Origin of the sequence: Nocardia rhamnosiphila NBRC 108938 (genome assembly GCF_000720425.1) — a bacterium.
GTDB classification, from domain to species: domain Bacteria; phylum Actinomycetota; class Actinomycetes; order Mycobacteriales; family Mycobacteriaceae; genus Nocardia; species Nocardia rhamnosiphila.
In genome coordinates, this window is record NZ_JOAJ01000005.1 from 283,903 (window position 1) to 341,573 (window position 57,671).

42 protein-coding genes and 1 tRNA gene (1 of these 43 running past the window's edge) are annotated in these 57,671 nt (G+C 69.5%); 29 read left to right on the forward strand and 14 right to left on the reverse strand.

Annotated elements, in window-relative coordinates; all coding sequences use genetic code 11:
- Window positions 1-28 (reverse strand) — tRNA-Arg (locus IG75_RS0119085); it reaches 45 nt to the left of the window's first position.
- An 80-nt stretch (window positions 29-108) separates the two neighbouring features.
- Window positions 109-1,569: a flavin-containing monooxygenase gene (locus IG75_RS0119090; protein WP_030522718.1), complete on the reverse strand. Its 1,461-nt coding sequence runs from the start codon at window positions 1,567-1,569 to the stop codon at window positions 109-111.
- A 573-nt stretch (window positions 1,570-2,142) separates the two neighbouring features.
- Here IG75_RS0119090 and IG75_RS0119095 point away from each other — a divergent pair.
- Window positions 2,143-3,780, forward strand: a complete 1,638-nt coding sequence (locus IG75_RS0119095) for a long-chain fatty acid--CoA ligase (RefSeq protein WP_030522717.1) — start codon at window positions 2,143-2,145, stop codon at window positions 3,778-3,780.
- A 71-nt stretch (window positions 3,781-3,851) separates the two neighbouring features.
- Here IG75_RS0119095 and IG75_RS0119100 read toward each other — a convergent pair whose 3' ends face one another.
- Window positions 3,852-4,244: an SCO5389 family protein gene (locus IG75_RS0119100; protein WP_030522716.1), complete on the reverse strand. Its 393-nt coding sequence runs from the start codon at window positions 4,242-4,244 to the stop codon at window positions 3,852-3,854.
- A 516-nt stretch (window positions 4,245-4,760) separates the two neighbouring features.
- Here IG75_RS0119100 and IG75_RS0119105 point away from each other — a divergent pair.
- From IG75_RS0119105 to IG75_RS0119125, 5 genes are all read left to right on the forward strand, one after another.
- The gene (locus IG75_RS0119105; RefSeq protein ID WP_036514512.1) at window positions 4,761-5,591 is read left to right on the forward strand and encodes a M23 family metallopeptidase; all 831 of its coding nucleotides are present in this window, start codon (window positions 4,761-4,763) and stop codon (window positions 5,589-5,591) included.
- The gene (locus IG75_RS0119110; RefSeq protein ID WP_245713318.1) at window positions 5,573-6,649 is read left to right on the forward strand and encodes a LuxR C-terminal-related transcriptional regulator; all 1,077 of its coding nucleotides are present in this window, start codon (window positions 5,573-5,575) and stop codon (window positions 6,647-6,649) included. The genes IG75_RS0119105 and IG75_RS0119110 overlap by 19 nt, the downstream gene beginning before the upstream one ends.
- A 254-nt stretch (window positions 6,650-6,903) precedes the next feature.
- Complete coding sequence (locus IG75_RS36400) at window positions 6,904-17,178, forward strand: non-ribosomal peptide synthetase (protein WP_036514511.1); 10,275 nt, start codon at window positions 6,904-6,906, stop codon at window positions 17,176-17,178.
- 288 nt (window positions 17,179-17,466) lie between these two features.
- A complete protein-coding gene (locus tag IG75_RS37420; protein WP_081876986.1) occupies window positions 17,467-26,883 on the forward strand; it encodes an AMP-binding protein in 9,417 nt (3,138 codons plus the stop codon).
- A gap of 329 nt (window positions 26,884-27,212) precedes the next feature.
- Window positions 27,213-28,202, forward strand: coding sequence for an alpha/beta hydrolase (locus tag IG75_RS0119125; RefSeq protein ID WP_030522711.1), 990 nt, complete (start codon window positions 27,213-27,215; stop codon window positions 28,200-28,202).
- Window positions 28,203-28,347: 145 nt separating this feature from the next.
- Here IG75_RS0119125 and IG75_RS0119130 read toward each other — a convergent pair whose 3' ends face one another.
- Entirely contained in the window at window positions 28,348-29,157 is an 810-nt protein-coding gene (locus IG75_RS0119130; RefSeq protein WP_030522710.1) for an enoyl-CoA hydratase-related protein, read from the reverse strand.
- A gap of 134 nt (window positions 29,158-29,291) precedes the next feature.
- Here IG75_RS0119130 and IG75_RS0119135 point away from each other — a divergent pair, with 134 nt between their 5' ends.
- The 3 genes from IG75_RS0119135 (at window position 29,292) to IG75_RS0119145 (ending at window position 32,815) form a co-directional block, all read left to right on the forward strand.
- Complete coding sequence (locus tag IG75_RS0119135) at window positions 29,292-30,527, forward strand: TetR/AcrR family transcriptional regulator (protein WP_030525837.1); 1,236 nt, start codon at window positions 29,292-29,294, stop codon at window positions 30,525-30,527.
- A 149-nt stretch (window positions 30,528-30,676) separates the two neighbouring features.
- Window positions 30,677-32,056 (forward strand): serine hydrolase domain-containing protein, encoded by a 1,380-nt coding sequence (locus IG75_RS0119140; protein WP_030522708.1) that lies wholly within the window; start codon window positions 30,677-30,679, stop codon window positions 32,054-32,056.
- A 30-nt stretch (window positions 32,057-32,086) separates the two neighbouring features.
- The gene (locus IG75_RS0119145) at window positions 32,087-32,815 is read left to right on the forward strand and encodes a MerR family transcriptional regulator (protein ID WP_030522707.1); all 729 of its coding nucleotides are present in this window, start codon (window positions 32,087-32,089) and stop codon (window positions 32,813-32,815) included.
- Window positions 32,816-32,858: 43 nt separating this feature from the next.
- On the opposite strand, the gene IG75_RS0119150 is transcribed toward IG75_RS0119145, so the two are convergent.
- Window positions 32,859-34,376: an aldehyde dehydrogenase family protein gene (locus tag IG75_RS0119150; protein ID WP_030522706.1), complete on the reverse strand. Its 1,518-nt coding sequence runs from the start codon at window positions 34,374-34,376 to the stop codon at window positions 32,859-32,861.
- 266 nt (window positions 34,377-34,642) lie between these two features.
- Between IG75_RS0119150 and IG75_RS0119155 the strand changes: the two genes are divergently transcribed.
- From IG75_RS0119155 to IG75_RS0119165, 3 genes are all read left to right on the forward strand, one after another.
- On the forward strand, window positions 34,643-35,767 hold the full coding sequence (locus IG75_RS0119155; RefSeq protein ID WP_081876985.1) for an ATP-binding cassette domain-containing protein: 1,125 nt from the start codon (window positions 34,643-34,645) through the stop codon (window positions 35,765-35,767).
- A 106-nt stretch (window positions 35,768-35,873) separates the two neighbouring features.
- Window positions 35,874-36,683 carry an ABC transporter permease gene (locus tag IG75_RS0119160; protein WP_030522704.1) on the forward strand — a complete coding sequence of 270 codons (810 nt, stop codon included), beginning with the start codon at window positions 35,874-35,876 and terminating at the stop codon, window positions 36,681-36,683.
- 71 nt (window positions 36,684-36,754) lie between these two features.
- The gene (locus tag IG75_RS0119165; RefSeq protein ID WP_030522703.1) at window positions 36,755-37,627 is read left to right on the forward strand and encodes an ABC transporter permease; all 873 of its coding nucleotides are present in this window, start codon (window positions 36,755-36,757) and stop codon (window positions 37,625-37,627) included.
- A 10-nt stretch (window positions 37,628-37,637) separates the two neighbouring features.
- On the opposite strand, the gene IG75_RS0119170 is transcribed toward IG75_RS0119165, so the two are convergent.
- The 3 genes from IG75_RS0119170 to IG75_RS0119180 form a co-directional block, all read right to left on the reverse strand.
- Window positions 37,638-38,840 carry a lycopene cyclase family protein gene (locus IG75_RS0119170; protein ID WP_030525838.1) on the reverse strand — a complete coding sequence of 401 codons (1,203 nt, stop codon included), beginning with the start codon at window positions 38,838-38,840 and terminating at the stop codon, window positions 37,638-37,640.
- Window positions 38,841-38,849: 9 nt separating this feature from the next.
- Window positions 38,850-39,713, reverse strand: a complete 864-nt coding sequence (locus IG75_RS0119175) for a hypothetical protein (RefSeq protein WP_030525839.1) — start codon at window positions 39,711-39,713, stop codon at window positions 38,850-38,852.
- A 192-nt stretch (window positions 39,714-39,905) separates the two neighbouring features.
- Entirely contained in the window at window positions 39,906-40,385 is a 480-nt protein-coding gene (locus tag IG75_RS0119180; protein ID WP_030522700.1) for a hotdog fold domain-containing protein, read from the reverse strand.
- 461 nt (window positions 40,386-40,846) lie between these two features.
- On the opposite strand from IG75_RS0119180, the gene rpsJ reads away from it, so the two are divergent.
- From rpsJ to rpsQ, 11 genes are read left to right on the forward strand one after another with little or no spacing between them, the layout of a single operon-like run.
- On the forward strand, window positions 40,847-41,152 hold the full coding sequence (rpsJ, locus tag IG75_RS0119185; protein ID WP_003938093.1) for a 30S ribosomal protein S10: 306 nt from the start codon (window positions 40,847-40,849) through the stop codon (window positions 41,150-41,152).
- A 14-nt stretch (window positions 41,153-41,166) separates the two neighbouring features.
- On the forward strand, window positions 41,167-41,832 hold the full coding sequence (rplC, locus tag IG75_RS0119190; RefSeq protein WP_030522699.1) for a 50S ribosomal protein L3: 666 nt from the start codon (window positions 41,167-41,169) through the stop codon (window positions 41,830-41,832).
- Complete coding sequence (gene rplD / locus IG75_RS0119195; protein WP_030522698.1) at window positions 41,829-42,503, forward strand: 50S ribosomal protein L4; 675 nt, start codon at window positions 41,829-41,831, stop codon at window positions 42,501-42,503. The genes rplC and rplD overlap by 4 nt, the downstream gene beginning before the upstream one ends.
- Window positions 42,500-42,805, forward strand: coding sequence for a 50S ribosomal protein L23 (gene rplW / locus IG75_RS0119200; protein WP_030522697.1), 306 nt, complete (start codon window positions 42,500-42,502; stop codon window positions 42,803-42,805). Before rplD ends, rplW begins: the two co-directional genes overlap by 4 nt.
- 33 nt (window positions 42,806-42,838) lie before the next feature.
- Window positions 42,839-43,675, forward strand: coding sequence for a 50S ribosomal protein L2 (rplB, locus tag IG75_RS0119205; protein WP_030522696.1), 837 nt, complete (start codon window positions 42,839-42,841; stop codon window positions 43,673-43,675).
- 14 nt (window positions 43,676-43,689) lie between these two features.
- Window positions 43,690-43,971, forward strand: a complete 282-nt coding sequence (rpsS, locus tag IG75_RS0119210) for a 30S ribosomal protein S19 (RefSeq protein WP_030522695.1) — start codon at window positions 43,690-43,692, stop codon at window positions 43,969-43,971.
- Entirely contained in the window at window positions 43,968-44,366 is a 399-nt protein-coding gene (rplV, locus tag IG75_RS0119215; RefSeq protein WP_030522694.1) for a 50S ribosomal protein L22, read from the forward strand. Before rpsS ends, rplV begins: the two co-directional genes overlap by 4 nt.
- Window positions 44,367-45,164, forward strand: coding sequence for a 30S ribosomal protein S3 (rpsC, locus tag IG75_RS0119220; RefSeq protein ID WP_030522693.1), 798 nt, complete (start codon window positions 44,367-44,369; stop codon window positions 45,162-45,164). It begins immediately after the preceding gene.
- 3 nt (window positions 45,165-45,167) lie between these two features.
- On the forward strand, window positions 45,168-45,584 hold the full coding sequence (rplP, locus tag IG75_RS0119225) for a 50S ribosomal protein L16 (RefSeq protein WP_030522692.1): 417 nt from the start codon (window positions 45,168-45,170) through the stop codon (window positions 45,582-45,584).
- Window positions 45,584-45,823 (forward strand): 50S ribosomal protein L29, encoded by a 240-nt coding sequence (gene rpmC, locus IG75_RS0119230; RefSeq protein ID WP_030522691.1) that lies wholly within the window; start codon window positions 45,584-45,586, stop codon window positions 45,821-45,823. The genes rplP and rpmC overlap by 1 nt, the downstream gene beginning before the upstream one ends.
- Window positions 45,820-46,092 carry a 30S ribosomal protein S17 gene (rpsQ, locus tag IG75_RS0119235; RefSeq protein WP_030522690.1) on the forward strand — a complete coding sequence of 91 codons (273 nt, stop codon included), beginning with the start codon at window positions 45,820-45,822 and terminating at the stop codon, window positions 46,090-46,092. Before rpmC ends, rpsQ begins: the two co-directional genes overlap by 4 nt.
- Window positions 46,093-46,231: 139 nt before the next feature.
- On the opposite strand, the gene IG75_RS0119240 is transcribed toward rpsQ, so the two are convergent.
- The 3 genes from IG75_RS0119240 to IG75_RS0119250 form a co-directional block, all read right to left on the reverse strand.
- Window positions 46,232-46,651 carry a type II toxin-antitoxin system VapC family toxin gene (locus IG75_RS0119240; RefSeq protein ID WP_030522689.1) on the reverse strand — a complete coding sequence of 140 codons (420 nt, stop codon included), beginning with the start codon at window positions 46,649-46,651 and terminating at the stop codon, window positions 46,232-46,234.
- Window positions 46,648-46,965 (reverse strand): type II toxin-antitoxin system Phd/YefM family antitoxin, encoded by a 318-nt coding sequence (locus tag IG75_RS0119245; protein WP_030525840.1) that lies wholly within the window; start codon window positions 46,963-46,965, stop codon window positions 46,648-46,650. The genes IG75_RS0119240 and IG75_RS0119245 overlap by 4 nt, the downstream gene beginning before the upstream one ends.
- Before the next feature lie 82 nt (window positions 46,966-47,047).
- Entirely contained in the window at window positions 47,048-47,389 is a 342-nt protein-coding gene (locus tag IG75_RS0119250) for a winged helix-turn-helix transcriptional regulator (RefSeq protein WP_030522687.1), read from the reverse strand.
- 118 nt (window positions 47,390-47,507) lie between these two features.
- On the opposite strand from IG75_RS0119250, the gene IG75_RS0119255 reads away from it, so the two are divergent.
- The 3 genes from IG75_RS0119255 (at window position 47,508) to IG75_RS0119265 (ending at window position 49,828) form a co-directional block, all read left to right on the forward strand.
- Window positions 47,508-48,638 (forward strand): oxidoreductase, encoded by a 1,131-nt coding sequence (locus IG75_RS0119255; protein ID WP_036514506.1) that lies wholly within the window; start codon window positions 47,508-47,510, stop codon window positions 48,636-48,638.
- A 4-nt stretch (window positions 48,639-48,642) separates the two neighbouring features.
- Window positions 48,643-49,137, forward strand: a complete 495-nt coding sequence (locus tag IG75_RS0119260; RefSeq protein WP_051714723.1) for an NUDIX domain-containing protein — start codon at window positions 48,643-48,645, stop codon at window positions 49,135-49,137.
- A gap of 94 nt (window positions 49,138-49,231) precedes the next feature.
- Entirely contained in the window at window positions 49,232-49,828 is a 597-nt protein-coding gene (locus IG75_RS0119265) for a hypothetical protein (protein ID WP_245713319.1), read from the forward strand.
- 17 nt (window positions 49,829-49,845) lie between these two features.
- Here IG75_RS0119265 and IG75_RS0119270 read toward each other — a convergent pair whose 3' ends face one another.
- From IG75_RS0119270 to IG75_RS0119280, 3 genes are all read right to left on the reverse strand, one after another.
- Window positions 49,846-50,589, reverse strand: a complete 744-nt coding sequence (locus tag IG75_RS0119270; RefSeq protein WP_030522683.1) for a CPBP family intramembrane glutamic endopeptidase — start codon at window positions 50,587-50,589, stop codon at window positions 49,846-49,848.
- 246 nt (window positions 50,590-50,835) lie between these two features.
- The gene (locus IG75_RS0119275) at window positions 50,836-51,789 is read right to left on the reverse strand and encodes an RluA family pseudouridine synthase (RefSeq protein WP_030522682.1); all 954 of its coding nucleotides are present in this window, start codon (window positions 51,787-51,789) and stop codon (window positions 50,836-50,838) included.
- Between the two features lie 63 nt (window positions 51,790-51,852).
- On the reverse strand, window positions 51,853-52,560 hold the full coding sequence (locus tag IG75_RS0119280) for a siderophore-interacting protein (RefSeq protein ID WP_030522681.1): 708 nt from the start codon (window positions 52,558-52,560) through the stop codon (window positions 51,853-51,855).
- 149 nt (window positions 52,561-52,709) lie between these two features.
- Here IG75_RS0119280 and IG75_RS0119285 point away from each other — a divergent pair, with 149 nt between their 5' ends.
- The 3 genes from IG75_RS0119285 (at window position 52,710) to IG75_RS0119295 (ending at window position 57,613) form a co-directional block, all read left to right on the forward strand.
- Window positions 52,710-54,563, forward strand: a complete 1,854-nt coding sequence (locus IG75_RS0119285) for an ABC transporter ATP-binding protein (protein WP_030522680.1) — start codon at window positions 52,710-52,712, stop codon at window positions 54,561-54,563.
- The gene (locus IG75_RS0119290) at window positions 54,560-56,296 is read left to right on the forward strand and encodes an ABC transporter ATP-binding protein (RefSeq protein WP_030522679.1); all 1,737 of its coding nucleotides are present in this window, start codon (window positions 54,560-54,562) and stop codon (window positions 56,294-56,296) included. Before IG75_RS0119285 ends, IG75_RS0119290 begins: the two co-directional genes overlap by 4 nt.
- 264 nt (window positions 56,297-56,560) lie before the next feature.
- Complete coding sequence (locus IG75_RS0119295) at window positions 56,561-57,613, forward strand: AMP-binding protein (protein ID WP_030522678.1); 1,053 nt, start codon at window positions 56,561-56,563, stop codon at window positions 57,611-57,613.
- Window positions 57,614-57,671 lie beyond the last annotated feature (58 nt).

Here is a 57,671-nt window from a genome sequence, read left to right on the forward strand (position 1 = left end):
GGTGCTCTATCCCCTGAGCTACGAGGGCCCGGGCCGTGGCCGGTGGGCAGAGTCTACCGGGTCACCCGCTTCGGGGCCGCATCGTGGGGAGCGGCCCCGGGGTGGGGGTCAGGCCGCGCGGCTGGTCTCGTAGTCGGCGGGGTCGAAGCGGCGGGTCTTCCAGCGGTAGAGGACCGTGGCGCCCGGCCAGTTGTTGGTGATGCGGCCCGAGGCGTTGCGGTACCAGCTGGAGCAGAAGTTCCAGGGGGTGTCCTTCAGGCGTTTCTGGAGCCAATCGTCCCAGCGCTGTTCGGTTTCCGGGCGGGCGGCGAGGCCGCGGCCGGGATTGTCGCGCAGGTGTTCGACGGCCTGGCGGATGTAGCGGGCCTGTGCTTCCAGCATGTAGACGATGGAGCCCGAGCCGACGTTGGTGTTCGGGCCGTACATCATGAACAGGTTGGGGAATTTCGGTACCGAGACGCCGAGGTAGGCGCGGGCGCCTTCGGCGGCCCAGGTGTCGGCGAGTTTGCGGCCGGCCTCGCCGTAGATGTTCATGGGGGCGAGGAATTCGGTGCCCTTGAAGCCGGTGCCGTAGATGATGACGTCGACTTCGTGGTGGATCCCGTCGGCGGTGCGTACGCCGGTGGGGGTGATCTCGGTGATGGGGTTGGTCTCCACGGTGACGTTCGGCCGGCTCAGTGCGGGGAAGTAGTCGTTGGAGAAGAGGGCGCGTTTGCAGCCGGGGGCGTAGTCGGGGGTGAGTTTCTCGCGCAGGATCGGGTCGGGGACCTGGCGGGCGCGGTGGGCGTCGGCGACCTTCACGACGGGGGCCTGGATGCCCTGGAGGTCGGTGAGGGCCAAGGCCATGACCTCGAAGAACATCCACCAGCCGAAGCGTTCGGCCCAGCGGACCGGCGGAACGTACTTGAATACGGCGTGGTGGCGGGGGGCGTAGGCGGCGTCGGCCTTGGGCAGGACCCAGGCGGCGGAACGCTGGAAGAGGGTGAGGTGTTCGCTGATCGGCTGGATACGGGGGATGTACTGGATGGCGCTGGCGCCGGTCCCGATACAGGCGACGCGTTTACCGGTGAGGTCGATCGCGTGGTCCCACTCGGCGGAGTGGAAGGCGGGGCCGGCGAAGGTGTCGATACCGGGGATGTTCGGCATGGCGGGGCGGGAGAGCTGGCCGACGGCGGAGATCAGGACGTCGGCGGTGAGCTGTTCGCCGTCGGTCGTGCGGAGCTGCCACTTCGCGGTGGTCTCGTCGTATTCGGCGTCGCTGATCTCGGTGCCGAAGCGGATATGGCGTTCGAGATCGTATTTACCGACCACGCGGCGCATATAGGCGTGGATATCGGCCTGCTCGGAAAAGCGGCGGGGCCAATCGGAGCGCGGTTCGAAGGACCAGGAGTACAGCGGGGACGGGACATCGCAGGCCGCGCCGGGGTAGGTGTTCTCGCGCCAGACGCCGCCGAAGTCCTGGGCGCGTTCGAGGATGGCGAAATCTTTCACGCCGGAACGCAGGAGCTCCAGTCCCATACCGAGCCCACCGAACCCGGCCCCGATGATGATGATCGACGGCGATGTCATGGTCTCAGAGTAGGTCGGGGGACGGTGTCGTCGAAGAGAACGACGGACATCGAATCGAGATTTTCGGCCACGAAATCGCGCCCACGGAGGCGATGCGCGTGCATATGTAAGCGAGCGCTCGCCCGATCCGGCGCTATCGGCGTGAGTGGCCGAAACCGGTGGTCCACGGGCTTCCGAGCTGCGAATATTCGTCCTATCAATGGGTCATGAACTGGGTTCGTGTCTCGTTTGGATGTCATTTCGTTATCTGACTTGGCAGCGGGCCGGAATCCCCGTTATCACAGTGGAGTGCTCGGCGGCGATGGCGCAGTGCCGGTGGCCCGCAGGGGGCGTCGCGGGCATTGCGTTCCATCCCGCCGTCCGGCGCCGATCATCGGTTCGCCCCTTTGCCGCGCTGACCAGCGCCACCGGTAAGTCCATCCGGTTTCCGTCTACCTTCACCACGCCCGGCTACTGCACGGTAGTGTTCGGCGGTGTGTGATGTGAGTCATTCCCATTCCTGTGTCTCACAGGGGCGTGGTCGGGACTCACCGCGCGACCGTCCGCCGCCCAGATGAGTTAGGGGTATTTCCGATGTTGAGCACCATGATGGACGACCAGCTGTCATTGGCCACGCTGCTGCGCTACGCGTCCACCTTCGTCGGCGATTCCACGGTGTCCACCTGGACCGGGGACGGAGTGCGCACCATGACCTACCGTGAGGTCGGGGCCGACTCGGCCCGGCTGGCCAACGCGCTCACCGATCTGGGTATCGGCGAGGGCGACCGGGTGGGCACGTTCATGTGGAACAACAACGAGCATTTCCTGGCCTATATCGCGATCCCGGCCATGGGAGCGGTGCTGCACGCGCTGAACATCCGGCTCTCGGCGGAGCAGTTGATCTTCGTGGCGAACCATGCCGAGGATCAGGTGGTACTCGTCGACGCCAGTCTGGTGCCGCTGTTCGCCCAGTACCTGCCGCATCTGAAAACGGTCCGGCATGTGATCGTGGTGAACGGCGACGCCGCGTCGCTGGCCGCGCCCGCGGGCGTGACCGTCCACGATTACACCGAGCTGCTGGCGAAATACCCGGCCGAGTTCGACTTTCCGGTGCTGGACGAGCGCTCACCGTCGTCGATGTGCTACACCTCCGGCACCACCGGTGACCCGAAGGGCGTCGTCTACTCCCATCGGTCCAACTGGCTGCACGCCATGCAGGCGACCACGCCCTCCTCGATGGGGACACGCAACGACGACACCATGCTCGCGATCGTGCCGCTGTTCCACGCCAATGCCTGGGGGCTGCCCTACACGGCACTGCTGACCGGGGCGAATCTGCTGATGCCGGACCGGTTCCTGCAGCCGGCGCCGCTGCTGGAGATGATGGCCGCGGTGAAACCGACCTTCGCGGCGGCGGTGCCGACCATCTGGGGCGGGGTGCTGGCCGCGCTGGAGGCGCAGCCACAGGACATCACGCATCTGCGTTCGGTGGTGGTGGGTGGTGCGGCCGCGCCGCCGTCGATGATGAAGGCATTCGAGCAGAAGCACGGCGTGCGGGTGATCCACGCCTGGGGGATGACCGAGACCTCGCCGCTGGGCAGTGTGGCGCAGCCGCCGCAAGGGGTGACCGAGGAGGAGGCCTGGGGCTATCGGGTCACCCAGGGGCGCTTCCCGGCCGGGGTGCAGGCCCGGCTGGTCGGCGACGACGGGAATGTCGTGCCCAACGACGGAAATTCTTTGGGCGAAGTCGAGGTCCGTGGGCCGTGGATCACCGGCTCCTACTATTCGCCCGACGGGGTGGCGGTGGACCCCGGCAAGTTCGACGACGGGTGGCTGCGCACCGGCGATGTGGGCAAGATCAGCCCGGACGGCTACCTGACGCTGGTCGACCGGTCGAAGGATGTGATCAAGTCCGGCGGTGAGTGGATCTCCTCGGTGGACCTGGAGAACGCGGTGATGGGGCATCCCGCGGTGGCCGAGGCGGCGGTGATCGGTATCCCCGACGAGAAGTGGGACGAGCGCCCGCTGGTGGCGATCGTGCCGGCCGAGGGTGCGTCGGTGGAACCGGCGGAACTGCGCGAATTCCTCGCGGATCGTTTCGCGAAATGGCAGCTGCCGGAGTACTGGACCTTCATCACGGAGGTGCCCAAGACCAGCGTCGGCAAGTTCGACAAGAAACGGCTGCGGGCTCAGCACGCGGACGGGGAGCTGATCGTCACGACCGTGCACTGAGGCTTCGTGGCCGGGGTTGCCGGCCGGATGCGCGGTCCCCGGCGCGAATTCGCGCCGGGGACCTTGCCGGGTCAGCAGTTACGCAGTTCCGGGCTCTGGTTGAGCAACTGGTTGCGGGGGCTGATGAAGCGGCTGTAGGTCTCACCGCCGACCGACGACAGCGGGAACGCCGCCACCCGGTGGCAGTTCTGGAACGCCAGTTTGACGCCGAAGTGCCGTTCCAGGCCGCCTCGGATGGCATCCGAGGCCAGGGCGCGCAGCAGCTGACCGCGGGCCGTCTCATCCGGCGGTTCCACCTCGTTGTCGGCGAATTCCGCCGTGCCGGAACCGAGTTCGCCGGCGACGCGGCTGACGACCTCCCATGCGTAGGGCAGCGAGTTGCGGACACATTCGACGAATTCGGCGTCGGTGACATCACCGCGCTCGGCACGTTCCAGTAGAGCGGTGGGGACATCTAGGGACACGGCGACCTCCTGGGTCAACTGGTCTTGCAACTGAGGGTGCGGAAACCCGCGTGCAGATCTGCCGGGTCGAGTCTAATCGAAATTGGTTGTCAATAGCAGTGGAATGGTCGTGAAAGTCGTTCGCGGGGCGCGGCTTTGGCGGTAGCGGGTTCATTGCTGTGATGGCGGCCCGCTGCGTGGGGCGTGCGGGATGGTCGCTGTCGGGGGGCGGCGTGTGGGGTTTGCCGAGGGGTGACCGCGCCGCGAGGGGTCGGCATGAGAAGCTCGCAAATATTACGAAAAAGACAGTGTTCACAACTGGGCGTGCAGACGGTATTACTTATCTGAACTGGCCTTTTTCTGAAAAGGTTGCGATTCGGTCACGGGGCGGTAGAGTTACCGTCACAACGGATGCCGAAACGTTACGTTTACCCGGCTCGAGTAGCTGGATCCGTGCACGGCGTTCCACCCTGATGACCGGATAGCGAGGACGGACCTTTGGCGCACCATCGACTAGGCCCCAGCTCCATCACCGTTATGAGCCTTGTCGGTGACGATGTGCAGGTCCGCCCCCGCCGCCACCGCGCCGCCGCCACCGCGGCCGAAAAGGTCCGCGCCGCAGCCGGAGCCGCTGTCGCGGCCGGCGCGCTGATCGGTACCGCTTCCCAGATCGCCCCCGCCATCGCCTACGCCACACCGCTGCTGCCCGGCGGTGGCGACGACGAGGCCGTGAAGGCCGAACCGGTCACACCCGCCGCGGACGCGTCGCCCGCCTCCGCCGAGCGGATGGCGCAGGCCGCACCGGTCGCCGATGAGCAGCCCGCGCCGGTCCAGGCCGCCCCGATCGCCGCACCCGCGCCGGTGGCCGCACCGTTCGGCCTGCAGAATCTGCCGCCCGAGGTCGCCGCTCCGCTGACCCAGGCCGAGCAGACCCTGAAGCAGTTGCATCAGCAGCTCGCCCCCGCCGCCGCGGTCCGGCCGGTCGCCGGCGTCGTCAGCTCCACCTATGGCAGCCGGTGGGGCGCCATGCACTACGGTATCGACTTCGCCGATACACTCGGCGCGCCGATCAAATCGGTTGCCTCCGGCACGGTGGTCGAGGCCGGTCCGGCCTCCGGATTCGGAATGTGGGTCCGGGTCCTGCACGACGACGGCACCACCGGCGTCTACGGGCACGTCAACGATATCTACGTCAGCGAAGGACAGCGGGTGAACGCGGGTGATGTGATCGCCACCGTGGGCAACCGCGGGCAATCCACCGGCCCCCACCTGCATCTGGAGATCTGGGACCAAGGTGGTAACAAAATCGATCCGATGACCTGGATGGTGTCCAAGGGGGTGCCGCTGGAGTGGGGACCCTCGCACTGAGATCGACAGAATCGCTCGACCGCCCGATCCTCGCCACCCCCGCGGGGTTGCAGGCAGAACTGCGGACGTCCGGCGTGACCGAACTGGCCGATATCTTCGAACCCGACTCGATCCACGGTCGGGTGTACGCGGCGCTGGTGCAGCGGCCGCGTTCGGGGCTCGCCGATATCGCCCGGCACACCGCACTGTCGGAGACCGTGGTCGAGAAAGCGCTCGACGATCTGTGCGGGCTGCGTGCCGTGATCCGGCTCACCGAGCCCGACGGCACCCCGCGCTGGGACGCCCAAGCGCCGGAATCGCTGTCCGAAGCCGAAGCTCGGCGGCGGCGCCAGGAGATCAGCACCATGCACGCGGCCGCGGCCCGGCTCAGCGAGACCTTCCGTTCCGTCCGGCGCTCGCAAGGCTGGAACGGCGTGATCTCGCCGGTCTTCGAACGGGCCGAACTGCTGGCCGATTTCGAGTCGCTGCACGCCAACGCCGACAGCTCGGTGAAAATGGTCGAGCGCAGCCCGCATATCAGCGACCCCGAACGCGACAGCCGGATCGCCGAACTCAAACAGACCCGGATGGCCGAGGGCGTCCGATACCGGATCCTCTACCAGGACACGATCTACCAGGACGCGGACCGGCTACGGCACACCCTGGCCACCAATGCGCGTGGCGCGCAGGCCCGTACCCTGCCCGATCCGCCGTTCAAGCTGATCATCGCCGACGACGAACGCGCCAGCCTGGTGCTGCACACCGACGAACGCCGCCCCGACCCGATGGCGCTGCGGATCAACGGGTCACCACTGCTGGATATGTTGATCCGCAGTTTCGATGTGCTGTGGACGCTGTCCGCGCCGATCTCGGTGCAACCGGAAGCCGACGAACTCGACGAACGCGACCGCGCCATCCTCACCATGATGGGGATGGGGGCGACCGACGATACGATCGCCCGCCGGCTCGGTATGTCGCGGCGCACCGTGGTCCGGCGCACCGCCCGGCTGCTGGAGCGGCTCGGCGCCAGCACCCGGTTCCAGGCCGGCGTACAGGCGATCCGGCGCGGCTGGTTGTGAACCCGTGCAGTGGCCGGGGATGGGCGGCGACGTCCGGGCCTGTGCTTCCGGTGTAGCGGCGGAACCCGAACGGCGGAAACCTCGCGGCGGGGCGTGACGGCCCGCCGGTGGTGGCTCGTTCCCCGGGCGGCGACCCGGGGCGCTCCCGAATATGATGGCCACACCGCGCCGGCCCCGGTCCATATGCCCTTCCACCCCCGCAGGGTATGTAGGGGGCCGGGACCTGGCTCGATGCGAGAGGTGAACGCACCCGAATGCACACTGCCCGCCGTCCTTTTCTCGGTAGTCGACGGCGTCGTTCGGGAAGCCCGCTGTTCGCCCAGCTGCTGACCGCCGCCGTCGAATCCGCCGCCACCGAGGTGGCGATCCGCTTCAACCCGACGGGCGACCCGGCCCACCAACGCGAGATCACCTACCAGGAGCTGGACGAAGGATCCTCACGACTGGCCCGGGAACTGATCGAACGCGGAATCGGACCGGGCGACACGGTGGCGATCGGGCTTGCGCGTAGCCCCGAATCGGTGCTCGCGATATGGGCGATCGCGAAAACCGGCGCCGCCCATGTGCCGATCGACCCGGGGCTACCCGGCGACCGGATCGACCGGCTGGCCGCCGGTTCGGGAGCTGTTCTCGGCCTGACGACTTCACGCTATCGATCCGCGCTCGGCCGGTCCCTGTACTGGATGGAACTGGACGATCCGGTGCAGGCCGAACGGATCACGCGACGGGCGCGGCATCCGATCTCCTACGCCGACCGGGTCCGGATGCTCGACGCGCGCCATCCCGCCTATATCGCCTACACCTCCGCTCCTGGCGGGGAACACACCGGTGTGGTGGTCCCGCACAGCGGACTGGCCCCGGTGGTCGCGGCGGCCACCGACCATTACGGCATCACCAGCGATTCCCGGGTGGCTCACATGTGCTCCCCGGACGTCGACGTCTCGGTGCTGGAACTATTGCTGACCTTCAGCTCCGGCGCCACGCTGGTGCTCGTCCCCGCGGGAACGTCCGACGGCCGGCACCTCACCGATCTGCTGGCGCGGGAACAGGTGACCCATGTGCTCACCACCCCGGCGGCACTGGCCTCCGTGGACCCGGCGGGGCTCACCGGCCTGCACGTGGTCGCCGCCATCGGTGGCGCATGCGACTTCGAGCCGATCGGCCGCTGGGCGCACGAGCGGAACTTCTTCACCGGCTACGGCCGCACCGAAGCCGGTGTCATCGCGACCGGACCCGGTACGACGGCGCCGGGGGCACCGATCACGGTCGGCCCGGCCCTGAACGGGGCCGGTGTTTTCGTTCTCGACGCCCGGTTGCGGCCGGTACCCACCGGTGTGGTGGGTGAGCTCTACCTCTCCGGGCCGGCGCTGGCGCACGGGTACCTCGGGCGGCGCGGACTCACCGCGCAGCATTTCGTCGCGGCGCCCTTCGGCGCCGAACTCGGCCGGCCCGGTGCCCGGATGTACCGCACCGGCGACCTGGTGCGGCGGATCGTCACGCCGCGCGGCGAAGAGCTCGAATATCTGGGCCGCAGCGGTACCCGGGCGGAGGGGCGCGGGGCCGGGCGGGGCGAGGTTCCGCACACTCCGAGCGGTGAGTTCGACCCGGGTGCGCTGCCGCAACGTCCGCGCGGATTCGCGAGGGGAACGGTCTCGCCGAAACCGGCGGAGCCCGAAGTGCTGCCCGTGAGTATCCGCGAGCCGGCGCCGACGCCCATTAACGAGTCCGGTCATGGTGATCCGCGTGAAGGCAGGCGCGCGGCCGTGGGCTCTCCGGCTTCGGGTCGCGAGGACGAGCGCAGAGTGCTGCCGGAACGCGGGCGCGGGATCGGGCACGAAGAGCCTTCAGCGGGCGAGTCCGACGGGGCTGTACTGCCGGGATCTTCGCGCGAGGGCGGTGCGGTGCCGGCGGGTTCGGCCGACGACTTCGAACATGTCGCGCTGCCGATGCGTTCGCGTGGGCTTGGAGGAGAGGCGCTGCCGGGATCTTCGCGTGTGCGCGAGGGTGACGAGGTACCGGGGAGTTCGGCCGAGGAAACCAAACGGGTTGCGCTGCCGCAACGTTCGCGTGGGTCGGGGGGTGAGGTGCCGCCGGCTTCGGGTCGTGAGTTCGATCGGGCTGTACTGCCGGGGTCCTCGCGTGGGCGCGAGGGCGGTGAGGTGTCGGTGGGTTCGGGCCGTGAGTTCGATCGGGCCGCGCTGCCGGGATCTTCGCGTGGACGCGAGGGGAACGAGGCGCCGGTGGGTTCGGCCGACGGGATCGAACGAGCTGGGCTGCCGCAACGTTCGCGTGGGCCGGGGGGAGAGGCGCCGCCGGTTCCGGGTGGTGAGGTCGGTCGAGGTGCGCTGCCGGGATCTTCGCGGGGGCGCGAGGGTGGTGCGGTGCCGGTGGGTTCGGCCGACGGGATCGAACATGGTGCGCTACCGCAACGTTCGCGTGGACCCGGGGCGGGGAGGCAGTCGGTTCCGGGGCGTGAGGTCGGTCGAGGCGTGCTGCCGGGATCTGCGCCTGAGCTCGGGGGCGGTGCGGTGCCGGCGGGGTCGGCCGATGATTTCGACCGTGCCGCGCTGCCGCAACGCTCGCGTGGGCTCGGAGGAGAGGTGCTGCCGGGATCCGCGGCTGCGCGCGGGGGCGGTGCGGTGCCGCTGGAGCGGTCCGGCGAGTTCACGCCCGGAGCACTACCTCGAAACGGGAGGCCGGGCCGCGGAGAGGTTCCGCAGCAGCGGGACACCGGGCTTGGTCGGAGTGCGCTGCCGCAACGTTCGCGTGGGTTCGCGGAGGAAGCCGTCCCGCCTGCCGTGACGGACGCGGCGGTGCGCGATGCGCGGCCGGAATCCGGGCGCGTGGGTGGGCCGGGGGAGGGTCTGTCGCCTTCGGCCCGACCGTTCGAGCGCGGAGGGCCGGCGGAGAACTGGCGCAGCGCCCGAGGGGACGCGGTTTCGCCGGGTCCGGCGGGACCGCCCGACCACCTGACCCGGCGTGGGTATGCGCGCGGGTTCGGGCAGCAGGAGACTCCGCCGATCCCGGCCGACGGTATCGGTGCGGTGCCGCCGACCCCGATCCTGGCCGAGTACCTGGCGGGGGGTGTGCATTCCGGTTTCGCGCAGACCGCGGTGCTGGCGTTGCCGGAGGGGATCGATCGGGCCTGGACGGCGGCGGTCCTCGGTGCCGTGGTGGAGCGGCACGATATGTTGCGGGCGCGGCTGGCGGCCGAGGACGGGCAGTACCGGTGGGAGGTTCCCGACAGTGGGCCGGTCGGGGAGAGCTGGCTGCTCGCCGAGGTCGAGGTGCCCGCGGGGTCCCGTCCGGCCGAGGTCGCCGGTTCGGCGATGGAAACGACTGTGGCGCGCCTGGATCCGCTCGGGGGCCGGATGGTCGCCGCGACCCGGCTGTGTCGTGCGGGTGCTCGCGACGCGCTGCTGCTCGCCGTGCACCACTATGTGGTCGACAGTGTGTCCTGGCAGATCCTCCTGGCGGATCTGGCTCGGGCCTGGGCGCAGGTGGCCGGTCGGCGGCGTCCCGAACTGCCCCCGGTCGCCACGTCGTTCCGGCGCTGGGCGCAGGCGGCGGCCGAACCCGTCGCGCCACCGGACCGCGACACCGCTCTCGCCGAGTGGCGGAAGGTGCTGGCCACCCCGGACCCGCTGCTCGGGGTACGGGCGATCGACCCCACCACCGATACCCACGCGTCGGTGTACCGGTTCGCGGTGGAGGTGCCGGCAGATATCGCCGAGGTGGTGGTGACCGAGGTACCGGTGCTGTACCGGACGAATCGCGAAGGTCCGCTGCTGGCCGCGCTCGCCTTGGCGGTGCGGAACTGGCGGTCCCGGCGCGGGGTGGACTGCGCGACCACCCGGGTCCGGCTGTTCGGCGACGGCCGCGCGGAATCGGTACTGCCCGGGGCGGATCTCACCCGTACTGTCGGCTGGTTCGATACGGCATATCCGGTGGTCCTGGACCTCGGCGATATCGATCCCCGGGCCGCACTGGCCGCGGGTCCGGTGACCGCCGCGCTACTGCGTTCGGTGAAGGAACAGCTGGTGGGCCTCCCGCGGCCGCTCGGTTTCGGGTTGCTGCGCCGGTCGGACCCCGGTGAATTCGACGGGTCCGTGGCACAGATCGGTTTCGCCTGTACGGGCCGGTTCGCGGTGCCGGGTGACGACGAGACGGCCTGGCGGCCGCTCGGTGAACTCGGCGGGTTCGAGACCGCGTTCGACCGGGATATGCCGGCGGAGACGGTGATCGATATCGAAGCCGTCGTCGGCGGCGACGGACGGATCACGGCCTCGTTCGCCTATGTCGCCGATATCGTCGACGAGCCGGCGGTCCGGGAGCTGGCCGACGAATGGCTGGCCGCGGTCAATGCCATCGCCCGGCATATCGCCGACCCGGCGGCCGGCGGCCTGACTCCCTCGGATCTGCCACTGGTCCGCGTCGGGCAGCGAGAGCTCGATACCTGGCGCGCGGAGCACCCGGGCCTGGTCGATGTGCTGCCGCTCGCCCCGCTGGGCGCGGGGCTGTTCTTCCATTCCCAGTTCACGGTGGGCGGTCCCGACGACTATGTGATGTTGTTCGCCGTCGAACTCGGGGGCGTCATAGATCTGGACCGCTTGCACCGGGCCGCGCAGGGGCTCGTCGACCGGCATCCGGTACTGCGCACCGCGTTCGTGACGGCCGCCGACGGGTCGCCGGTGCAGTTGGTGACCGAGGCCGTCGCGGTGCCGTGGCTGGTGTCCGGCGATGTCGGCGACTACGAGATCCCGGAACTGCTGGAGAGCGAACGGCTCACCCGGTTCGCACTCGATACCGCGCCGCTGCTGCGGTTCACGGTGTATCGCACGGTATCCGGCCGCACCCATCTCGTGCTGGCCGCGCACCAGCTGCTTTTCGACGGCCGGTCGGCGCAGATCCTGCTCGCGGATCTGCTGACCCTCTACGCCCGCCACGGTGACCCGGCGGCGCTGCCGCGGCCCCCGGCCTATAGCGACTATCTGGGGTGGCTGGCGCGGCAGGACACCGCGGCCGCCCGGGCTCGCTGGGCGGAGGTACTGCGGGGCGCCCGGCCGACCGAACTCGCTCCGGTGCTCGCCCCGCCCACTCGACCGGAGACCGGGATCGGGAAGGTCGATCTCGCGCTCGGCGATGTCGAGACAGCCGCTATGGCGGCGTACGCGGCCGAGGCCGGGGTGACGGTCGAGACCGTGGTGCAGGCGCTGTGGGCGCTGTTGCTGGCGGGTCTGACCGGCCGCCGGGACATCGTGTTCGGTGCCGTGGTCGCCGGGCGTCCGGCCGGGCTGAGCGGCGTCGGTGAGATGGCCGGTCTGTTCGCCAACACCATCCCGATGCGGGTGCGTTTCGAACCCGGGTGGACCGTTCGGGATCTGCTGGTCCGCATCCACTCCGAACAGCATGGCCTGCGCGACTATCACCATCTGAGCGCCGCCGATACAGCGCCGGGTGCGGCGGGCCTTTTCGATACCCTGCTGGCCTACGACCCACACCCGGTCGGCGCGACACGCCCGGCCACTGCCGGTGGCCTCGACGGGCTCGAAGTGCTGGAGCCGACCTCCCGTGCCCTCACCCACTACCCGGTGACGCTGATGGCGGAGCCGGCGGACCGGCTGCTGCTGCGCCTGTGGTACCGCCGGGAACTCATCGACGAATCCGCGGCCGGCGCCCTCTCCGTATTACTGCACGCGCTCGTGGGCCAGCTGCTGGCGGTGCCTGTGGAACTCGGCTCGACTCCGGCCGCGGATTGGTGGCGGCCCCCCGGCGCGCTCGTCGGCCGCGCCGAGCTGCCCGCCGATCGACCGCGCCCGGCCGCCCCGTCCGGACGCTGCGGTCAGGTGACGCGGGAGCTGAATATCGACCTGCTCGATTCGCTGAACGATATCGCGACGTATCAGGAGACGACCGCGTTCACCGTGATACAGGCGGCGCTGGCCATTCTGCTGGCCCGGCTGTCGGGGCACCGGGATATCGCGGTCGGGGCGTTCAGCACCCAGCACGCCGCGGCCGGATTGTCGGTACTGCATACCGATCTGGATCCGGCGTTGCGCTTCGACGAACTGCTCGGCACCGCCCGCGTCGCCGGTGGCGCGCTCTTCGAGACCGGGGGCCGCGGCACCGAACGGCTGGGACAACTGATCGACACAGTGCGCACCGCCGCCGGGCAGCCGCCCTTCCGGGTGCTGCTGGCCACCACGGACGCGCCCGCCCGCCTGCCGGACATGCTCGACCTGCGGGTGGACCTGCTGGATACCGGCGCCGAGGCACGGCTGACCTTCACCTACACCAGCGACCTGTTCGACGCGCCCACGCTCGGCGACCACGCGGACCGGCTGCTGCGGATCCTGTACGCCGTGGCCGCCGATCCGCACCGGATCGTGGGCGATATCGATCTGCTCGCCCCCGGCGAACGCGATCTGGTGCTGCGGGAATGGAACAGCGGCGGGGTCCGGGTGCCGGCGGTGACGCTGGTCGACCTCATCGAGGCCCAGGCCCGCCTGCGGCCGCGGTCTCCGGCCGTGCGATCCGGCGGGACCGCGCTGAGTTTCGAGGAACTGCTGAGCCGGTCGTATCAGGTGGCACGCGCCCTGATCGCCGCCGGGGCGGCCCCGGAAACCCTGGTGGCCGTGGCGGTGCCGCGGACCGAGGAGTTGCCGGTCGCGCTGCTCGGTGTGCTGCTGTCCGGTGCCGGTTATCTGCCGATCGACACCACCTTCCCGCGGCAGCGACTGGACTTCGTGCTCGCCGAGGCCCGCCCGGTCGCCGTCCTCACGACCGCCGCCGAACGAGATGCGGTCCCGGCCGTGGACGCGCCGGTGATCCTGCTCGCCGACACCGTCCACCGTTCCACCGAGCCGGTCACCGACGCCGAGCGCCGTGCCCCGCTCCGCCCGGACAACCTGGCCTATGTCGTCCACACCTCCGGTTCCACCGGTGCGCCCAGGGCGGTGGCCGTGGCGCACCGCAACGTGGTGGAACTCTTCGCCAACACCCAGCTGCTGTTCGAATTCGACGACGCCGATGTGTGGACCCTGTTCCATTCGGTCGCCTTCGATTTCTCGGTATGGGAACTGTGGTGCGCACTGGCCAGTGGCGGATCGGTGGTGGTGGTCGACCGGTCGGCCGCCCGGTCGCCCGAACAGTTCCGGGAACTGCTCATCCGCGAACGGGTGACCGTGCTCAACCAGACACCGTCGGCGTTCTACCGACTCGCGGAGGCCGACCGGTCGGCCCACGGCGACGGCGCCGGCGCACTCGCCCTGCGCTATGTGGTGTTCGGCGGCGAGGCGCTGGATCTGCGCCGGCTGCGGAGCTGGTACGAACGGCACGGCGGTCCCGAGACGGATGGGCCGTGGCTGGTGAATATGTACGGCCTCACCGAGACCACCGTGCACGCCTCCTTCCTGGCTCTCGACGAAAAGCTGGTGGACAACCCGGCCGGTGTGATCGGCCGGGCGCTGCCCGGTCTGGACGCGTTCGTGCTGGACGAGCGCCTGCACCCGGCGCCGGTCGGTGTACCGGGCGAGATCTATGTGTCGGGGCGGCAGCTGACCCGCGGCTATCCGGACAGTCCAGGTGTCACCGCCACCCGATTCGTCGCCGACCCGTTCGGTGCGCCGGGGTCACGGATGTATCGCAGTGGTGATATCGGCCGCTGGGCCGCTTTCGGTGGCCGCGCCGATCTGGAATATGCCGGCCGTGGCGATGCGCAGGTGCAGTTGCGGGGGTTCCGGATCGAACTCGGCGAGATCGAATCGGCCCTGCTGCGCTGCCCGGGGGTGGGCCGGGCGGTCGCGCTGGTGCGTACCGACGAGGTGGCCGGGGACCGGCTGCTCGGTTATGCGGTGCCCGCCGCGGAGCAGGAGGTCGTGCTCGATCCGGCGCTGTTGCGCGAGCAGGTGGCCGAATTCCTGCCGGAATACATGGTTCCCGAGGCCCTGGTCGTCGTCGAGGAGCTGCCGCTGACCCCGCACGGGAAACTCGACCGGGACGCGCTACCGGTTCCGGCGGTGGCCGGCCGGGCGCCCTACACCGCCCCGGCGGGCCGGGTGGAAACGGTGGTGGCGGGTGTGTTCGCCGATCTGCTCGACGTCGAACGCGTCGGCGCCGCGGACGATTTCTTCGCGCTCGGGGGTAATTCGCTGACCGCCATCCGAGCGGTGGCCCGGATCAACGAGGCGCTGTCGGCCGAGCTCGTGGTACGCGTGCTGTTCGAGGCGCCGACGGTGGCCGCGCTGGCCGCGCGGGTGGTTCCCGGAGTCGTCCCCCAGGTGGAGCGACCGGCGCTGGCGCGGGTCGATCGGCCCGAACGAATCCCGTTGTCTCCGCGGCAATACCGGCTGTGGCCGGGCGATCGGCTCGTCCCGGATTCGGCGGTCCACAATATTCCGCTCGCCATCGGACTCGACGGCGCGCTCGATACGTCCGCGCTGCGCTACGCCCTGTCCGATGTCCTGGAACGGCATGAGGTACTGAGAACCCGCTACCCCGGTGGTCCGGACGGACTGCCGTACCAGGAGATCCTGCCGGTGGCGCAGGCGCTGCGCGGCGGCCTGGAGTCGGAGACCACCGAGGACGCGCTCGGCCGGATCGGCGAATTACTCGCGAGCGGTTTCGATGTGACCACGCAGGTCCCGTTGCGGGGGCTGCTGCTCACCACCGGCCCCGACCGGCATGTGCTGGCGTTGGTCGTGCACCGTATCGCCGCCGACCCGGCCTCGCTCGCACCGCTGGCGCGTGACCTGATGACCGCGTACCTGGCCCGCGTCGGCGGGGAATCGCCGCGCTGGTCGCCGCTGCCGGTGCAGTACGCCGACTACGCGATCTGGCAGGGCGCGGTGCTCGGAGCGGATGCCGACGAGAACTCGGTCGCGGCAGCGCAATCGGCCCACTGGCGGGACCGGCTGCGCGGCGCGACCGGGGAACCGGAACTGCCGCTGGACCGGCCGCGTCCGGCGATGCCCTCGATGCGGGGCGGCACCACGGGTTTCGCGGTGCCCGCCGAAGTCCACGAGGGCCTGGACCGGCTCGCCCGTGACCGCGGCGCCACGCTGTTCATGGTGTTGCACGCCGCGGTGAGCGTGCTGCTGCACCAGCTGACCGGCGCGGAAGACATTGTGGTCGGTACCCCGGTCGCCGGCCGGGGCGAGCGGGCACTCGACGAACTCGTCGGTATGTTCGCCAATACCCTCGCGTTGCGCACGCGCGTCGCCGCCGACCGGCCCTTCGCCGAACTGCTCGACGAGACACGGGAAACCGGCCTGGCGGCGTTCGACAATGCCGATATCCCGTTCGAACAGGTCGTGCAGGTCGCGGCTCCAGAGCGGGCCACCGCACGCAATCCACTGTTCTCCGTGCTGCTGACAGTGGGGAACGACGAGCAGGTCGCGCTGAAACTGCCGGCCCTGTCCGTGTGGTCGCTGGATTGCCGAGAGCTCACCGCCACCTTCGATCTGCGGATAGATATCGATCCCGGCCACGACGCCGACGGTGGGCCCGGTGAGCTGCACGCCGTACTCACCTATCCCACGGACCTCTTCGACGAGGAGACGGTGCGGTCGTTCGGCCGCCGGCTGCGGCGGACGCTCACCGCGGTCGCCGCCGATCCACTGATGCCGGTGGGCGATATCGACTACGCGGAGGCGCCCGAGCGCCCCCGCGCACTCCCGCCCGCCGAGCAGCCGGCACCGGCCGCGACCGCGGGAACCGCGCTCGCCCAGACCCTGGGCGCCTCGGTGGAGGACGATCCGGAAGGTCCCGCGGTGGTGTGTGGCGAGGCGGCGGTGAGCTACCGCGAGCTCGACGCGCGGTCCTCGCGACTGGCGCGGGTGCTGATCGCGCGCGGATACGGTCCGGGCACCGGCGTGGTGAGTGCGCTGGAACGCGGGGTGGACGCGGTGGTGGCGACCTGGGCGGTACTGAAGGCGGGCGCCACGCTCGTGCCCGCCGATGCCCTGGAGGTCGCGGCGGCCGCGGAACTTGCGGTCGCGGCCGGACTGGCCGTGGGCCGGGCACCGGCCGCGCCCCACCTCGAATGGCTGCTGCTCGACGATCCGGCGCTCGCCGCGGAGATCGCCGCCGAATCGCCGCGGCCGGTCACCTACGCGCACCGGACGCAGCCACTGCGCGGCAGCGATCTGGTCGTGGTGGACGGTACCGGCCGGCAGGTGAGTTACGACCAGCTGGCCGCGGCGGTGACCCGGGTGCACACCGTCACCGGCCTCACCTACGAGGCCAGGACCTACCGCGCCGGCCGCGGCGACAGTCCGGCGGCGGTACTGGAAACCGTGGCCGCCGGTGCCGCGGGCGCCTCGGTGGTGCTGCTCCCGGCAGAGCCGCCGGACGCGACCCCGGCGGGTGAGTGGATCACGCATCTGTGGTCCGACAGCGCCGGTCTGGCGGTACTCGACCCCGGCGTACTGGAGGATCTGACCACGCTGGTCCTCGACGAGCAGGATGAGCCGGGCGCGGCCTGGTCCGGCGTCGGCGCGGTGCTGGACCTGCCCACGCTACTGGGCTGACAGCGGGGCAGGGGCGACTTACCGCAGGCCGCGGACTGTTTCGGCGCGGCCGGGCCCGGCCGCGCTGCCATGGCCGGGCCGGCGACCGGGTTCCGCGGGGTGTAGCTGTGCGCGGCCCCGACCGGTAACCTGCCGGGTGCCATACCGGGTACCGGCGCATTGTGGCAGGCTGCTGTCCAAGCTGCGGCACGGTAGGGCGCGGCGGTGAAGTGCGATAGGCAGGCGAGGCGGACAGATGGATGCGGTAGTCGGTCAGCGGTGTGACCACCTCCGGAGGGCGAAAACGGTATGACGCGGCCAGTCCGGACCCGGCCCCACCGAACCCGGCGGCCCCGCGTGACCACCCTTCCGCAGCTGATCGCGAACGCTGTCGAGACCAATCCCGACGGTGCGGCGCTCGTCCTCGCCGACGGCACCGGCCCGCTGGAGCAGGTCAGCTACGCCGATCTGGACGCCTGGTCGAGCCGGTTGGCGCGGTCGCTCATGGCGCGCGGTATCGGTCCGGAGGATCTGGTGGCCGTGGCCATCCCGCGTTCGCTGGACGCGGTGCTGGCGGTCTGGGCGGTGGCCAAGACGGGTGCGGGGTTCGTGCCGATCGATCCCGCCTATCCGCCGAACTGGATCGCGCACCTGCTGGTCGATGTCGGTGCCGTCTACGGTCTGGCGGTCTCCTGGGTTCGCAACGAACTCCCCGACGAGATCGAATGGTTGCAGGTCGACACTGTCGGCGCCGCCCGCGCGCTGGAGCAGTTCTCGTCCGAGCCGGTCACCTACGCCGACCGGATCCGCCCGCTGCGGGCCGAGCATCCCGCCTATGTCAGCTACGTCAGCGACGGCGAGGCCTCGCCGGACGGTGTGGTGGTCACCCAGGCCGGTCTGTCCGGTCTGTGCTCCGAACAGCAGGGCCGGTTCCGGGTCGAACCCGAGGACCGCACGCTGAACTTCGCACCGCTTCCCTCGGATTCGGCCGTACTGGAACTTCTGCTCGCGCTCGGTGGCGCCGCGACCATGGTGGTCGTCTCCCCGCTGGTGTCCACGGCGGACGAACTGACCGAACTGCTGCGTCGCACCGGTGTCACCCATGCCTACCTGACGCCGGAAGCACTGGAGGTGATGGATCCGGCGGGGCTCGACGAACTGGGTGTGGTGGTCGCCGGGCGCCGGCCGTGCCCGCCCGAAGAGGTGGCGCGCTGGGCGATTCCCGTCGCCGGCGGGGCGACCCGGGTGCTGTACCAGGGTTACGGGCCGGCCGAGGCCACGATCATGACCAGCATCAGTACCGCGCTGACCCCCGGCGGGGCGCCCACCGTGGGCGCCCCGATCCGCGGTGTGACGGCCCATATCCTGGACGGACAGCTCGCGCAGGTGCCCGACGGTGCGGTGGGTGAGTTGTATCTCGGCGGGCCGCAACTGGCCCGCGGCTATCACCGCCGGCCCGGGCGGACCGCACAACTGCTGGTCGCCGACCCGTACGCCGACGACGGTTCCCGGCTCTTCCGCACCGGTGATCTGGTGCGCCGCACCGGCGACGGTGAGATGGAATATATGGGCCGGGTCGAACTGCCGGCATTCCAACCGGCGCTTTCGGACGTCACGGCCGGTGACCCGGATACACCGCCGCTCGCCGTCGTCGAGGCCGCCGCGGAACCGGAGGTAGCGCTTTCCGAATCGCCGGCCGACTTCGAGCAGAGCCTGCCGATCCGGGAAGCCGCGGCTGCGCCCGAGCAGCCCGGCCTTCCACACACCGAACCCGAGCAGCCGGCCGAGCAGAACACCTTCGCCGGATACGGCTACGGCCCGGCCCGTCAGGAACCCGACGCCCCCGATCCGGCTCCCGCGCGCGGACTGCCCGGGGAAGACAGCAGGCTCGCCTCCGAGCGGCGGGATATGGAACTGCCCGGGCGCGGCTACCTGGAAATGCCCGACCGCTCACAACCGCTGGGCGCGCGCGGCGCCCGGGCCGCGGAGCCTGGACGCACCGGAACCGAGGCGAACGACCCGGCGGATCCGGACGACAGCTGGCTCAGCGGCGGCCGGCAACTGCCGGCGCCGGGCGATGCGCAGCCTGCCCGCGGGAGTTCGTTCCGGGCGGCCGGTGACGCGCTGGCGTTCTACGAGAACACGCCGGAGAGTGCGGCCGCGCCGGGGAACCGGGGGCCGAGCCCGGCGATGCTACCCGCCACCCGGCCCGAGCCCGGGGCCTCGGATTTCCCGTTCGGCGCCCGGGACAGCAATGCCCCGAGCCCGCTGTGGCCCGACTCCGCCGGCGCCGCACGGCATGCGGAGGAACCTCCGGCACCGCAACCGGTAGCGGCCTCGGACGACCATCCGGCCGCGGCGCAACGGCCGGAATCCATTCCCCTCTCGCCGGGACAGCTGCGCCTGTGGGAGCGCAACCGATTCACTCCCGAAGAAGGCGCCGATACCTTCACCGCCGCGATGACCCTGACCGGCACCCTGGACGCGACGGCCATGCAGGCCGCCGTCGCCGATGTGGTCGACCGGCACGAAACGCTGCGCACCGTCTACCCGGAGGTCGGCGGCACACCGCATCAGGTGGTGCTGCCGCGGGAACGGGCGGTACCGGAGGTGGTCGCCGAACCGGTCACGCCGGCCGAACTGGCCGAGTGGCTGCAGGCACTGGCGCGGACCGATTTCGATGTCGCCGATCCCGAGCAGGTGCCGGTGCGGTTCGCGCTGGCCGAGACCGGCCCGCGGGAGCATGTGGTCGCGGTGGTCGTCCACCGCATCCTCGCCGACGAGGTGTCGGCCGGTCTGCTGCTGCGTGACCTGTTGCGAGCGTTCCTGGGCCGGCGCAACCGGTCGCGGCCGCTGTGGCAGCCGCTGCCGGTGCAGTATCTGGACTATTTCCTGAATCGCCAGGCCGTACTCGGCGACAGCACCGATCCGGGATCGCTCGCCGCGGCGCGGCTGGCGTTCTGGCGCGAATACCTGGCGGGGTTGCCGCCGCGGCTGGAAATTCCGGCCGCCACCGGCGGCTCCGGCGTCACGGGCTACGGCGTGCACGGTTTCGAGATCGGTACCCGCACCCATCGCCGGATCGCCGATATCGCCCGCCGGGGCGAGGTCTCCGAGTTCATCGTGGTGCGGGCGGCGTTCGCGGTGTTGCTGGCCCGCTCGGCCGCCGTCACCGATATCGTGCTGGGCAGCTCGGTGCGTGGACACGACGAACGCGAACTCGACGACGCGATCGGCCCCTACGCCAACACCGTCGTCCTGCGCACCCGCATCGATCCGGCGGAGTCCTTCCTCGACCTGGTCGCGCGGGTCGCCGAATCCGATCGCGCGGCGTTCGCCCACGCGGATCTGCCCTTCGAGATCCTGGACGCCGCGATCGGCATCGGTGCGCCGCTGTTCGATATGGCGATCTCGTTGCGGCACAACGATGTTCCGCGACTGGAGATGCCGAGCCTGTCGACCGAGCCGATCGAGATCGCGAATTCGTCCGCCGAGTGCGGGTTGCGGCTGGTGATCGACCCGCACCGGGCGCCCGACGGTTCACCGGACGGGATCGCGGCCGCGTTGCATTACGCCGCCGACCGGTACGACACGGCCACCGTCACCGAATTCGCGCGCCGGTTGCAGCGCGTACTCACCGTCGCCGGCGGTGATCCGGACGGTCCGGTCGGTGAAATCGACCTGCTGTCCCGGGCCGATCTGGATCGGTTGCTGGTGGTCTGGAACGACACCCGGTACCCGGTCGCGCCGGATCTGCTGCTCGACGGTTATCGCCGCACCGTCGCCACCCGCCCCGATACCGTGGCGGTGGCCGACGCGGAAGCCGAACTGACCTATCAGGAATTCGACGCCCGGGTGAACCGGCTGGCACGTCGGCTGATCGAGGCCGGAGTCGGCACCGAGACACCGGTGGGCGTAGCGCTGCGGAATTCCACCGAGCTGCTGGTCGCGATCTACGCGGTGCTGACCGCCGGTGGCATCTGCCTGCCGCTGGACCCCGACGATCCGGCCGGCTGGAACGCTCGGGTCATCGATATCGCCGGACCGGCCTGTGTGCTGGTGGCCCCGGCCGACGAAGCGCGGCTGGCGGCGGCGGTGGAAACGACCACGCGGCCGCGGCCACCGATCCTGGTGACCGGTACCGAAGATCTCGCCCGCCATTCCGCCGAACCGGTGCGCCCGGAGGAACTGATCCGGCAGATACGCCCGGGTAACGCGGCCTACCTGCTGTGCGCCTCGGTGGCACCGGACGGGCCGGAGCTGGCGGTGCTCTCGCACAGCGCGATCAACAACCAGGTCACGTTGATGCTCGCCCAGTACCCGATGGGTTTCACCGACGTCTACCTCCAGCAGAATCCGCCGACCCGCGACACCTCGCTCTGGGGTACTTTCCTGCCGCTGCGCGCCGGCGCGGAACTCGCCCTGGCCCCGGCCGGGGCGCAAGACCCGGAGCGTATCGCCGCGACGATCGCCGCGCGGGCGGTGACGGTCACCGATTCCGGGCCCGACGAACTCGCCGCCTTCGCCGAGCACGCCGATCCGGGATCGGTGCGCAGTCTGCGCGAGGTATTCGTGACCGGCGGTCCGCTGGCGCCGGAAACGGCCGGGGCGGTGCGGGAACGCTGCGGTGCCCGGGCCCAGAACCTGTACGGCACCGCCGAAACCGCGGTGTCGGCGACCTCCTGGCCGGCCGCGGGGTCCGCGGATCGGTCGGTGCCGATCGGGCTGCCGCAGTGGAATACCCGGGTGTACGTGCTGGATTCGCGGCTGCGGCCGGTCCCGCCCGGGGTCCCCGGTGAGCTGTATCTGGCCGGTGACCAGCTCGCCCGCGGATACTTCGGCCGGCGCGGCGGCACCGCGGACCGGTTCGTCGCCAACCCCTTCGGTTACGGCCAGCGCATGTACCGGACCGGTGACATGGTGCGATGGCGCGACGCCACCGCCACCACCCCGCAGCGACTCGACTACCTGGGCCGTACCGATGACCAGTTCGGTTTCCGCGGCCACCGGATCCGCCCCGCCGCGGTCGCGGCCGCGTTGCGCGCCCTGCCCGGTATCGCCGCCGCCGCGGTACTCACCCGCGGTACCGGCCCGGCCGTATCGTCGGCCGCGCGTCCCGGCGCCCGCCTGGTCGCCTACATCGTTCCCGAGCCGGCCGGGACCGAACCCGACCTCGCCCGAATCCGCGCCGAGCTCGCGCGGGCCCTGCCCGTGGCCCTGGTGCCGTCGGCGTTCGCGGCCGTCGGGCAGATCCCGGCGACCGGCACCGGAGAACCCGATCGGACCGGGCTACCGGACCCCGACGAGATCGCGCCGCTGCCACCCGACCCGGGCCCATGGGCCACGGACGCGCGCGGCGAACCCACCGGCGCGCGGGATAGCGCGGAGACCGCACCGGCGGGACCGCAACCGCAGGCGGCCGAACCCGTCTCGACCGATGCCGCCGCCGATACGCCGGTCGCGTTCACCGGCGCCGCGCCGGAGACCACCGGTGAACTGCCCGCGACTCCCACCGCCGCCCGGCTGCTGGACAATCCCGTCCCCGGGGTCGAGGTCCGGTCGGTGGTGCTCGATCTACCGGCCGGCCGGCCGTTGAGCACGACCGAGATCGCGGTGCGGTCGCTGATGGCCCGGCATCCGATGCTGTCGGCACGGCTCGACACCGGCGACCGGCCGGCCGTCCTGCGGATTCCACCGCGCGAGCAGCGCGGCGAACGCCAGTACTGGTGGCTCGGACCGGAATCCGGTGAGAACACCCTGGCCACCGACGATGTGGTGCAGGCGGCGGCCGACGCACTCGACCCCGTGACCGGCCGCAATATTCATTTCGTCGTCACCGGCACCGAACCGGATCGGCGGCTCGTGGTGGTGGCCAACGGACTGGCCGTCGACGACCGCTCGTGGCGGATCATCATCGACGAGCTGATCGCCGGCTGGGACGGCGCCGAACCCGCCGCGGCCGCACCCGAAAGCAAACTGGCGCAACTGGTGCACGCCTTGGACGCGCGCGCCCGCTCGATCGAACTACTGGACGAGTCCGGATGGTGGCGGCGCAACCTGGCCGGCGCCCAGCTCGCGGCCCCTCTCGGGACCGCCGATCTCCGGGTCCGCCGCCGGGTCTCGCTGGCCATCACCGCCGAGGGCACCGCCGCGGTGACCGCGGCGGCCGGCGCCTACGGGGCCACCGTGCCCGAGGTACTGCTGACCGCCGTCGCCGTCGCCCTGCACACCGGTGCACAGGGCAAAGTCGCCCGCGCGATCGGGTCACTGGTGCGCTGTGACGCCGACGCCCGGTCGTTCGCGAACGGCACCGGCGACCTCGTCGGCGGTTTCGCCACCGAATTCCCGCTGTCGGTCCGGATTGTCGATATCGATACCACCGAGGCCCTGGTCGGCGGGCCCGCCGCGGGAAGCGCGCTGGTCCAGATCCGTGACCTGTACCGGTCGGTACCCGACGGCGGCGCGGGCTACGCGCTTCTGCGTCACCTGAACCCGGAGACCACCGCCGAATTCGCCGCCGCCGAATCCGGCCGGCTCACCCTGCGCTACCGGGATCTGCGCCCGGCCCGGGTCCACACCGACGGCCCGCACGACGAAGTGCCGCTGGCGCTGACCGTCGACGCCACCGACGACGGCCTGCTGTGCAGGTTCGACTACGCGACCGACGTTTTGGCCGGCGAAGATGTGAAAACTTTCGCCGAGCACTGGGTCCGCGCGCTCGGCGGCCTCGCCGAACACGGGTTGCGCCCGGATGCCGGGCACACCGAACCCGCGCCCGCGCCTTTGCCGGCGCCAGTGTCCGGGCCGCAGTCCGTGTCCGGGCCGCAGTCCCGGCCCGAGCCGCAGCTCGCGGCCGAGCCGGAGTCCAGGTCTATGTCCGAACCCGTACCGGACGCGGAGGTCACCTCACTGCTGCGCCCGGTCACCGACATACCGGGTGCCGCGGCGTCCGAGCCGGGCCGCGGCGCGCTACCGCGGCGTCACGCGCAACCCGCGGCCGCCGCCGATCCCCTTCCGGATACGGCCGGTGGACCCGCCCGAGGTGGGTTGCCGCGTCGCCGGACTCCGGGCACCGAGACACCCGCGACGGCCGCACCGGGTATGGACGCCGATGAGGCCGGGGCCGGGCTCCCGCAACGCCGGCCGGTCAGCGGAGCCGGCGCGCCCGCCGAACCGGAGCCGTCCGCATCTCCGCAGCGTGACACCACGCTCCCGCGGGAACCCGAAACCGTTGCGAGCCCGAGTGATTCGGCCGCGACGGCGTCACCGGCCGCATTGCCGCAGCGTCGTTCGCGGCCGCATGTGGATTCGGCTGCGATGGTGGATCCGGTTTCGTTGCCGCAGCGTCGTTCGCGGCCGGATGTGGATTCGGCTGCGATGGCGGATCCGAGTTCGGTTTCATTGCCCCAGCGCCGTTCGGGGCTCGACGCGGACTCTGCTGCGATGGTGGATCCGGTTTCGTTGCCGCAGCGTCGTTCGCGACCCGATACGGATTCGGCTGCGACGGTGGATCCGGTTTCGTTGCCGCAGCGTCCATCGCGACCCGATACGGACTCCGCGGCGGTGGCGGACCCAGGTCCGGCCTCGCTGCCGCAACGCGGCTCGGGACCGTCGCATTCGGCCTCCGGTGCCGCGAGTCCGGAACCGGCCGCACGCTCCGGGGTCCTGCCGCAGCGCCGGTCCCGGCACGATGATGGTCCCGCCGGTGAGCCGGTATCGGAGCAGGCCCCCGACCCCTCGGCTGCGCCGCAGGGCGGGCCGCGGTACGGCGGCGGAGCCGTCGCCGAGCCGGTGGAAGCCGACGAGCCCCCGCCGCCGGCGCTGCCCCGCCGCCGGTCCGCATCCGCGGGCCAACCGGAACGCTCCGGCACAGAGATGGATTCGTCCGAAGCCGCCGCGGCTCCGGGGTTGCCTCAGCGCCGCCCGCGGCATGACAGCGGCTCGCTCGCGGAACCGGCCGGGGCATCCGAGCCGGCAGCGGTGTCGTTGCCGCAGCGCCGGCCTCGGCGCGGCGCGCAGCCCGACGACGATCCGGCGGTCGGCCTCTCCGAGTCCGTGTCCACCGAGAGCGGGCCCGTACCGGATCCGCTGCCGGTGCGCAGCCCGGCCGCCGAGACGCGACCCGCGCCCGCCGGCGCCGAGCCCGAATCGGTGAGTGCGCCGGCGCTGCCGCAGCGCGGAGCCCGCTCCGCGGTGGAATCGGCCGGAACCGCGGCCGATCCGGGCCCGGCCGCGCTGCCGCGGCGCGAGCCGCGCGGTGAGGTCGAATCGGCGCCGGTCGAGCTCCCGCCGGCCCTGCCGCGGCGCCGCCCGCAACCCCTCCGGGACGAGACGGCGTCGTCGGAGCCCCGCGACTGGACTCTGAAGCCTTCGAAGCCCGCGGCCCCCGCGGCCGCACCCGGGCCCGAGCTCACCGCCGATCCCGAGCTCACCGCCGATCCGGAGCCCACCACCTTTCTGCGGCCGATCCCCGATGTGGAGACGACCGCCTACATGTCTCCGATCGTCGATCTGGCCGCACGTGACGACCAGAGCACCCTGCTGTCGCTCTTCGACGAACAGATGAGCCGGACTCCGACGGTCCCGGCCGTGCGGCAGGGGGCGCGGGTGCTCAGTTACAGCGAACTGGACCGCAAGTCCCGAGCGCTGGCCGTGGAACTGATCCGTTTCGGCGTCGGCGACCGGACCCTGGTCGCCGTGGCCATGCGACCGGGTATCGACCTGGTGGTCGCGGTCTGCGCGGTACTGCGCGCAGGCGGCGGATACGTGCCCGTCGATCCCGGCCGCCCGGCCGCGGAAGTCGACGAGTTGCTGGCCACGGTGGCTCCGATCTGCGTGCTGAGCACCTCGGACGAGGGCGTCACCACCGGCACCGGTATCTCGGTGGTCGCCATCGACCTGCTGTATCTGGACCTGCCCGCCGACCCGGCCGCCTTCCCGCCCGTCGCAGCCGACGACCTCGCCGATATCCGGTTCGTCCCCGGCGGCACGGCCGGTGTCACGAGCACGCACCGGCAGTTGGTCGAGCGACTGCGGCGGGCGCAGCGCAGCCATCCCTACGATTCGTCCGATCTGGTGCTGCACGCGGCGCCGACTGTGACCGACATCACTCTGTGGGAGTTGTTCCGGCCGCTGCACCACGGTGCCCAGATCCTGATGCCCGACCATCCGGGCCGGGCCGCCGACCTGTCCCGTTCGATCGCCGCCAACAGGGTGACGATCGTGCACGTGGTCCCGTCCCTGCTGGACCGGTTCCTCGATTCGGTGACCGACGGCGGTGGCCGCGCCGCGCATCCGAGCCTGCGCCGGGTCGTCGTGGACGGCGCGGCGCTCCCGCCCGGCGGTGTCGAACGGTTCACCACGCTGCTGCCCGGCGCGGAACTGGTGATCTGGTACGGCCACAACGAGACGGGTGTGATCACCGTGGGGTCGGTCGGTGGCCGGCCGGTCACCAACGACCGGGTGTATCTTCTGGACGAGCAGTTGCGTCCGGTACCGCCGGGCACCGTCGGCGAGATGTACATCGGCGGTCCGCAGCTGGCCCGGGGTTATTACGGCGCCGCCGCGGAGACGGCCTCGCGGTTCGTCGCCACCGGTGGTGGTGGGCGGCTGTACCGGACGGGGGACCTGGTCCGCCGCCGGGACGGTGTGCTGGAATATCTCGGGCGTGTCGAACGCGTCGGCGGGTCGCTCATGAGTGGCTCCCGGCGGGGCGGGCATGATTGAAACCGCTCCGCGGTGTCCCGAATTCCGGAGCCGATCGGGCGTCGCGACCGAATCTCCGATCCGGTCGACCGGAACAAGATTTTCGGGCAACGCTACGGTAACGATATGTCCGCAAAGTACGACTACAGGGACAGAACTCTCGGGGTGTACGAATCATGCCCCGTTACTGTGAGTCGTTCGGGTCCTGGAGCCGGTTGTTGCGGTGGGGAAAGAGCCCGGATGAAAATTCGAGACGAAGCGAAGGTGTGAAATTGATACGTCGACTCACCCGGCGTGGCGGTAGACGCGCCGCGGCAATGGTCGCGGCCACGGCAGTTCTTACCGGTGTGATGACCGGTCTCGGTGGGAGCACCGCCGGGGCGGATCCGATCATCGAGTCCAAGACACTGCTCGCCGACCCCACCGCGCCCGACGGGTCACGCATCGTCAAGGCCGAGTACAAGGACGACCGCAATCTGCGGCTGTACGTGAACTCGGTGGCCATGGACAAGGACATTGTCGTCGACGTCCAGCGCCCGGCCGACGCTTCGGTGCCCCGGCCCACCCTCTACCTGCTCAACGGCGCGGGTGGCGGCGAGGACTCGGCGTCCTGGCAGGCCCAGACCAACACCCTCGAATTCCTGTCCGACAAGAACGTCAATGTCATCCAGCCCATCGGCGGCTCCTGGACCTACTACACCGACTGGATCAAGGACGATCCGGCGCTGGGCCGCAACAAGTGGAAGACCTTCTTCACCGAAGAGCTCCCGCCGCTGATCGACGGCGCACTGGGCACCAACGGTGTGAACGGCCTCGCCGGTCTGTCCACCTCGGGCACCACCGTGCTGGCCCTGCCGATCGCCAAGCCCGGTCTCTACAAGGCGGCCGCCGCCTACAGCGGTTGTGCCCAGACCAGCGATCCGGTCGGTTCGGAGTTCGTGAAGCTCACCGTGAACACGTGGGGCGGCGGCAACACCGACAACATGTGGGGTCCGCAGGGCTCGCCGGAATGGGCCGCGAACGATCCGTACGTGCACGCCGAAGGGCTGCGCGGTCTCGAACTCTACGTCTCCACCGGTAACGGTCTGCCCGGCCGCTGGGACACCCTGAACGGCCCGCACACCCTGCCCGGCTCCTACGGGCTGGCCAACCAGATCCTGGTCGGCGGCGTCATCGAGGCGGGCACCAACTTCTGCACCCACAACCTGAAGACGCGGCTGGATTCCCTCGGTATTCCGGCCACCTTCAACTTCCGTGACTCGGGTACCCACTCCTGGGGTTACTGGGAGGACGAGTTCAAGGTGTCCTGGCCGGTTCTGGCCCGCGGCCTGGGCATCTAGCCCCACCGCTGTTTCTCACGCCCGTGCCGGGGCGGCCGTGCGCCGCCCCGGCACGGGCGTTTTCATATCCCATCCGGCCGCTCCCCGGTCACGGAAACACCCGCCCTGCCATCGGCAGAGCGGGTGTTCGTCGTCGGGGTCGCGCCTACTCCGCGAAGACCGCTTTGCGTTTGCCCAGCATGGCGCCGGCGCCCTCGAAGAAGTCGGGGGACTGCAGCAGTTCCACCTGGCCGGCCTTCTCGTCGGCCAGGGCCGAGTCCAGAGCGCCGAGGGTGGCGCGGTTCAGTGCCTTCTTGGTGAGTTCGAGGGCCCGCCGCGGGCCCTGGGAGACCTTCTCGGCGGCGGCCTCGACGGCGGCATCCAGTTCCTCGGTGGTGGCCAGGACCTCGGTGAGCAGGCCTTCGGCGCGGGCTGCGGGGGCAGGCAGGCGTTCGCCGAGCAGTGCCATCCGCGCGGCCAGTGGACGGCCGGCGGCCGCGGCCACCAGCGCCGCGGCGCCACCGTCGGGCATCAGGCCGATATTGATGAACGCCAGCAGCAGGTAGGAGTCGGCCTCGGCGTAGACCAGGTCGGCGGCCAGCGCGATACCGACCCCGACCCCGGCGGTCGCGCCCCGGAGGCGGACGATAACCGGTACCGGTAGGTCGACGATGGCGCGGACGAGCCGGTTGGCGGCGTCCATCACCTGGTCGGGGGTGATGCCGCGGGCGCCCTCTTCGGCGCTGGCGGCCAGGTCGGCGCCGGTGCAGAAGTCGCCGCCGTCGCCGGTGAGCACGACCACCCGCACAGCTTTGTCCTGCGCGGCGGCGAGGAAGGTGTCGCCCAGGGCGACCAGCGAGTCGTAGTCGAGCGCGTTCTTGCGCTTGGGCTTGGTGAGAGTGACCCGCAGTACCCGGCCGTCCTGCACGGCGGAGAAACCCGCCGGCTGCGTGGTGGGGGAATCTGTGTTGACCATGCGCGCTCCATCGAGTGCCGTCCGGTGCCGACCGGGTGGCGAATAGCGGTTAACGTTGCGAATTGTGGTTAACTTAGGTTGACTTGTCGGGCGCTGTCAACATCGGCGGCGCCGCCGAGGCGAACGGAGAATGCATGGTCGCGGATAGCAGCCGGGTGGACCCGGCGCGCGTGCGTCCGGCCGACCGTGGCAACGGCCAGGGCGGGCGGCGCCGACCCAAGGACCGCAAGGTTCAGATTATGCGCGCCGCGGCCCGGGCCTTCAGCGAACGTGGCTACTACCCGGTGGGTGTGGACGAGATCGCGGCCGAGGTCGGGATCTCCGGCCCCGCACTGTACCGCCATTTCGCCAATAAATACGCCCTGCTGGTCGCCGCCGCGGAGGAAGGCGCCCGGCAACTGCTCGAGGCCGCCCGGGCCGCGGACGAGCCGGAAGCGAAGCCGGACGAACGTCTCGACGCCCTCATCCGGGCGGTCGCCGAGCACACCATCGAGATCCGGCGCGAGGCCGGTCTGTACCGGTGGGAGGGCCGCTATCTGGAGCAGCCCGACCGTGCCCGCATCCGCACGCTCTACAACGAGATCAACGACACGCTGGCCGCGCCGATCGCGCAGCTCCGCCCGGACGCCCCACCTGAGGACATCGCCCTGCTGGCCGCCGCCGTGCTCAGCGTGATCGGCAGTATCTCGGCCCATCGGACTGCTCTGTCCAGTGCCAAACTGCTGCCGCTGCTGCACGATATGGCCTGGTCGATCGTGCGTACCGAACTTCCGCCCGCCCCCGGCGCCGGCGAACCCGACAACACCCCGCGCGGTCTGCCGGTGACCTCCAAACGGGAGCAGTTGCTCACCGAGGCGATCCGGATCTTCGGCCGCCGCGGCTACCACGAGGCCAGTATCGAGGAGATCGGCGCGGCGGTCGGTATCAACGCCTCCAGCGTCTACCGCTACTTCAGCAGTAAATCCGATCTGCTGGCGGCGGCCTTCCACCGCACCGGCGACCGGCTGGCCTTCGCCATCACCGAGGCGCTCGCCGAGGCGAGCGGCCGTGCCGACGCGGTGGACAAGATCGCCGACCGCTACGTCCGGCTCAGTTTCACCATGCCGGAGATCATGCCGGTGTACTACGCGGAATTCCCGAATCTGCCACCGGCCGAACAGCACAAACTGCGGGCCATCCAGCGGCAGAACGTGCACGAATGGGCGAATCTGCTCGACGGTGATCCGATCGAGGCGCGCTTCCGGGTGCATTCGGCGATCGGCCAGGTCATCGATGTGGGCCGGTTGATCCGTTTCGATTCCCGGCCTCAGCACATGGCCCGGGTGCATGCCCTCATGATGGCGGCCATGCTCGGTTCTCCGACGGTCTGATCGGCGTCGCGCGCCCGGGTGGGACGCCGCGCGGCGTGGGAGCTCGGCGCCGGTTCAGCGCCTCGAAGTCGCGGGAACGGCTCGGCCGAGGACGAGATTCAGGAGAAGGGCTTGACCTTGCCCCAGGGGTAAGGTTCGAGCATCGTTCTATGAGCGAAATCGAACAGGAATTGGCCGCATTCGTCGCGGCGGCGGCGACCGAGCTGGGGGTGCCGGGGGTCGCGGTGGGCGTCTCGACAGCGGGCCGGGAGTACTTCGCCTGCCACGGAGTGACCAGTGTGGACCACCCGCTTCCGGTGGATCGCGATACCGGGTTCGTCATCGGATCGGTCAGCAAGACGTTCACCGCGACCGCGTTGCTGCGACTGGTCGATCAGGGGCTGGTGGAGCTGGACGCGCCGGTGCGGCGGTATGTGCCGGAATTCGCCGGGCCCGGTGTCGCGGCACGTGCGGTCACCGTGGCGCAGCTGCTCAACCACACCGCCGGATTGGAATGGAAGCTGAGTGCCGATAGCGGGGAAGGCGAGGACGCCCTGGCCCGGCACGCGCAACTGCTCGCGACGGCGCCACTGGTCGGCGAACCGGGTGCCCGGGCGTCCTACAGCCAAGCCGGTTTCAACCTGGCGGGCCGGATCGTCGAGAACGTCACCGCGCAGACCTTCGAGCGGGCCGTCGCGGCCCTGCTGCTCGAGCCACTGGGGCTGACGCACAGCGGCTATCTGCACAACGAGGTGATGACCCGGCGGTTCGCGGTCGGTCACAACACCGGGGACACCGGCGATCTCTCGGTGGCCGCGCAGTGGAAGGACAACCGTGCCAACAACCCCGGCGGCGGGCTGGTGTCCTCGGTCGGCGATCTGCTGCGCTGGGCGCGGTTCCATCTCGGTGACGGCCGGACCGCCGACGGCGACCGGATCATGACCGCCGGCTCGCTGCACCGGATGCGGGAGCAGACGGTGGAACTCCGCGGCAGCACGCTGGGTGACGCATTCGGCACCTGCTGGTTCCTGCGCGAGGTCGACGGTGTCGCGACCATCGGGCACGGCGGATCGGGCAACGGGCAGTTCGCCGAGCTGCTGCTCGTGCCGGAGCGGGACTTCGCCGTGGCCGTGATGTCCAATGCGGGGCCGGACGCGGGTCTAGAGTTCGATCGTGCGGCGGTGCGGTGGACGCTGGAGCACTTTCTCGGGCTGGTGGAACACGACCCGGATCCGCTGCCCTACGCCCCGGCGCGGGCCGCCGAGATCACCGGGACCTACGAGAACGAGATGATGCGGCTGACGCTGGAAACCGACGGCTCGGCGCTGACGATCGGCTGCGCCATCAAACCCGAGATCCGGGCGGCCGCGGATACCGAACTACCGCCCGACCTGCCGCCCGCGGCCCTCGGCCTGCTGCCCGGTGACGCCGACGAGTACATCGTGACGGCCGGTGGCCTGGTCGGACAGCGCGGGTACTTCACCCGGGACGAGTCCGGTGCCGTGGTGGGAATCGACCTCGCCGGCCGGTTCTTCGGCCGAGCCCGGTGACGGAACGGATCGCGTCGGAAGGGAACAACCGTGATCACTATCGGACAGCTCGCGCGGTACGCGGGTGTGACGACCAAGGCCGTGCGCGTCTACCACGAACGCGGCCTGCTTCCCGAGCCGCCGCGCGATTCCTCCGGCTATCGGCGCTACCGCGCCGAGGACGCTGTCGAACTGGTCAGGATCAGGACGCTGGCGCAGGCGGGAGTACCGCTGGCGCGAATCAAGGAGTTGCTGGCCGCCGGTCCCGGTGAGTTCGCGGCGGCGCTGGCCGAGATCGATGCCGGGCTCGCCGAACGCGCCGCGGAGATCCGGCGCACCCGGGCCCGGCTCACCGAACTGGACAGGGGCGACCGGCTTTTCGTCTCGGCAGAGGTTGCCGGATATCTCGATCGGCTGCGGCGGCTGGGCGCGAGCGAACGCGCCGTGCGGATGGAACGCGATATCTGGATCCTGCTGCATTCGGTGGCGCCGGCGCAGGCGGCGGACTGGGTCGCCGACAAACTGGATGCCCTCGACGATCCCGAGTTCGGCGCCCTGTATCTCGAGCATGATGCCGCGTTCGACATGTCACCCGCCGACCCGCGGCTGCCGGACCTGGCGAGGCGTACCGTGCGCTGGCTGGCGGGCCGGGACGGCGAGCCGGGCCGTACGATCCCCGCCCTGGATACGGAGCTGCTCCGACTGGTGACCGGGTCGGTCGGCAGCACCTCGCCCGCGTGGGATCGGCTCGCCTCTCTGGCGCGTGAATCGTCTGGGTGAAGACGACACCATCCAGCTGGGTCCGGAACACCGAAGCCGTCGGTCAGCCGTGGCGGAACCGGAATACCGTGCGCGCCACCCGCAGTCGCCGCACATTGCGGTGGAAGCTGGACAGGCCCAGCGGTTCTCCGTACCGGTTGCGGGCGATGGACAGGGTGCGGCTGAATTCGCGGAGTCCGTGTACGCCGTGGCTGTGCCCCTGCCCGTATTCGCCGATCCCGCCGAAGGGCAGCGCCGGGATACTGGCGTAGGTGGTGGCGGTATTGACCGTGACCACCCCGACCCGTAGTCGTTCGGCGTAGACCTCGACCTCGGCGATATCGCGGGTGAACACCGAGACCGCGATACCGCGGCCGGCATCGTTGATCCGGTCCACGGCGTCGTCGAGATCGCGCACCTTGTTCACGATGAGGACCGGGCCGATGCCCTCCTCGGTGATGGCGACACTCTCCTCCGGTACATCGGCCAGCACGATGGGCTCGACATAGGGCTCACGGATGGAATCCAGGCCGCCGACCACCGCGCGTCCGCCGCGCGCCAAGGCGTCGCGGACCTGTTTGCGCACCACCTCGGTCTGCGATTCCAGGATCATCGGTCCGTAGGACGACCGCCGGTCCGCGCCGGGCTTCAGGGCGCGGGCCCGCGCGACCACCAGCTCGAGGAACTGGTCGTAGACCGAGGCCGCGACGTAGGCCCGCTGGACGCCGGTCGCGTTCTGGCCAGCATTGGCCATGGCCCCGAACACCGCGGCGTCGGCGGCATCGTCGAGTTTCGCGTCGACGTGCACGATCATCGCGCCCTTGCCGGAGTTCTCGACCACCACCGGGGTCATGGTCTGGGCGCACAGCGAGATCACTTCGCGGCCTTCGGCTTCCGGCCCCGCATACGCGATCTTGTCGACCCCGGCGCGGCACAGCGCGGCCGCGGTCGAATCGTCGCCGGTGACCGCCGCCAGCACGGGCCGGTCGGGGGCGATCTCGCGCCAGGTCTCGGCCAGCCACAACCCGGTGCCGCTGGTCACCGCGTGCGGTTTGAAAACCACCGCGTTGCCCGCGGCCATCGCGTAGGCGATCGAGCCCATCGGTGTGAAAACCGGGTTCTGCCAAGGCCCCAGGACGCCGATCACACCCAGCGGCAGATAGCCGACCGACGCCCGCTGATTGCGGGTGAGCCAGTTGGAGGCCAGCGGTTTCCGGCTCAGCGCGCGACCGGCATTGCGCGCCGCCCAGTCCAGATTCTCCACGGCGAGCATGACTTCGATCGCCGCGTCGGCCTCGGGTTTGCCGGTTTCCTCGCGCAGGATCTCCACCAGTTGCGCGGCCCGGCGCGCGATAACCCGTTTCCACTCCAGCAGGAGTCGTTTGCGAGTTCCGAAACCCGCTGTCGACCACCAGTCCTCGACCGTGCGCGCGGCATGGACCGCGCGTTCGAGTTCGCTGGGGCCGGCAACGGCATAACTGCCCACCACCTCGCCGGTGCGGGGGTCGTGGGATGTGAGCACGCTCGGTCGGCCGGGTCCTCCCGAACGCGCCGCCACCTCGGGCTGCGCGGTATCGGCCATGGCACTCAGATTATGGTGGTGGCGTAGCGCCGACAAGGTACGAGCACTGCCCATGGACTGTCCCTGCACCGCCGACCAGGGTGGATGACCGGCCGCGACGTCGCTGTGAGCAAAGGCACATTTGGTTCGACCCGGTATGGGGTAAAGGCGGCGCTCCGGCGCCTATTCCGCAGCCGGTAACATCGCGCCCGGCGCCAGGGATCATCCAGGGGGATACCGATGCGCCGGTCACCCCGCCCGCCGATCAGGCCGATAGTGGAGAGTTGATGCCGATTTCGAACGAAGCCGTGACAGCCGCCGGCGAGAATGCCCCACCGTTTCGATCGGTGCATTCCCGCACCCCCGGCGCCGAGATATCGGAGTACGGGAACGGTCGTGCCGCGCCGGCGCTCGCACCTCGCCCCCACGGCGCCGGCCCCGCCTGGGCGGACGCCGTCCGCGTCGAGGGCATCACCAAATCCTTCGGTGAAGTGCAGGCGTTGCGCGGGGTGAGTTTCTCGGCCGCCCGCGGCACCGTGCTCGGCGTTTTGGGACCCAACGGCGCGGGCAAGACCACCACCGTGAAGATCCTGTCCACCCTGCTGCGTCCCGATTCCGGGAGCGCGGTGGTGGCCGGTCACGATATCCGTAAAGATCCGGCCGGGGTGCGTCGCTCGATCATGATGACCGGCCAGTACGCCGCCCTCGACGAAAACCTGTCCGGCCGGGAGAACCTGGAACTGTTCGGCCGGCTGATGGGCCTGAGCAAATCGACGGCGCGTAAGCGCGCCGACGCGTTGCTCGAAGAGTTCGACCTGGTCGCTTCCGGTCGCCGCCCGGTTCGCCAGTATTCCGGTGGGATGCGGCGGCGGGTCGATATCGCCTGCGGCCTGGTGGTCCGGCCCGAAGTGGTGTTCCTCGACGAACCGACCACCGGTCTCGACCCGCGCAGCCGGCAAGGTGTCTGGGATCTGGTGAGTGCGCTGAAAGAGCAGGGCATCACCGTGCTGCTCACCACCCAGTACCTGGAAGAAGCCGACGTCCTGTCGGACAACATCATCGTGATCGACAAGGGCACGGTGATCGCGGAGGGCACCGCCGACGAACTCAAGGAGAAGACCGGCGGCAGCTACTGCGAGGTCGTCCCGCTGGACCCGACCCAGCTGGCCCGGGCCGCCACCGCGCTGGGGGACCTGGTTCCGCCGGCCGTCGCCGCCGAACTCGCCGGAGCCGAACGCCTCTCCATCCCGGCGCCCGACGGTGCCCCGACGCTGGCCGAGGCGCTGCGGCGGTTGGATGCCGCCGGCATCACTCTGGCCGATATCGGGCTGCGCCGCCCCTCCCTCGACGATGTGTTCCTCTCCATCACCGGGCACTCGGGCGGTACCGGCCGGCCGGGTGATCCGGCATGAGCGGGTCAGGCCCGGAGGCGGTAGTGCGATACCTTCGCCTGCGCTGCGGCCTCCGCGTCGGTGTGTTGACCGATCGCCGTTCTCGCTCATGCCTGGTAGGTGCATCATGAGCGCTCCCGCGGTATCCCGCCGCGACCTGTTCGGTGACCTCCCGCAGCCGCGGGTGTCCGTGTTCGCGCAGTGGCGGGCGTTGACCGGACGCGTCGTCTGGACCATGATCACCAAAGGCGAAATGATCGCCGCGATCGTGATGCCGCTGGTCTTCACCCTCGGTTTCTATCTCCCGCTGCGCTTTGTGATGCAGTTCCAGGGCATCGACTACGCGCAGTTCGTCATGCCGATCGTGGTGCTGCAAACCATGGCGTTCACCATGATGTCCAATGCGCAGCTGGCCGCCGTCGAGGCGCTCACCGGATTCAGCACCCGATTGCAGACCATGCCGATCGGCATGCTGGTACCGCTGGGCTCGCGGATCGCGGCGGGGCTGTTCCGCTCGGTCGTATCGTTGGCCGCGGCCCTGATCTACGGTCACTTCATCGGTTTCGAGTTCACCGCCGGCTGGGGTCAGACCGTCGGCTTCTGTGCTTTCGCGCTCGCCGTCGGCACCGTGCTGGCGGTCGGCGCGGACGGGCTGGGCAGCCTGACCAAGAGCCCCGCCTCGCTGAGCCAGGCGCTCACCCTGCCGACGCTGATCTTCGGCATGATGTCGTGCGGTTTCGTGCCCGAGACCGGATTCCCCGAATGGGTGCGGCCGTTCGTGCGCAATCAGCCGATCACCCAGTTCGCCTACGCCCTGCGCGATATGGCGGGTGACGGGGTGACCTGGGAGGTACTGCGAGTGGGAGTGTTCTGGCTGGTCGGTGCGGCGGCGGTATTCACCCCGTTCGCGGTCTGGGCGAGTGTGAGGCGCTCATGAGGGAGTCAGGCCCGGAGGCGGTAGCGGAGCGTGACCATGGAGGGCCCTCGCTCATGACCAAAGGACACAGCATGAGCGTTATCGAACGACCCACGGCGACCGGAACCGAAGAATTGCCGGTCCATATCGCCGCGCTCGACCTGCCCCGGGTCGAGCCGCGGTCCGAGCGATCGCTGGTGGTCTGGGCGGTACACAGTTCCATCCAGTGCAAACGGCTGCTGACGGCCTGGCTACGCGATCCGGCCACCACCATTCAGACGATCGTGTACCCGGCACTGACCCTGGTGATGTTCTGGATCGTGCTCGACGATTCCATCTCCGGTTTCACCGGGAAGCCCGCCATCTACGGCACTGTCCCGATGATCACCCTCGTCGCGGCGATGACGGGCGCGGTGGTCAGCGCGCTGGGCTTCAAGGTCGAGAAGGCCACCGGGCTGCTGGGCCGGTTCTGGACCATGCCGATCCATCGCGCGGCGAGCCTGACCGGCCGGTTGTTCGCCGAGGTGATCCGGATCTCGATCACCACGGTCATCATCATCGCCGTCGGTTTCGCCCTCGGATTCCGCTTCGACCAGGGGCCGTGGGCCGCACTCGGACTCATGGGGATCCCGATCCTGTTCGGGCTCGCGTTCGCCGTCTTCATCACCGCGCTCGCGGCCTCCACCGAGGGCCCGCTGCTGGTCCAGCTGGTCGCGATCTTCATGAACCTGCTGCTGTTCTTCAACTCCGGTTTCGTCCCGGTCTTCGCCTACCCGAGCTGGCTACGGTCGACGGTGGAGAACCAGCCGATGAGCTGCGCCATCGAAGCGATGAAAGGGCTGTCGCTCGGCGGTCCGGTCGCCGAACCGCTCATCGACACCCTGCTGTGGGTGGTCGGCGCCATCCTGGTGTTCGGCTATCCCGCGGTCCGCGGCTACCGCAAATCCGCCGAGCGCAGCGGCTGATCGCGGCCGGCTACTTCCGGGACTCGGAGGACCGCGTCTCGGAAGTGGCCGGTGCGAACGGGTAGCCGGCCCAGCGGTCGCGGTTCGTCCAGCCGACCAGGTCGTAGCGCCAGCGGAACGGCCAGGTGTGCGAGACGGTGTTGAACAGGACCGCGCCCAGCGCCGCGTAATCGTCGTGGGCCGAGAGCAGGGCGCGCTGTCCCCGCGGCGAGGCGGAGAAAAAGGAATCGAACATGGCGATCGACTGCTCGGTGGTCAACCGGCCCAATCCCCACAGGCCGCGCATCCGCATCCAGTAGGTGAGCCGGGCCTGCCACGGCCACAGCGCGGCGATCGGGTCCTCGCCGGCCAGGATCGCGGTGACCGCGGTATCGGCCAGCGCGAACGAATCGGCGACGCTGTAGCCGGTGCAGGGGTGCATCATCCCGCCGCGCGACCCGTAGGGCACCACCTTTCCCACCCCGTTCTTCGGCGGCGGGGTGTCCAGCGGATAGTGCGCGGCCTCGCTCGGCTCCGTGCCGGTCAGTTCGATACCGTGCGCCGCCAGCCGCGCGAGAGTGCGCTTGCGCAGTTCGTGCTGCGGCATCCCGCCACGCAGGCCGAGGCTGGTCTCCTCGAAGATCACGGTGCCGTCCCCGAGGGGCACCGAATACAGGAACGACGGCGGCTCGTCGGGTCCGGCACCGTTCTCCGGCCGCCAGTCCAGCAGCAGGCCCTCACCCTCCCCGACCATCGGCGCCGCGGTCTCGGCGTTCACGAAGATCCCGTGCGCGCTGGCCGCGCGCCGGTCGCCCAGCGGCGGCATCCCGCGCGAATCCACCACCACCGCCGCGCGGATCACCGTGCCGTCGGCCAGCTCGACCTCGCGCGCGTCCACCCGCACCGCCCGCCCCGCGTACACCTGGGCGTCGTCGAGCGATAGCGCGTCGCGCAGCAGCGGCTTGGACAGCACGCAATAGGGTCGCTCGATCTTGATCTCGGAGGTCGTCCAGACCACCGGTGCCGGAATCCGGCTCGCGATCACACTGTGCGGCAACCAGTCCGGAAGCTCGTCGATCCAGCAGGAGAAAGTCGGCGGCCACAGGCGATCCGGGCGGGGATCGACGGCGGCGACCCGAAGACCGGCCACGACGGCCCGGTTGGCCAGCGCCCGCCCGGACGGGCCCAGCCCGACCACACAGATATCGAACTCACGGACCACGCTGTCTGCCATGTACTGCATTCAACGGGGTGAGGGCAGGGGAGGGCAATCGGCATCGGGCCGGACCCGCCGGATGCGGTCTTCGGGGTCGTCGAGGAACAGATCGCTGTGGTCGATAGCGAAGTCACCATTGGGCAGCATCCGACCCTCGCCGTAGTAGCGGCCGATCACCGTGTCCGGCAGATAGGAGCGTAGACCGCGGGGGGACATGTCGGCCGGATAGTCGACCTGGCGACCCCATCCCGGTGGGGCCTCATCGCTGCCGAACAGGATCCAATGATCGACAGGTACGGGATCGCCCGGACGGGGCGCACCACCGGTGTGTGAGTCCAGGGCGGGAGCGACGAACCGGTCGGGGTCGGCGGGCTTGTACCACAACATCAGTGGCTTGGCCTGCTCGGCTTCCGCATTGTCGAAGCAGCACAACGCAATCGTGTGGTCCGGGAAGTGTTCAGCGTAGAAGGTGAACAGCTCGGAGCGAAGTGCAGGCCTCCTGCGTCGAGGAACGCGATCGAGTACCTCGGGGATCCGCTGCGGGGAGGACGCGAGCAGCACCGTGTAGACATCGTGCTCGAAAATGGAGACCTCCGGGCCGGAATCCATCCAGATGACATCATCGTCCTCCGGGGCGTTCGCTGCGGGTGGATCCAGTGCATCCACCATTCTTTGCAGGACGTCTCCGTGATGCCGGACCGAAATGAAGTTGTCCGGCGTCATGATCTCACCAGCGGGCAGGTGCAGGAGCATGGCGTTGGGGCCGCCGGCGAGGTCGGCGACGGTGTTCTGGTACCCGAGAACATGGATCACCCCGTGATAGGGGTGATCGACTCTTCCGACATAGACGATGGTGCCCCTGAATGTTGCTCTATCGATGGAGACGCACACGAACGCCACCTTATGGAAAGGCGGCCTCGGGGGTAGCCGACTTTGTAGAGGGTCCCGCAACGCTGTCGGTTCTCCGCCGCAGTGCTGTGGTGTCTGGGCTCCCCTGCTGCGCTCGCCGATGGCGGTGAGTCATCGGTTCCCCTCGGCTCCGCCGCGGGAAGTCCACACCCGCCCTTCCGGGCGCGCGTATCGTTAGGTATTCGGGGTGACCCAGGTGGTGATCTCGGCGTGGACCACTTCCTTGCCGGTCTTGTCGTAGATCGATACCGGGATCGTCAGGTCCCGGCCCTCGGTGATCGCGGCGAAGTCGGGTACCTCCGTGAGTTCCGCGACGGCGCGCAGGCCGGTGGTGGCTTTGGTCAGGTACTGGACCTGCATCGCCTTGGGGATCCAGCGGTGGGTGGTGGGGACCGTCGCCTCGCTCAGCATGCCCATCGCTATTTCCGCGAGGTTGCAGGCGGCGATGGCGTGGAAGGTGCCCAGATGGTTGTGCACGCCGAACCATTTGGGAGCTTTGACCTCGCAGCGGCCGGGTTCGAGCCGGACCACCCGGGGCAGCACCGTGGCGAAGTACGGCACCCGGGCCACCATCGAGAGGGAGAACAGGCCGTGGCCGAAGGGGTTGTCCGGCAGTTTGCGCCAGCCGCGATAGGTACCGGTCTCGTTCGTCATACCGCTATCTTACTCATCGGTAAGATAGCGGCGGCGCGGTATGGTGGCCGCAGCGCCGGACCTCGGCGGACCCCGATTTGAAACGCCTCGGGGGGCTCGTGCATACTGTTCGGGTTGCCTTGCCCCGGGAGGCGGTTGTTTTTGTGAAACGACCAGGCCGGGCGGGGTGAGCAAAACCAGCGAGTACCTCATCGTTCGCCGATGTGGGTACGTCCGGGACACAGTTCCGAAGGCCACGATCGAAGTTTTCTGCCGGGGCCGAGGAATGAGCGGAGGGGCGACACGCCCGACCGCGTGGACCGGAGAACCATGACAGATGAACAGCGGCACGGACTGGGTTGACCCTGGTCGTGGTCTCCACTGAGACGTCATCGTGTGTTCGGGCTGTGCAAATGAAGGTGGTACGGACGCCCTAGCCGGTATCCGGATCACGGACGAAAGCGGAGAAAAGGACACTTAGCGTGGCGGGACAGAAGATCCGCATCAGGCTCAAGGCCTACGACCACGAGGCGATCGACGCGTCTGCGCGCAAGATCGTCGAAACGGTGACCCGCACCGGGGCCCGGGTCGTCGGGCCGGTGCCGTTGCCGACCGAGAAGAACGTGTACTGCGTCATCCGTTCGCCGCACAAGTACAAGGACTCGCGCGAGCACTTCGAGATGCGTACGCACAAGCGGCTGATCGACATCCTCGACCCGACGCCGAAGACGGTGGACGCGCTCATGCGCATCGACCTGCCGGCCAGCGTCGACGTCAATATCCAGTGACGGGGACTCGAGACATGACTGACAACAAGAGCAGGCCCGCGGCCGGCATCCTGGGCACCAAACTGGGCATGACCCAGGTGTTCGACGACAAGAACCGGGTCGTCCCGGTCACCGTCGTCAAGGCCGGACCGAACGTGGTCACCCAGATCCGCACCGTCGAGCGCGACGGCTACAGCGCCGTGCAGGTCGCCTTCGGTGCCATCGACCCCCGCAAGGTGAACAAGCCGGAGTCCGGCCAGTTCGCCAAGGCCGGCGTCACCCCGCGTCGCCATGTCGCGGAGATCCGGATCGCGGATGCCTCCACCTTCGAGGTCGGCCAGGAGATCTCGGCCGCCGCTTTCGAAGAGGGCACCTACGTCGACGTCACCGGCACCAGCAAGGGCAAGGGTTTCGCCGGCACCATGAAGCGCCACGGCTTCCGTGGCCAGGGCGCCTCCCACGGTGCGCAGGCCGTGCACCGTCGCCCGGGTTCCATCGGTGGCTGCGCCACCCCCGGCCGCGTGTTCAAGGGCATGCGCATGTCGGGCCGCATGGGTAACGACCGCGTCACCACGCAGAACCTGTCGGTTCACAAGGTGGACGCCGAGAACGGCCTGCTGCTGATCAAGGGTGCGATCCCGGGTCGCAAGGGCGGCGTCGTGATCGTCAAGAGCGCCGTGAAGGGTGGTGCGCACGCATGACCAGCCTCGAGAAGAAGGCCAACCTGACGCTGCCGGTCAAGGAACTCGGTGGCAAGACCAACGGCACCGTCGATCTCCCCGCCGAGATCTTCGATGTCACCGCGAACATCGCGCTGATGCACCAGGTGGTCGTGGCCCAGCAGGCCGCCGCCCGCCAGGGCACGCATTCCACCAAGACCCGCGGCGAGGTCCGCGGCGGTGGTAAGAAGCCGTACCGCCAGAAGGGCACCGGCCGCGCCCGCCAGGGTTCGACCCGCGCGCCGCAGTTCGCCGGTGGTGGCACCGTGCACGGCCCCAAGCCGCGCGACTACAGCCAGCGCACTCCCAAGAAGATGATCCAGGCCGCCCTGCGTGGCGCGCTGTCGGATCGGGCGCGCAACGAGCGGATCCACGTGATCAGCGAGCTCGTCGCCGGCCAGGACCCCTCGACCAAGACCGCGAAGACCTTCCTGTCCGAGATCTCGGATCGCAAGAAGTTCCTCCTGGTCGTCGGCCGCGAGGACGTCAACGCCTGGAAGAGTGCCCGCAACCTGGAATACGTGCACACCATCGCACCGGACCAGCTGAACACCTACGACGTACTGGACAGCGACGAAGTCGTGTTCAGCGTCGAGGCGCTCAACGCCTTCGTGCACGGCCCGGCCGAGGCTGCACAGGAGGAGAGCAAGTGAGCACCATCGCCGATCCGCGCGACATCCTGCTGGCGCCGGTCATCTCGGAGAAGTCCTACGGGCTGATCGAGGAAGGCACCTACACCTTCATCGTGCACCCGGACTCCAACAAGACCCAGATCAAGATCGCGGTCGAGAAGGTCTTCGGGGTGAAGGTCACCAGCGTCAACACCGCCAACCGTCAGGGCAAGCGCAAGCGGACCCGCTTCGGTTACGGCAAGCGCAAGGACACCAAGCGCGCGCTCGTGACCATCTCGGCCGACAGCAAGCCCATCGAGATCTTCGGAGGCCCGGTCGCGTAGGCGGCGGGGAGTCCAGAAAGCAGAGAAGAACTCATGGCAATCCGTAAGTACAAGCCGACTACCCCGGGCCGCCGCGGGTCGTCCGTCTCGGACTTCGCCGAGATCACCCGGTCGACCCCCGAGAAGTCGCTCGTCCGCCCGCTGACCAAGAGCGGTGGCCGTAACGGTCACGGCCGGATCACCACCCGGCATCGCGGTGGCGGTCACAAGCGTGCCTACCGGCTGATCGACTTCCGCCGGCTGGACAAGGACGGCGTGCCGGCCAAGGTCGCTCATATCGAGTACGACCCCAACCGCACCGCCAATATCGCGCTGCTGCACTACCTGGACGGCGAGAAGCGTTACATCATCGCGCCCAAGGGCATCGCGCAGGGCACGAAGATCGAGTCCGGTCCGACCGCGGATATCAAGCCCGGCAACAACCTGCCGCTGCGCAATATCCCGACCGGTACCACCATCCACGCGGTGGAGCTGCGTCCCGGCGGCGGCGCCAAGATGGCCCGCTCGGCCGGTGCCAGCATCCAGCTGCTGGGTAAGGAAGGCCCCTACGCCACGCTGCGTATGCCCTCCGGTGAGATCCGCCGCGTCGACGTGCGCTGCCGCGCCACCGTCGGCGAGGTCGGCAATGCCGAACAGTCGAACATCAACTGGGGCAAGGCCGGTCGTATGCGCTGGAAGGGTCGCCGCCCCACGGTCCGTGGTGTGGTCATGAACCCGGTCGACCACCCGCACGGTGGTGGTGAGGGCAAGACCTCCGGTGGTCGCCACCCGGTCTCGCCCTGGGGCCAGCCGGAAGGCCGTACCCGTAAGCCGAACCGTCCGAGCGACAAGCTCATCGTCCGTCGCCGTCGCACCGGCAAGAAGCGCTAAGGAGGAGGTAAGAAATGCCACGCAGCCTCAAGAAGGGCCCGTTCGTCGACGACCACCTCCAGGCGAAGGTGGACGTGCAGAACGACAAGGGCACCAAGCAGGTCATCAAGACCTGGTCGCGTCGTTCGACCATCACCCCCGATTTCATCGGTCACACCTTCGCCGTCCACGACGGCCGCAAGCACGTGCCGGTGTTCGTCTCGGAGAACATGGTCGGGCACAAGCTCGGTGAGTTCGCGCCGACGAGGACGTTCCGCAGCCACGTCAAGGAAGATCGGAAGAGCAAGCGGCGATGAGCACAGAAACTCAGAATCCGACTGCGCGCGCGACCGCCAAGCACGTGCGCGTGACCCCGATGAAGGCCCGCCGGGTCGTGGACCTCGTTCGCGGCAAGCGTGTCTCCGACGCGCTCGACCTGCTCCGGTTCGCCCCGCAGGCCGCCAGCGAGCCGGTCGCCAAGGTCGTGGCCAGTGCCGCGGCGAACGCCGAGAACAACCTCGGCCTCAACCCCGACACCCTGGTCATCTCGACGGCGTATGTCGACGAGGGCGCGACCATGAAGCGTTTCCAGCCGCGCGCCCAGGGCCGCGCGTTCCGGATCCGCAAGCGCACCAGCCACATCACCATCGAGGTCGAGAGCGTCCCCACCGCCGGTGGCACTCGTGGCCGCCGGAAGGGAGGGGCAAAGTAAATGGGACAGAAGATCAACCCCCACGGCTTCCGCCTCGGAATCACCACCGACTGGAAGTCCCGTTGGTACGCCGACAAGCAGTACTCGGACTACGTCAAGGAAGACGTCGCCATCCGGAAGCTGCTGGGCACCGGCATGGAACGGGCCGGCATCTCCAAGGTGGAGATCGAGCGCACCCGTGACCGGGTCCGCGTCGATATCCACACCGCGCGTCCGGGTATCGTCATCGGCCGCCGCGGCGCCGAGGCCGACCGCATCCGCGCCGAGCTGGAGAAGCTCACCGGCAAGCAGGTCCAGCTGAACATCCTCGAGGTCAAGAACCCCGAATCGGATGCGCAGCTGGTCGCCCAGGGTGTGGCCGAGCAGCTGTCCAACCGTGTGGCGTTCCGTCGCGCGATGCGCAAGGCCATCCAGTCGGCCATGCGTTCGCCGAACGTCAAGGGCATCCGTGTGCAGTGCTCGGGCCGCCTCGGTGGCGCCGAGATGTCGCGCTCGGAGTTCTACCGCGAAGGCCGCGTCCCGCTGCACACCCTGCGTGCCGATATCGATTACGGCCTCTACGAGGCCAAGACCACCTTCGGTCGTATCGGTGTCAAGGTCTGGATCTACAAGGGCGATATCGTCGGCGGCAAGCGTGAGCTGGCCGCCCCGAGCGCGCCGGCCGGGGATCGCCCGCGCCGGGAGCGTCCGAACCGCCCGCGTCGTTCCGGTTCCTCCGGCACCACCGCGACCAGCACCGAGGCCGGGCGCGCCGCTACCGCGGTGGCCGAGCCCCCGGCAGAAAAGCAGGAGGGCTGACCAATGCTGATGCCCCGCAAGGTCAAGTTCCGCAAGCAGCATCACCCGAGCCGCAGCGGTCTCGCCAAGGGCGGCACCTCGGTGTCGTTCGGTGACTTCGGCATCCAGGCGCTGGAGCCGGCGTACGTGACCAACCGGCAGATCGAGTCGGCGCGTATCGCGATGACCCGCCACATCAAGCGTGGCGGCAAGATCTGGATCAACATCTACCCGGATCGCCCGCTCACCAAGAAGCCGGCCGAAACCCGTATGGGTTCCGGTAAGGGTTCGCCGGAGTGGTGGATCGCGAACGTCAAGCCCGGCCGCGTGATGTTCGAGATGAGTTACCCGAACGAGGAGATCGCTCGTGAGGCGCTGCGCCGCGCGATGCACAAGCTCCCGATGAAGTGCAGGATCGTGACGAGGGAGGAGCAGTTCTGATGGCAACCGGTACCCCTGCCGCAGAGCTCCGCGAGCTGACCGAGGAGGAGCTCGTCTCCCGCCTGCGTGAATCGAAGGAAGAGCTGTTCAACCTGCGCTTCCAGATGGCGACCGGTCAGCTGACCAACAATCGCCGGCTGCGTGTGGTGCGTCACGAGATCGCGCGCATCTACACGGTCATGCGTGAGCGCGAGCTCGGTTTGGCCACTGCCCCCGCGGACAAGGGAGATGCGGCATGAGTGACAAGGTGGAGGAGCAGCGCAGTACCCGCAAGGTGCGGACCGGCTACGTTGTTTCCGACAAGATGCAGAAGACGATCGTCGTCGAGCTGGAAGACCGTCATCGGCACAAGCTCTACGGCAAGATCATTCGCACCACCTCCAAGGTGAAGGCGCATGACGAGAACGAGACCGCCGGTGTCGGCGATCGCGTGCAGCTGATGGAGACCCGGCCCACGTCGGCCACCAAGCGGTGGCGGCTGGTCGAGGTCCTGGAGAAGGCCAAGTAAGGTCGCTCTTCGGCTGAGAAGATCGTAAACGTAAGGCCCGCTTCCCGTTCGGGAGGCGGGCCTTCGTGCATCTTGCGGGGTACCGGGGCGTGCCTACCGGTGCCCGGTCAGTTGGTGGAGCCGGTCGCCTACGGCGCTCTCACCGGCCATCGGGATGGGCGACCGGGACCACGGTCAGCAAACCGTCGAGAGCTCGGAAATCTTTCGGGTTCACTGTGTAGAGCGGTATTCGATGTGCCGATGCGATAGCGGCGATCATCAGGTCGATTCGACGTGGCTTGGGGTTGCGGCCGGAACCCATGACTGCGGCTATGAGATGGCCGTAGCGGCGGGCGGCCGTAGTGTCGAAGGGAAGTGGGTCGAACTGCGCTTCTGCGTTTTGAAGCCGTTCGATGCGTTCAGCACGTTCGACCGGATTGTCGGTGAAATGCGGTCCTGCGGCCAGTTCGGCCATAGTGACCGTGCTGACCGCGATATCGTCGGGCAGTTCTTCGGGATTCAAACGGTCTATCAGAATTAGGACGTTGGTATCGACCAGACCCCGATGTGACGCCGTCATTCGCTGGTGTCCTCGCTGAAGGAGCCACGCCGATGGGCGCGGTCGTAAGGGTCGTACAGCGAGTCGTCGACGAGCCGTTCGAAATCGGCGTGGGCGGCGTCGGCCGACGACAGGTCACTGAAGGCCGCGAGGACTTCCGCGCGAGGTACCCAGACTCGGCGCCTGGTGCGGCGGTGCGGAACGAGGTCGGCCACCGGAGACCCGTCAACCGTGATGGTGTACGACTGGCCGGCTCCGACCTCCCGGAGCACGCGGCTGACCTCGTTGCGTAGTTCACGTTGCGGAATCTCGGAGAACTCTGCTGCCGAAGTCATATGGCCATCCTAGCTCGCACGCTACAGGGTTGCTACGGAAATACTACGGTGGCCGACCGGTTTATATCGCGAGCCCGCGATCTCATCTCGTAGAGACGTCGGTGACGATTCCGCGCCGGTAACGCTCGCCCCATGATTCGAGCAACTCCGCCACCGGCCGCAGGCTCGCGCCGAGTTCGGTGAGGTGGTATTCGACCTTCGGCGGTACTTCGGCGTAGACCGTGCGGCGGACCAACCCGTCGGCTTCGAGTTCGCGGAGTTGGCGGGTGAGCATGCGCTGGGTGATGGTGGGCATGGCGCGGCGGAGTTCGCCGAAGCGCAGGGTGCCGTCGAAGAGATGGTTGACGATCGCCATCTTCCATTTGCCGCCGACCACGTCCATCGCGGCTTCGACCGTGCAGTAATCCGGTACGTCCTCGTGCATGTGACCTCCATGGGTATACGGAATGTGCCTACCGCACAGAAAAGACCGTACTTGTACGAAGGGTGGGTAGCGCGGAATCTGTTCCCGAAGCGGTTTCCGGCGAGTGCGAGGAGTTTCTGTGACCATCCATCCTGTTCTGTCCGAGGTGCGGCTCGGCGCGCTGCGGTTGCGTAATCGGGCGGTCGTGGCGCCCATGTCGCGGGTGAGTACCGCGGGCGACGGCGTGGCCACGGACGCCATGGCGGAGTACTACGCGGAGTTCGCCGCGGGTGGGTTCGGGCTGATCACCACGGAGGGGACCTATATCGACGCCGAGTTCAGCCAGGCCTACCCGGACCAGCCCGGGATCGTGACCGAGCGCCAGATCGAAGCGTGGCGGACGGTCACCGACGCGGTGCACGCGGCGGGTGGGTTGATCGCCTTGCAGTTGATGCACGCCGGTGCGCTCGTGCAGGGCAATCATCACGGCGACCGGAGTATCGCGCCGTCGGCGGTGCAGCCATTGGGGGCCAAGATGGCGGCGTACGGCGGCGAAGGTCCGTTCGCGTTGCCCGAGGCGGCGACCCGCGCGGATATCCGCCGGATCGTGGGCGGGTTCGGCGCGGCGGCGGAGCGGGCGCGGGCGGCGGGGTTCGACGCGGTGGAGATCCACGGCGCGAACGGGTATCTCATCGACCAGTTCCTCACTGCCTACACCAATCGGCGGGACGACGAGTACGGCGGCGATCCGGCGGGCCGGGTGCGGTTCGCGGTGGAAGTGGTGCGGGCGGTACGGGCGGTGGTGGGGCCGGAATTCGCGGTGGGGCTGCGGCTCTCCCAGACCAAGGTCAACGATTTCGGCTATCGGTGGTCCGGGGCCGGGGAGGCCGAGACGATCTTCCGCGCGGTCGGTACGGCGGGAGTCGACTATCTGCATCTCGCGAGCGAGGGCCGGGACTGGTACGACACCGCCGTCCTGGACTCCGGAGAGACTGTTACCCGGCTGGCCCGGTCGGTCACGGGGCTGCCCGTGATCGCCAACGGCGGTATGCACGGTCCCGAACTCGCGCGGACGGTACTCGAGGAAGGGCACGCGGATCTGGTGGCGCTCGGGCGCGGCGCGCTCGCGAACCCGGATTGGCCGCGGGTGATCGCGGCGGGGGACCGGCCGGCCGCCTTCGATCGCGAGATGCTCGATCCCGTGGTGACGCTCGCCGGTCAGCGCTCCTGGGCTCGGGCGCGGCGCGGACAGGTTTCTGTGGTCCGATAGCGCAGTGGCGACATCCGACGGGACGGACGCGGGGACGCGGGCCCGGCTGGCGGCCGGTGCGCTGTTCGTGCGCGCCGGCGCCGGGAGCGACGAGGTACTGCTGGTGCACAAGACGTACGGCATCGGCTGGGATATCCCGGGCGGTTATCTGGAGCCGGGCGAGTCTCCGGCGCAGGCCTGCCGGCGGGAGGTCGCCGAGGAACTCGGGATCGACCGGGCGCCCGGCCGGTTACTGGTGCACGATTGGGCGCCGAACCCCGGGGAGGGGGACAAGGTTCTCTATGTGTTCGACGGCGGCGGGCTCGACGATCGAGACATCGTCCTGCAGGCAGCGGAGCTGGACAGCTGGGAATGGGTCCGCGTGGACGGGCTGGACGAGCGTGTCGTGGCGCGGCTGAGCCGTCGGCTACAGGGTGCCCTCGCGGCCCGGGTACGCGGGGTGAGCCTGTATCTGGAGCGGGGCGTGGTCGTTCCGGAGACGTCCTTGCCGCCGAGGTGAGCGCTGTTCACCATGTGTGTTCCGACACCCGAAATGTGATATAGGGGAGGGCGGTTGACGTACCCCGGGTCCACGGCGCTACGGTGTACGAGCTATGAGGGACGCTGCGACAACGATTTCGGGGGCCTGGCGGCTCGACGACGGTACAGCGGTTGCTTTCCGCGATGCCGCGGTGGCTTGGGCGATGGCCGCGCACGAGGTGCTGGCCGAGACGGCGACGGAGTACGGATACTTCGTCACCGTGCAGGAACTCGCCGAGCGGGTGCAGGAGATGTCAGGGGTGCACACCGATGCCCCGACCCGCACCTGGATGGACGCGATCCTGCGCAAAGTCGCCCGGCGCTGCCACAATGCGGGCGAGCCGCCGCTCACGGCCCTGTGTGTGAAACGCAATCTGAAGGTCAGCGACAGTTACAAGTACGTGCTGGAGCTGGCGGCGCTACCGGTGCCGGCCGATATCGAAACCCACGCCGCGTACGCGCGCTGGGCCTGCTACGCGGCCCACGGTGCCGATGTGCCCGCGGACGGCGGCACCCCGCCGCTGATCCCGCGCGGTGGTAACGCCCGGCGGACGGTCGCCACCACCCGGACCGCCACAACCGCGCACAAACCGGAAACCGGAGCCCGCACGGTGGTGTGCTCCAGCTGTTTCATCCAGCTCCCGGCCACCGGTATCTGCGAACACTGCTGATCCGGCGGCCGGCGGGCTCACACCAGGGTCGTATGCCAGAGGAGCGCGGCGGTCAGGGCGCCGGCCCCATTGACCGCCCAGTGCAGGGCGATGGGTGCCAGCAGGCTGCCGCTGCGATGCCGTAGCCAGGTGAACACGACTGCGGCGGCCGCGGTCGCGGCGACGGCGATCAGCACCCCGGCGATCCGGCCGGCGGGCCCGCCGCCGATCAATTCGGACAGGCCCCGGTTACCCGCGGTGAGCCCGAGGGACGAGGCGATATGCCAGAGCCCGAAGAGCAGTGATCCGGCGGCGAAGACGCCCCGGGCGCCCCACGCCCGATCGAGGGTGCCGTGCAGGACCCCGCGGAAGGCGAGCTCTTCGGGGATCACCGTCTGCAGCGGGATCACGATCATCGAGGCGATGAGCGCGCCGGAGATGGTGGCGTAGCGATCGGCCAGGAAGAACGGGCGGGTCAGCGGGAGCGCGGCTCCGATGACCACCGCTGCCAGTACCACCCCGACCGCGCCGAGCGCGTATTTGGTCCCGGTCCGCCAGTGCCGGGGTGACAGGCCCAGCTCCGCCCAGTGCAGGCCGCGCCGGCGCATGAGACCCAGCAGCACCAGGGCGGCGATCGGCACGCTCACGATGTTCGCCCACGCGGTGGTGAAATGGGCGACCAGATTGGTGCAGGTGAGCACCACCACGACGACCGCCACATCGGCGTAGGCGTGGACTCGGGGGCGCGGAGCAGCTGTTTCCTCGGTAACCGGGTGGAGCATTCGGCCCAGTGTACGGACGGGCCGAGCGCCCGCGGTGCGGGCACGGACACGGCGCGGTGGGAAGTCGGGGTCGCAGGATCGGGGGGCGATGCCGGTCGTGGACGGCCGTGCGGCGTTGCCCGCCTCGTAGTCGGACGTCTTCCCGGCCGGCATTCGGCGCCGGCCCGGCTGATCGGGGAGCCGAATGGCCGTGATCCCGCGGTGGGGTTGGTTCGGAGTGATCGGCATCCGGTACGCCCCGGAGGCTCAGGGGCCGGGAGCGGCCTCTGTGCCTCCGGCCCAGCCCTGCGGATCGGTCCAGGCCTGCAGGCTGCGGTGACTGTCGAAGCGTCTGTTCTCGCCGGTCACCGGGTCGGTGAATTCGAGGGTGGCGGCCAGCAGCTGGAGCGGGCGAGTGAAATCGTCGACGGATTTATCGGTGATCACCGGATAGAAATCGTCGCCCAGGATGGGAATGCCCAGTGAGTTCATGTGCAGGCGCAACTGGTGGGTGCGTCCGGTCGCGGGGAACAGCCGGTAGCGGGCGATATCGCCGCGCCGTTCGATGAACTCGATCCGGGTCCGCGCGTTGGGCGCTCCGGCCACCTCCTGTGCGGCCAGAACGTGCTTCTCCTTGATGATGCGGCTTTCCAGGGACAGCGGGAAGACCAGTCCGCTGCGGTATCCGGCCACGGCCTCGTACTCCTTGCGGACCCGCTGCCGCTGGAACAGCGTCTGGTAGGCGCCGCGGCGGGCCGGGTCGACGACGAACAACACCAGACCGGCGGTGGCGCGGTCGAGACGATGCGCGGGGATCAGATCGGGCAGGTCGAGTTCACGGCGCAGCCGGACCAGGGCGGTCTGCAGGATATGACTGCCGCGCGGAATAGTGGCCAGGAAATGCGGTTTGTCGGCGACCAGGATGGTGTCGTCGCGGTAGACGATCGGCAGATCGAAGGGCACCGGTTTCTCGTCGGGCAGATCGCGATGGAACCAGACCGCGCCCCCGGGCGCGTAGGGCGCGTCGGGGGTGAGCGGCCCCGCCAGATCGACGATCTCGCCGGCATGCAGCATTTCGTCGATGCGCGCGGGATCGACGCGGGGCAGCCGATGGACCAGATGGTCGCGTACGGTCGCCCAGTCGCCTTCTTCGGGCAGCCGCAACCGGGCCGGGTCCAGCCCGAACCGCTTCGGCAGGGGCGGCTGCTGCCTTCTTCTCACCGGTCGCAGCATAGTCCGCGCGGGGCGGGCGCCGGCCGGGCCGCCCGCGGCCGGTGACGGCGGTTACTTCCAGTAGCCCTGGGCTTTGATCTGCGTTTTCGGCAGCCCATGGGTGGCCCGCAGGCTCTTCACGATGGCGCGGGTGCTCGCGGTGTCGCAGGCGACCCAGGCGAAGGCATCCGGGGCGACGGTGAGCTGTTCGGCCTGCTCGCGCATGGCGCGGCCGTCGTCGATGCGCTGGACCCAGGTGACTTCGTGGTGCGGTTTGTTGCGGACCGGCAGGCCGGTGTCCGATTCGTACTGCCATTCAAGCCAGACGCGGGCCGGGATGTCGCCGATCGATTCGAGCAGCGTGTTGATCGCCGGTAGGGAAGCGGAATCGCCGAAGATCACGTACTCGCCGGGTGCGGTCGCGGGCAGTTCGAACCTGGAACCCAGTACCGAGGTCTCGATGACATCGCCGACCTGCGCGCGTTCGGCCCACTGGCTGGCCGGTCCGCTGTGTACGGCGAACTCGATGTGGAAATGGTCGTTGTCGGGGTCCTGGTCGATGAGGGTGTAACCGCGGTGGTGCAATTTGTCGCTTTCGGCGTCGGGGATCCACAGCCGGATGAACTGCGTGGGGTGCACCGGGTGATCCGCCAGTAGACCGCCGGCGGTGAAGCCGATGCGGACGTACTTGTCGGTGAGCCGCTCCGTGGAGGTGACGGTCAGCCGGTAGTCGTCGGCCCGCCACACCTTCAGCATTACGCCATTACTGCCTCTTCCCATGGAGGTTAGCTTAACCTAAGTTTTCGCTGGGCTCAGTGCTTCCCGAGTGCGCCGGATTCGGGTGTCCATCAAGTTAGCCTTACCTACCTTTTTGGTCTTTGCTGTGTGAAGATGGTCGCGATTCAGCACAACGGCCGGAGGGCGAGGACATGACGGTGGAGGCCGCGCCGCTGACGGCGGCGGACACGGGGAATCGGCCCCCGCGGGCACAGCAGAAGGCGCAGAAACAACGGGAGGCGCAGGCGCGCAAGGAGATCCTGGCGCCGGTCAACGGGGCACTCACGGTGGCGAGTCTGATCGTCGCGGTGGCCTCGGTCGCCAATGTCGTGCCGTTCGTGCTGATAGTGGAAGCCTGCCGGGAATTACTGGCGGCCCGGGTCGACACCGATCGGGTCTGGACGCTGCTGTGGTCGGCGGTGCTCGTGCTGGTCGTCCGCGGTCTGCTGCAGGCGGTCGCGCTGAGCTGGTCCCATCACGTGGACGGTGGTTTCCAGCTCGCGGTACGGCGCTCGCTCGCCGACAAGCTCACCCGGGTACCGCTGGGCTGGTTCGGCGACCGCACCTCGGGGGACGTCAAGAAGTATCTGCAGGACGATGTCGAGGCGCTGCACTACCTGGTGGCCCACGCCCGGCTGGATTTCGTCGGCGGCGTGGTGGTCCCGGTGGTGACCCTGATCTACCTGTTCACGGTGGACTGGCGGCTCACCCTGGTGCTGCTGATCCCGCTGCTCGCCTATGGGATCTCGCTGAGCCGGATGATGGATCGGACCAGCCGGGACCGGCTCGCGGTGTACAGCCGCTGGGAGCGCCGGGTGCAGGCGGCCACCATCGAGTTCGTGGACGGTATCCAGGTGGTGCGGGCCTTCGGCCAGGCCGGTAAGGCCCATCACGAGTTCCAGGCCGCGGTCGACGGGCAGACCGCGGCGTTCACCCGGTGGAAGACGCCGATGATTCGATTGCAGGCCGTTTCCGACATCACGGTGGCTCCCGTCTTCGTGATGCTGGTGATCGTGGTCGCCGGGCTGGCGGCGGTCGGACTGGACCGGGCGCAGCCGCTGGACCTGCTGCCTTTCCTGCTCGTCGGGCTCGGGCTGGGGAGTTCGCTGCTGGGACTGGGTTACGGCGGAGAGGCGCTGCGGGCGGCCGGCGCGGCCGCGGTGCGGTTGTACGACCTGCAGCAGACCCCTGAACTGCAGAAGGGGGCGCCGGAGCCGGCGGGGGAGACCGGCGCCGCCGAACCCGGACTCGTCCGGTTCGAGGGTGTGTCCTTCGGCTACCGCGACGATCACCGGGTGCTGCGTGATATCGACCTGGAGCTGCGTCCCGGCACGCTCACCGCGCTGGTGGGGCCCAGCGGTTCGGGGAAGTCGACCCTGGCGAAATTGCTGCCCCGGTTCTACGACGTCGACGCCGGCCGGATCACCATCGGCGGGCGCGATATCCGCGATTTCGATAGCGACGAGCTGTACCGCACGATCGGATTCGTGTTCCAGGATGTCCGGCTCATCCGCGGCTCCGTCCGGGAGAATCTGCTGCTGGCCCGGCCCGACGCGGACGACGCCACACTGGAGCAGGCCGCCCGCGCGGCCCAGATCCACGACCGCATCACGGCGCTGCCCCGCGGCTACGACTCCGAGATCGGTGTGGACGCCAGTCTTTCCGGCGGTGAGGCGCAACGTCTCTCGATCGCACGGGCGCTGCTGGCCGACACTCCGGTGCTCGTCCTGGACGAGGCCACGGCCTTCGCCGATCCGGAATCGGAGGCGGCGGTCCAGGACGCGCTGGCCCGGCTGGTGGCCGGGCGCACCGTTCTGGTGATCGCGCACCGCTTGCACACCATCACCGGCGTCGACCGGATCCTCGTGCTGGACAACGGTGTTCTGGTGGAGCAGGGCGAGCACGCGCGGTTGCGGTCCGCGGGCGGCACCTATCAGCGGTTGTGGGAGATCAACGAGGCCGCGGTGGGCGCGGTCGCGACGGCGGAGAGCGTGGAGATCCGATGATCAAGAAGTTGCTCGCGCTGGTCCCCGCGGAGTTCTCCCCGCTCACCCCGAAACTCTTCGCGGCGATCCTCGCCCAGGCACTGTGCCAGGCACTGGCCTATCTGCTGCTGGTGCCCGTGCTCGAAGCGCTGTTCGGCGATGATCTGCCGCGCGCCTGGTTCTGGGCGCTGCTGATGCTGGTCGCGGTCGGCGCGGTGGCCGTATTCGGCTATCTGCAAACCATTTTCGGGTTGCGGATCGCGGTGGGGATGCAGCGCGGGCTGCAGACCCGGATCGGTGATCATCTCAACGCGCTCCCGCTGGGATGGTTCGAAACCCACGGCGCCGGGTCGCTGTCGCGGCTGACGGTCGAGAACGTGCGCGAGATCCAGCAGGCCCTCGCCTATCTGATGGCCAAAGTGCTGAACAGCGTCGTGGTGCCGCTGGGGGTCGCGGTGGGGATGCTGTTCGTGGACTGGCGGATTTCGCTGGCCATGCTGTTGTCGGCTCCGGTCCTGCTGGTGGTGAACAACCTCGCGGCGCGGTCGTACGCGGCCGCGGATGCCCGTGCGCACACCGCCGCGGCCGAGGCCGATGCCCGGGTGGTGGAGTTCGCGCAGGCCCAGCCGGTGCTGCGCTCGCTGGGCGCGGTCGGCGCGGGTAACCGCGCACTCGATTCCGCGCTGGCCGCCCAGAAATCGGCCTCGACGCGGGTGCTGTTCGCTTCGGTCCCCGGGCTGATGGTCTTCTCGCTGTGCGTGCAGGCGGTGTTCCTGGTGCTCGCGTACCTCGTGGTGAACCGGGTGACCGGCGGGTCCCTCTCGGTGCCGGCGGCGATCGCGCTCATCGCGGTGAGCGCGCGGTTCATCGAACCGCTCAACCTGGCCGCCCAGCTGGGCAATGGACTGCGGGGGGCGGCGGCCGCGGTCGACCGGCTCACCGAACTATTGAACGAGCCGACCCTGCCGGAAGCGACGGAGCCGGTCACGCCCGGTGCGCCGGGCGTGGAGTTCGACGAGGTCGGCTTCTCCTACCGCCCCGGTGAACCGGTGCTGTCCGGATTGACGTTCGGCGTCGCGCCCGGCACCACCACGGCGGTGGTCGGCCCGAGCGGGGCGGGAAAGACCACGCTGCTGCGCTTGGCCGCGCGCTTCTACGACGCGGATTCCGGCCGGGTCCGTGTGGGCGGGCACGATGTGCGTGACCAGCCGTCGGAGACTTTGCTGAATCAGTTGTCGCTGGTGTTCCAGAACGTCTACCTGTTCGACCGGTCGGTGGCCGAGAACATCCGGATCGGCCGGCTCGACGCCACCGACGAGGAGGTACGGCGGGCCGCCGAGGCGGCGCGGGTGGACGAGATCGTCCGGCGACTACCCGACGGCTACGACTCCTCGGTCGGAGAGGGCGGCGCCCGGCTGTCCGGTGGTGAGCGGCAACGGGTTTCTATCGCGCGGGCCCTCCTGAAGGACGCGCCGATCGTCCTGCTGGACGAGGCGACCAGCGCGCTGGACCCGCACAGCGAGGCCTCGGTGGTGCGCGGGATCCACGAGCTCACGAGAGGTAAGACGGTGATCGTGGTCGCGCACCGGCTGGCCACGATCGCGCACGCCGATCAGATCCTCTTCCTGGACGGTGGCCGGATCGTCGAACGCGGTACCCATGCCGAACTGCTGGAACTCGGCGGCCGCTACGCCGACTTCTGGAACGAACGATCCAGGGCCGGGGGCTGGCGGCTGGAACAGACTGTCGGATAAGCGGTTCGGGTGCCGGGGCGCGGCGGCCGGGCCGTAGGCGTGTCCCCGGTAACCGGCCCGGAACAGTGTGTTAGCTTAGCCTAAGCAATTCTTATCCCTATTATGCGAATGCGCGGTCTGGAGAATCGCGCTCTCGCACTGTAAGGTAACCCTAAGCTAATGCGTGACAGTGGTTCGGCCGAGGCCGTACCGAGCAGTACAGGAGGCCAGGTGACCGGACCGTTCGTGGTCGCCGCCTTCGCTGCCCGTAGCAGGAGGTGACTGATGACCGTCGTCGACGATATCAGGAGTGTCGAACCGCTGGCAGTGGCCGGCCCGACGGGCGTCGAGCGCGAGCGAATTCTCGGGGAGTGGGCCACCGGCGTCGAGCCCTATGACGTCTCCGCGCTGGTCACCGTGATCCGGCACGGCCATATGGTCCCCTCGGGCCGATCGGCGGCGCGCTGCGCGGACGAGCAGCTCACCTACGGCGATCTCTTCGACGGTCTCGACCGGTTCCGCGGCGTGCACCGCTCCTCCGCGGCGCCCACCGCCAGCGGTGTCGCGGCGCTGCTGGCCGAATTCATCACCGCCTCCCGGGTCGGCGTCGGCCGCTTCGGCCGGGCCGGCCTGCTGCTGGGGGCCGACGCCCTCGCGGTGGCCGTCGCCGATCGCCGCTGCGTGGCCGCCGACCGCCGGCTGCGCCGGTTCGATCCGGCGGCCCGGCCCGCGGACGTGCGACTGCTGGCGCTGCCCTGGGGCGATCCGCAGAACGCGGTGGACCTGCTGGCGGCGTGGTCGGCCGGGGCGTCGGTGGTGGTGCCGACCGAGACCCAGCGCCGGGACCCGGCGCTGCTGGCCGGGCTGATCGAAACCCACGGGGTCACCCAGGTCGTCGCGGACGCCGAACTGCCGGTGCTGCTGATGGCCGAGGGCGTCGACCGGTTGCCGACCGTGGCCCGCTGGGATCTCGTCGGCACCTACGGTGGCTCGGCACCGGCCGAAGCGGTGCGCTGCCTGTCGCCGGAGGCCGTGGCCACCGTCGCGTTCCATTCGGTCGCCTACCTCGGGGCGGTCTCCCGGGGGCCGCTCGCGCCCACCGGCTGGACCCGGCCGGTGCCGGGGGCGAAGGTGCTGCCCCTCGACGAGGGTCGGTTGGTGCCGCCCGGCGTGGTGGGCGATATCCATGTGGGCGGTCGCGCGCTCGCCGCCGAACTGGCCGCCGGCCACGACCGGGAATCCTTCGTGGCCGATCCCTTCGAGCCCGGGGCCCGGCTGTTCCGGACATCGCACCGCGGGTGGTGGACCCCGGAAGGCCGGTTGATCATCGAGTCGTGACCCGGTCCGGCCGGTGCCGGATCGGACGGGTAGTCACGGTGAGCGAAGCGCCGGGCCG

Bases quoted from the DNA above. Each gene is read 5' to 3' on its own strand.
- IG75_RS0119090 (WP_030522718.1), bottom strand. From the start codon at position 1,569: ATGACATCGCCGTCGATCATCATCATCGGGGCCGGGTTCGGTGGGCTC.
- IG75_RS0119095 (WP_030522717.1), top strand. From the start codon at position 2,143: ATGTTGAGCACCATGATGGACGACCAGCTGTCATTGGCCACGCTGCTG.
- IG75_RS0119105 (WP_036514512.1), top strand. From the start codon at position 4,761: ATGAGCCTTGTCGGTGACGATGTGCAGGTCCGCCCCCGCCGCCACCGC.
- IG75_RS36400 (WP_036514511.1), top strand. From the start codon at position 6,904: ATGCACACTGCCCGCCGTCCTTTTCTCGGTAGTCGACGGCGTCGTTCG.
- IG75_RS37420 (WP_081876986.1), top strand. From the start codon at position 17,467: ATGACGCGGCCAGTCCGGACCCGGCCCCACCGAACCCGGCGGCCCCGC.
- IG75_RS0119125 (WP_030522711.1), top strand. From the start codon at position 27,213: ATGACCGGTCTCGGTGGGAGCACCGCCGGGGCGGATCCGATCATCGAG.
- IG75_RS0119130 (WP_030522710.1), bottom strand. From the start codon at position 29,157: ATGGTCAACACAGATTCCCCCACCACGCAGCCGGCGGGTTTCTCCGCC.
- IG75_RS0119135 (WP_030525837.1), top strand. From the start codon at position 29,292: ATGGTCGCGGATAGCAGCCGGGTGGACCCGGCGCGCGTGCGTCCGGCC.
- IG75_RS0119140 (WP_030522708.1), top strand. From the start codon at position 30,677: ATGAGCGAAATCGAACAGGAATTGGCCGCATTCGTCGCGGCGGCGGCG.
- IG75_RS0119150 (WP_030522706.1), bottom strand. From the start codon at position 34,376: ATGGCCGATACCGCGCAGCCCGAGGTGGCGGCGCGTTCGGGAGGACCC.
- IG75_RS0119155 (WP_081876985.1), top strand. From the start codon at position 34,643: ATGCCGATTTCGAACGAAGCCGTGACAGCCGCCGGCGAGAATGCCCCA.
- IG75_RS0119160 (WP_030522704.1), top strand. From the start codon at position 35,874: ATGAGCGCTCCCGCGGTATCCCGCCGCGACCTGTTCGGTGACCTCCCG.
- IG75_RS0119165 (WP_030522703.1), top strand. From the start codon at position 36,755: ATGAGCGTTATCGAACGACCCACGGCGACCGGAACCGAAGAATTGCCG.
- IG75_RS0119170 (WP_030525838.1), bottom strand. From the start codon at position 38,840: ATGGCAGACAGCGTGGTCCGTGAGTTCGATATCTGTGTGGTCGGGCTG.
- IG75_RS0119180 (WP_030522700.1), bottom strand. From the start codon at position 40,385: ATGACGAACGAGACCGGTACCTATCGCGGCTGGCGCAAACTGCCGGAC.
- rplC (WP_030522699.1), top strand. From the start codon at position 41,167: ATGACTGACAACAAGAGCAGGCCCGCGGCCGGCATCCTGGGCACCAAA.
- rplD (WP_030522698.1), top strand. From the start codon at position 41,829: ATGACCAGCCTCGAGAAGAAGGCCAACCTGACGCTGCCGGTCAAGGAA.
- rplB (WP_030522696.1), top strand. From the start codon at position 42,839: ATGGCAATCCGTAAGTACAAGCCGACTACCCCGGGCCGCCGCGGGTCG.
- rpsS (WP_030522695.1), top strand. From the start codon at position 43,690: ATGCCACGCAGCCTCAAGAAGGGCCCGTTCGTCGACGACCACCTCCAG.
- rplV (WP_030522694.1), top strand. From the start codon at position 43,968: ATGAGCACAGAAACTCAGAATCCGACTGCGCGCGCGACCGCCAAGCAC.
- rpsC (WP_030522693.1), top strand. From the start codon at position 44,367: ATGGGACAGAAGATCAACCCCCACGGCTTCCGCCTCGGAATCACCACC.
- rplP (WP_030522692.1), top strand. From the start codon at position 45,168: ATGCTGATGCCCCGCAAGGTCAAGTTCCGCAAGCAGCATCACCCGAGC.
- rpmC (WP_030522691.1), top strand. From the start codon at position 45,584: ATGGCAACCGGTACCCCTGCCGCAGAGCTCCGCGAGCTGACCGAGGAG.
- rpsQ (WP_030522690.1), top strand. From the start codon at position 45,820: ATGAGTGACAAGGTGGAGGAGCAGCGCAGTACCCGCAAGGTGCGGACC.
- IG75_RS0119240 (WP_030522689.1), bottom strand. From the start codon at position 46,651: ATGACGGCGTCACATCGGGGTCTGGTCGATACCAACGTCCTAATTCTG.
- IG75_RS0119245 (WP_030525840.1), bottom strand. From the start codon at position 46,965: ATGACTTCGGCAGCAGAGTTCTCCGAGATTCCGCAACGTGAACTACGC.
- IG75_RS0119250 (WP_030522687.1), bottom strand. From the start codon at position 47,389: ATGCACGAGGACGTACCGGATTACTGCACGGTCGAAGCCGCGATGGAC.
- IG75_RS0119265 (WP_245713319.1), top strand. From the start codon at position 49,232: ATGAGGGACGCTGCGACAACGATTTCGGGGGCCTGGCGGCTCGACGAC.
- IG75_RS0119270 (WP_030522683.1), bottom strand. From the start codon at position 50,589: ATGCTCCACCCGGTTACCGAGGAAACAGCTGCTCCGCGCCCCCGAGTC.
- IG75_RS0119280 (WP_030522681.1), bottom strand. From the start codon at position 52,560: ATGGGAAGAGGCAGTAATGGCGTAATGCTGAAGGTGTGGCGGGCCGAC.
- IG75_RS0119285 (WP_030522680.1), top strand. From the start codon at position 52,710: ATGACGGTGGAGGCCGCGCCGCTGACGGCGGCGGACACGGGGAATCGG.
- IG75_RS0119290 (WP_030522679.1), top strand. From the start codon at position 54,560: ATGATCAAGAAGTTGCTCGCGCTGGTCCCCGCGGAGTTCTCCCCGCTC.
- IG75_RS0119295 (WP_030522678.1), top strand. From the start codon at position 56,561: ATGACCGTCGTCGACGATATCAGGAGTGTCGAACCGCTGGCAGTGGCC.